Origin of the sequence: Thalassobacter sp. 16PALIMAR09 (assembly GCF_000765485.1) — a bacterium.
Lineage (GTDB): Bacteria > Pseudomonadota > Alphaproteobacteria > Rhodobacterales > Rhodobacteraceae > Thalassobacter > Thalassobacter stenotrophicus.
This window is the reverse complement of the sequence record NZ_JHAK01000011.1, coordinates 1-53,312: the sequence shown is the minus strand read 5'-3', so window position 1 is coordinate 53,312 and position 53,312 is coordinate 1. Positions and strand designations below refer to the sequence as shown.

The window sequence follows — 53,312 nt, the reverse complement described above, 5'->3', positions numbered from 1 at the left end:
CGTTGGCAGACAAGCGTTTTTCATGGCGCTTGTTTCTCTGGAAGCGATTTGCCCGTTTGTATCCGGTGCACTTTGTGACCCTGATTGCGGCGGTGGCGATTTTGTACGGCGGTGCGGCTGCCGGATTGGGGCAGGCACCGGAATACGATTTTGGCACGGTTTTGTTCGCCAACCTCTTTGCGCTGCACGGGTTTGGCGTATTGGAAGAATTGACCCTTAACTATCCGTCCTGGTCCATTAGCGCGGAGATTGCCGCCTATGCTTTGTTTCCGGTTTTGGCCTACCCATGCTTGGTCATGCCGCGCAAAGTTTTGGTTGGCGCGGGTGCAGCGGTCTTCCTTGCGATCATCATCGCTGTTGAACTTGCGCCCGAACACATTTTTCCCAGCAACCCGCGTGGCCAAAAGCTGACCAGCCTTACCTATAATTTCTCGGTTCTGCGTGTGCTGCCTGAGTTCCTTTTGGGCCTTATCGTCTGCCGCTGCCTCAGTGGGGTGGGGCGGTTGTCTTCGCGAACATCGATGCTCGCGCTCGGCGTGATCATCGGGGGGATGATGCTGTGCCTGGTGACTGGTCAGGATTGGGCGTTCGTCCTCGCTGGGGCCGCCTTGGTTGGGCTATTGTTTATCGGACAGTTCCAGCCCCCCAACTGGATGATCTTTCTCGGCACGATCAGCTATTCGGTGTATATGGTGCACGCGCTTGTTGCGATCACTCTCTTCAAGGGTATTGAGCGGGTTGGGGGCTATTCCGACAATGCGGTTCCGCTCTTTTGGTGGCCTTTCACCATAGCCATCACTCTAGGTGCGGGGTACCTTATGTGGCGTTTCGTGGAGGAGCCTATGCGTCAATATTTGACCACTCCTCGGCGCACGACAGCGTCCAAGCATGGCGGGGGCAGACCGGCACCAGAATACCCCCGCGCCGATGCCTTTCCGCGATAGGCCACGATGGCTGCGGTTTGGAGGGCTTTTCGGACCCCAACCGCTTGACCCCATCGCGCAATGCTCCTAACAGACACCATCGCAACACGCCCCGGATTCGTCCGGGGCTGTGCGTTTGGTCGGACGGGTGTGTAACTGTGCACCAATATGACCCGGAACAAAGCGCCTTCAACAGTGCAATGTTCCGCATTCGCCGGCCACCTCCGGGGGGCTTTACATAGCGGGAGCGCAGGCTCTCGCCCAGACAACGGAAGACAGTAAACATGGCACTAAAGTCGTATAAGCCGACGACGCCGGGCCAGCGCGGGCTGGTTCTGATCGACCGTTCGGAGCTGTGGAAAGGTCGCCCTGTAAAGGCGCTGACCCAAGGCCTCACCAAAAATGGTGGCCGCAACAACACCGGACGGATCACGATGCGCCGCAAAGGCGGGGGCGCCAAGCGTCTCTATCGTATCGTCGATTTCAAACGTACAAAAATGGATGTAACGGCCACGGTCGAACGCATCGAATATGACCCCAACCGGACTGCGTTCATCGCGCTCGTACGGTATGCCGACAATGAGCAAGCCTACATCCTGGCGCCTCAGCGTTTGAGCATTGGTGATCAGGTTGTTTCGTCCGCTAAGGCCGACATCAAGCCCGGTAACGCGATGCCTTTCTCCGGCATGCCCATCGGTACGATTGTGCACAACGTTGAGCTGAAGCCAGGTAAAGGCGGCCAGATCGCCCGTGCCGCTGGTACCTACGCCCAATTCGTTGGTCGTGATGGTTCCTACGCTCAGATCCGTCTGTCCTCCGGCGAGCTGCGTCTCGTCCGTCAGGAGTGCATGGCAACGGTTGGTGCGGTCTCGAACCCCGATAACTCCAACCAGAACTTCGGTAAGGCTGGTCGCAACCGTCACAAGGGCATCCGTCCCTCTGTGCGTGGTGTGGTCATGAACCCGATCGATCACCCTCACGGTGGTGGTGAAGGTCGGACATCCGGTGGTCGTCACCCAGTGACACCATGGGGTAAGCCCACCAAAGGTGCTCGTACCCGTAACAAAAACAAAGCGTCCAGCAAGCTGATCATCCGCTCGCGGCACGCCAAGAAGAAGGGGCGGTAATCCATGTCTCGCTCTGTTTGGAAGGGTCCTTTTGTCGACGCTTATGTCCTCAAAAAGGCCGAGAAAGCCCGCGACAGCGGTCGTCTGAACGACGTGATCAAAATTTGGTCGCGCCGCTCTACAATTCTGCCCCAGTTCGTGGGCCTCACCTTTGGTGTGTACAACGGCCACAAGCACGTGCCCGTGAACATCACCGAAGAGATGATCGGCCAGAAGTTCGGGGAATACTCGCCGACGCGTACCTACTACGGTCACGCCGCCGATAAAAAAGCAAAGAGGAAGTAAGCCATGGGTAAGGAAAAAAACGCCCGCCGCGTGGCCGACAATGAGGCTATGGCGAAAGTCCGCATGCTGCGTACTTCTCCCCAGAAGCTGAACCTCGTCGCTGGTCTGATCCGTGGCAAGAAAGTGGACAAGGCTCTGTCCGACCTCACTTTCTCCAAAAAGCGTATCGCGATTGACGTGAAGAAATGCCTTCAGTCCGCTATTGCGAACGGTGAAAACAACCACAACCTGGATGTCGATGAGCTGATCGTGGCGGAAGCCTATGTCGGCAAGAACCTGACCATGAAGCGCGGTCGCCCGCGGGCACGTGGTCGTTTCGGCAAGATCGTTAAGCCCTTCGCAGAGCTGACAATCGTCGTCCGTCAAGTCGAGGAGCAAGCATAATGGGTCAGAAGGTTAATCCGATTGGCATGCGCCTGCAGGTGAACCGCACCTGGGACAGCCGCTGGTACGCCGACACCAAAGACTACGGTGATCTGCTTCTTGAGGATCTCGCGATCCGCGCGTTCATTGAAAAAGAGTGCGTTCAGGCCGGCATCAGCCGTGTCATCATCGAACGTCCTCACAAAAAGTGCCGCGTTACCGTGCACACTGCGCGCCCTGGCGTCATCATCGGCAAGAAAGGCGCAGACATCGAAACCCTGCGTCGCAAACTTGCTGCGATGACCGACAGCGAGCTGCACCTCAACGTTGTTGAAGTGCGCAAGCCCGAGCTTGACGCTGCCCTCGTGGCCGAAAGCATCGCACAGCAGCTCGAGCGTCGTGTGTCCTTCCGTCGTGCCATGAAGCGCGCCGTACAGAACGCAATGCGTATGGGTGCCCTCGGCATTCGTGTGAACGTTGCGGGCCGTCTCGGTGGTGCCGAAATCGCACGGACCGAATGGTACCGTGAGGGCCGCGTGCCCTTGCACACACTGCGTGCGGACATCGACTACGCTCACGCCGAAGGTTCCACTGCTTACGGGATCATCGGGATCAAGGTCTGGATCTTCAAAGGTGAGATCATGGAGCACGATCCTGCGGCACGTGACCGTAAGGCCCAGGAACTCCAAGACGGCCCAGCACCTCGCGGTGCAGGTGGCGGTCGTCGCTAGGGAGAGAAACAGATGCTTCAACCAAAGCGTACTAAATTCCGCAAAATGCACAAAGGCCGCATCCGCGGTGAGGCAAAAGGCGGGTCCGATCTGAACTTCGGGACTTACGGTCTGAAGGCTCTTCAGCCTGAGCGTATCACTGCGCGTCAGATCGAAGCTGCTCGTCGTGCCATGACGCGTCACATGAAACGTCAAGGCCGTGTTTGGATCCGGATTTTCCCCGATCTGCCCGTGACCTCTAAGCCCGTCGAAGTACGGATGGGTAAAGGTAAAGGTTCCGTGGATTACTGGGCGTGCAAAGTTAAACCCGGCCGTGTGATGTTCGAGATCGACGGTGTATCCGAGGACGTTGCTCGTGAGGCTCTGCGCCTTGCTGCGATGAAACTGCCAATCAAAACACGGACTGTTGTTCGCGAAGATTGGTAAGCCTTGGTCGTGGCGTTTGATTGCGCCACACCGGTCCCAAATAAAGAGCCCCCGCCGAGAGATCGGTGGGGGTTTTTCTTTTAGGGCAGATCAAGAACGACGCGCTTAGGTTCTAGTCTGCCTGTAATGAGGTGGCCTTTGGTTTTGACCTCCGGGAAGTCCTTTGCCCAATCCTTGAACCGGTCGTTTGTGACCACCGGGGCGCCATAGTCGCGTGCGGCGCGCAAGATCATTGGGTCGGCGGGAGTGCCCTTGGGCACGACCATTACGCGATCTGTCGGCAAACCCAGCACGCGGGCAAGCGCCTTGTCGTGCTGATACTTCCCTATCAGTAAATAGCCAGCATTCGCATCAAACACGACGCTGGGCGTGTAACCGCGTTGCTCCAGATGGGTAATGACTGCGATCACCGATTGGATTTCGGGTTTGCCTTCGCGCCAATGCATCACGTTAGAGCCGTCCAGAATAACCCAACGTTTCTTGCGCCGAAAAATGCGGAACAGCAGAGCCGCAAAAACCACCAACATGACGACAATGGCGGTGAGGTCGGTAGAATCGAATAGGGCTTGCGTCATCGTGATCTGTGTCCTGCCGACTATCTGTTAAGAGCCTTCTTCTGAAACCGAAGTGTGTCCCCAATAAGGACGTCTTGCAGAAAACGAGATCGTTAGCGCGTCGGCACTCATTCCCACTTGTAGTTGAACGAAACGCTTATGCGCTCCTCTTCGGCCATGTTCATGGGGACCTCGTGTCGAAGCCAGCTTTCCCACAGCAACAGCTCACCAACCTCTGGCTTGGCGTATACAAATGTCCGCAATTCTTCGGGCGCGTCTTTTGCTCGGACCGGGGCAGCCATCATCATCTGAGACCGCGGGTCCTCTAGTTTGAGGGCGGATGTCCCTTGGGGCATTTGCACATAGGTCGTGCCAGAGATGACTGAATGGGGGTGGATGTGGCTTGTGTGGATGCCGCCTTCGGGCAGGATGTTGATCCAGATGTCTTCTAGTACCAGTTTTTTGTCGCCCAGATCGAACGCGAGGTCCTTGGCAAACTCCGCGACGTGCTTGTCCAAGGCTTTGACCACATCGGCAAAGATCGGGAACCGCCACGGCAAATCGCTCAGCGAGGCGTAGCTGGTGTATCCGGCGTATCCATTGGCCTCGCACCACTCTTGGCCTGCTTCATCGTCCTCGGCGATTGAGATGCAGCTGTCCAAAAATTCTTCTGGATCGATGGCGTCACCAAAGGTGGTGAGCGATGATTGGTAAAGGCGGGTCACGAAGAGGGATTTTATCTGGGTCATGGCCGCGTCTTAGCGTATTAAGCCCGAGCAGGCGAGAGGGTGCGCAATGGTCCGTGACTACGGTGAATTTCTTGGAAAGACGGAGGCGCCTGCGGCGTCGCCCCTAGCTGCGCTTGGATGGCGGCCGTTTTTCGCCAATCAGGTCGATGCGGATGAACTGTTGGCGCATCCGCCCGTGCGGGTGACAGAGGTCCATCGCAGTTCCATCCATGTTGTGGGCGACGGAATTGATCAAAGCCTTCCTTGGGTGGCGGCCACAACGGTTGGTGACTGGCTGATGTTGAACCGGGAGTTGCCCACCGCGAGCCGCGTGTTGACCCGCGCCACAGAGATCAAGCGCCGCGCGGCTGGGCCGGGACGCGATGTGCAGATGATCGCCGCAAATCTCGATACCGCGTTCATCGTGTCCTCTTGCAACGCTGATTTCAATGTCGCTCGGCTCGAGAGGTTCCTCGCGGTGGTGCTTGAGGCTGGCGTGACGCCCGTCGTGATCCTTTCCAAAAAGGACCAAGCGCCTGATTGGCAGGACTACGTGGCGCAGACCCAAGCAATGACGGAAGCCGCAGTGATTGCGGTGAATGCGAAGGGGGACGAAGTCCGCAGTGTCCTCGCGCCGTGGTGTAGACCGGGTCAGACGGTCGGGTTCTTGGGTATGTCTGGGGTGGGTAAGTCCACGCTTACTAATGGGATTGGTAATCTGAGTGTGGCGACTGGTGATATTCGGACAGATGATGCGCGCGGGCGGCATACGACCACGCGGCGACAGTTATTCTTTGTGCCCGACGGTCCCGCCATTTTGGACACCCCGGGTATGCGTGAGTTGCAGTTGACCGAAGCGGCCAGTGGCGTTGGTGAAGTCTTTTCGGACCTTGAAGAGATCGCCAGCCAGTGTAAATTTCGCGACTGCGCCCATGGCGGTGAGCCGGGCTGCAAGGTTCAAGCGGGTATCGCGGCGGGCACGATTGAGCCTGAGCGGCTCGCGCGCTGGCAAAAGCTGGTCGCTGAGGACCGCGTGAACTCCGAGAGCGTTGCGCAACGGCGCAAACGTGAGAAAGGCTTTAGTCGGATGGTAAACAAGTCCATCCGGGGCAAAGCGCGTTAGGCCGTCGGGTTCGTAACCTTGATCGAGACCTTCTCAAGTTCGATATCGTCGGCACCGCTCAGCCGTAGGATCGTGCTTGCGGCAGGGGCTGTGTCCGTTGCACCGAGCCGCAAAGTGATCGAGGCGCCGTAGGAGCCGTCATCGTCCAAGAACCATGCCAGATCAGTGCCCTCTACGGGGCGGTCATCGCCGGGTTCGCGTTGGATCTCGACCTCTAGTGCCTCCACGTCGGGATCAAAGCCTTCGATGACGCGGATAGGTGCAGGGCCGTCTGTGGTGAACAGGACCTCAAGGCCCGTGTCCAAAACCGGGGGCTCGGGAAAGGCGTGGTTCCACAGTTCGGCATCAAGGTCTATCTCGGGGTCGTCTTCGGCCATTTCCACGTCCAAGTCTTTTGCGGTGTTGATTGAGGGCCAATCCGCGGGAGAGGCGGAGTGTTTCGCGTATTCCACCTCGGCGGCTCTGGCGACGTGGCCTGCGGCCAGTGCCGCGCGCGCCATGATGGCGGCGTCGTCCAAAATCGGGGCAGGCGGGTCCTGGTCGAACGTCGCCTTAAAGCTCGGGGCGATGTCGTGTGCCAACTCGTCAAAGGTTTCGGGGGCTGGCGGTTTGGCCCCACCGCCAAATCCGTGGCGCAGTTGGGCAAGGGAAGTGAAGAAGTTCATATCGGCCTCGTTTCGAATTGATTAACACAACCTTAATGTTGGCCGAGGCAAGACAGAGACCGACCCAAGGCAATTGCTGGGAAAGACTGTGGCGCCTGAATGGCAGAGAAACTTGGCCTAAAGGGCTTGCGCGACGGGCCAATTGGTCGTATCCGGCACGCTCACTCCCGAACTCCACTGGAATCAGGGTCACCCGCTAATGGGGCCCCCCAGTGATGTTGAAAAAAGGAAAAGGCCTGTGAACGCCACCGAATTGCGTGATAAAACGCCCGATCAGCTGCGTGATATGCTGAAAGACCTCAAGAAAGAGGCCTTCAATCTCCGCTTCCAAGCTGCGACTTCCCAGATGGAAAACACCGCACGCGTGCGTACCGTTCGTCGTGACGTTGCCCGTGTGATGACCATTCTGAACGAAAAGGCCGCGTCTGCGGCCGCTGCTGAATAAGGGAGCCTGAGATATGCCTAAAAGAATCCTCTCCGGTGTTGTGACCTCTAACCAGAACGCACAAACCGTGACTGTGTCCGTTGAGCGTCGCTTCAAGCACCCTCTGCTGCAAAAGACCGTTCGTAAGTCCAAGAAGTACCGGGCTCACGACGAGAACAACCAATTCAACGTTGGCGATGCCGTTCGTATCCAAGAATGCCCGCCGAAGTCGAAGACCAAGCGTTGGGAAGTGATTGCCGAGTAAGGCGACTACCATCAACATTAATCGAAACCATGGGGACATGGGCGGGTCTCACGCTCCCCCAAAGGTCAGGAGAAACCAATGATCCAGATGCAGACCAATCTGGATGTCGCTGACAACTCCGGCGCACGCCGAGTTCAGTGCATCAAGGTCCTGGGTGGTTCCAAGCGTCGTTACGCATCCGTAGGTGACATCATCGTCGTCTCGGTTAAGGAAGCCATCCCGCGCGGTCGCGTGAAAAAAGGCGACGTCCGCAAGGCAGTCGTTGTACGCACCGCCAAAGAAGTCCGTCGTGAAGACGGCACCGCCATCCGCTTCGACCGCAACGCGGCCGTTATCCTCAACAACAACAACGAGCCAATGGGCACCCGTATTTTTGGGCCAGTGGTTCGTGAGTTGCGCGCGAAGAACTTCATGAAGATCATTTCGCTCGCACCGGAGGTGCTGTGAGATGGCTGCTAAGTTGAAAAAAGGCGACACCGTTGTCGTGCTGGCTGGCAAAGACAAAGGCAAGCAGGGCGATATCCTGTCTGTTGATCCTGCTGCGGGCAAAGCTGTTGTGGAGGGCGTAAACATGGCCATCCGCCACACACGTCAGTCGCAAGCAAGCCAAGGTGGCCGCATCCCGAAGGCGATGCCGGTTGACCTGTCGAACCTTGCGGTTCTGGACGCGAACGGCAAAGCTACGCGCGTTGGCTTCCGCGAAGAAGACGGCAAGAAAGTCCGCTTCGCCAAAACTACGGGAGATGTGATCTAATGCTTGACACAGCAAACTACACCCCCCGTCTGAAGGGCGTCTACAAAGACACCATTCGTGCGACGATGAAGGAAGAGTTTTCCTACAAGAACGAAATGCAGATCCCGCGTCTGGATAAAATCGTTCTGAACATCGGCGCCGGTGCTGAGTCCGTGCGTGACAGCAAAAAAGCCAAATCCGCTCAGGACGACCTGACCGCGATTGCCGGCCAAAAAGCTGTTATCACCACTGCCAAGAAATCCATCGCTGGCTTCCGGGTCCGTGAAGGCATGCCTCTTGGTACCAAGGTGACGCTGCGCGGCGACCGGATGTACGAATTTCTGGATCGTCTGATCACTATCGCATTGCCACGGGTCCGTGACTTCCGTGGCGTGAAGGGCACCTCTTTTGATGGTCGTGGCAACTACGCCATGGGTATGAAAGAGCATATCGTGTTCCCCGAGATCAACTTCGACAAAGTCGACGAAGTCTGGGGTATGGACATCATCATCTGCACCACCGCTCACACGGACGCAGAGGCAAAAGCATTGTTGAAAGCTTTCAACATGCCCTTCAACAGCTAAAGGACGATCAAGAATGGCTAAGAAATCCATGATCGAACGCGAAAAGAAGCGGGCCAAGCTGGTGAAGCAATATGCTACCAAGCGTGCCGCTCTTAAAGAGATCGCGAATGATGAGAGCAAATCGATGGAAGAGCGTTTCAAGGCGCGGCTGAAACTGGCCGAACTGCCCCGGAACTCCTCCGCCACTCGTTTGCATAACCGTTGCCAGCTGACCGGTCGCCCTAAGGCGTATTACCGCAAGCTGAAAGTCTCGCGGATCATGCTGCGCGAACTGGCCTCCAATGGTCAGATCCCCGGCATGGTCAAGTCGAGCTGGTAAGGGGAGAATAGAAAAATGAATGATCCTCTCGGCGATATGCTGACCCGTATCCGTAACTCGCAAATGCGCGGCAAATCCACTGTTTCGACACCTGCGTCGAAGCTGCGGGCTTGGGTGCTGGACGTGTTGGCGGACGAAGGCTACATCCGTGGCTACGAACACACCACGGACAAAGACGGCCACCCGGCCATCGAAATTAGCCTCAAGTACTACGAAGGCACCCCGGTTATCCGCGAGCTTAAGCGCGTGTCCAAGCCGGGCCGTCGCGTCTACCTCGGCGTCAAGGACATCCCGTCCGTGCGTCAGGGTCTGGGCGTTTCCATTGTCTCCACGCCTCGCGGCGTGATGTCGGATGCATCTGCACGCAGCGCCAATGTTGGCGGTGAAGTGTTGTGCACCGTATTCTAAGGAGCGGTATAAATGTCTCGTATTGGTAAAAAGCCTATTGAGATGCCTTCGGGCGTCGAGGCGAAACTCTCCGGCCAGACGGTCGAAGTTAAGGGTCCCAAGGGCACTCGTAGCTTCACCGCCACCGATGATGTGACCATCACTGTTGACGGCAACGTCATTTCTGTCGAGCCGCGTGGCAAGTCCAAGCGCGCACGTCAGCAATGGGGTATGTCGCGGACAATGATCGGCAACCTCGTCACTGGTGTGACCGCTGGTTTCAAGAAAGACCTTGAAATCTCTGGTGTTGGTTACCGGGCTCAGATGCAGGGCAACACCCTGAAGCTGTCGCTCGGCTACTCCCACGATGTGAACTTCGATGTGCCTGCTGGCGTCACTGTGACAGCTGCCAAGCCTACCGAAATCAGCGTCGAGGGCATTGATGAACAACTCGTCGGTCAGGTTGCGGCTAACATCCGCGAATGGCGCCGTCCCGAGCCCTACAAAGGCAAAGGGATCCGGTACAAAGACGAGTATATCTTCCGCAAGGAAGGTAAGAAGAAGTAAGGACCGGACAAATGGCAAACAGCAAAAGAGACCTGTTCTTGAAGCGCCGCCTGCGCGTTCGGAACAAACTGCGGAAACTGGCAGACGGGCGCGCGCGCCTCTCCGTCCACCGCTCGAACAAGAACATCAGCGTGCAGCTGATCGACGATGTAAACGGTGTGACACTCGCTTCGGCCTCCTCGCTTGAGAAGGATCTGGGCTGCGTCAACGTGAACAACGTAGAAGCTGCGACCAAAGTGGGTGCTGCAATCGCGGAACGTGCGAAAAAAGCTGGTGTCGAAGCCTGCTATTTCGACCGCGGCGGCTTCCTCTTTCACGGCAAAGTCAAGGCTCTGGCCGAGGCTGCACGTGAAGGTGGTTTGAAGTTCTAAAGACTTGTAGGGCGCTCCGGTGGGGCGCCCTCGATGATCCGGGGCCATTGGCCACTAGGATCGATCCAATTGGGCCGATTGCCCACTAGATAAAGGGACGCCACATGGCTGAACGTGAACAAAGAGGTCGTGGCCGCGGCCGCAACCGTGAAGAAGAAACTCCGGAATTCGCAGATCGCCTTGTCGCGATCAACCGCGTCTCCAAGACTGTTAAGGGTGGTAAGCGTTTTGGCTTCGCCGCACTCGTAGTCGTTGGTGACCAACGCGGTCGTGTGGGCTTCGGCAAAGGTAAGGCGAAGGAGGTCCCCGAGGCCATCCGTAAAGCCACCGAGCAAGCTAAGCGTCAAATGATCCGTGTGCCTCTGCGCGACGGTCGTACGCTGCATCACGACATGGAAGGCCGCCACGGCGCCGGTAAAGTGATCATGCGGACTGCCCCAGAGGGTACCGGGATCATTGCTGGTGGTCCAATGCGTGCTGTGTTCGAGATGCTGGGCATCAAGGACGTTGTGGCCAAGAGCCAAGGTTCGCAGAACCCCTACAACATGATCCGCGCCACCATCGACGGCCTGCGCAAAGAAGCGAGCCCCCGCTCGGTCGCTGCGCGTCGCGGTAAAAAAGTGGCTGACATCCTGCCCAAGCGTGACGAAGCGCCCGAGGCATCCGCTCAAGTCGCTGAGGAGGCCTAAGTCATGGGTACTATCGTCGTCAAACAGATCGGCTCGCCGATCCGTCGTCCCGCCAAACAGCGTGAAACGCTTATCGGTCTGGGCCTGAATAAGATGCACAAAACCCGTGAGTTGGAAGACACTCCTTCCGTTCGCGGCATGGTCAACAAGATCCCGCATCTTGTCGAGATCATCGAAGTCAAAGAATAAGGCCTGTCGGGGAAACCCGCTTAGCCAACGCTTTACGCCTCGCTTAACAGCGGGGCGTTTTGCGTTTGTAGTGGAGAGCTTGGGGGGCTAGGCCGCTGGGTGGCGCAAGTGACCCTCGGGGGCATGCACGAACTCACCGCCCCATGTTACCTCTGGAGGACTACGGTAAGGCGATAGAACCATCGCGCCGACGATGATCACGCGAAGGGTCCACAAGTAGGCGGGGTAGGCGAGCAAGACCCAGTTCATTTCACCTACCGCGACAAGCGATAGGGTGGAGGCGATCGCCGCGATAACCCATGGTCCAAAAGATTCGGTATGCGGCCGTTTATAGGCCTTGATCACTGTCATGACGCCGCCGCTCATCCCCACGAGGATCGACAGGCCAAGAGCGATTAGCGGATCGTGCGTCCAGTACCATAGGGCTAGTCCGATGCAGGCTACGCCGATAGCGCAGACATCGGGTGCCCTCAGAAAGCTGCCCATCCCCCACCGCAGCGAGGTCAGGAATACGATCACCGTGCAGACACATTGTACCGCAGCAAAAAACAACGAAGCGCCAGCGCCCTCGGTCACGTGGGTGTAGAAGAACACACAGCTCGGAACTGACCAGATCAGCCAGCTGGAGCGTTGGGGGCGGCAGCGCCCGCGCAGCGTATCGTAGATGTAGGGGATGTACCCATAAAGGCTCAAAAGTCCTGCGATCAAACCGCACAGAACCGGAGCGGGCAAAGCACCGACCGCCATACTGCATCCTTACTCGCCCGAGGGGCGATACTCGTTACCTGAAACTTTGGGGTGTCACCGGACGCCCGCACGCTCACCAGCGTATTCGTTTTCGTAGCACTGTATCCAAAGCGCAGGTAAGTAAGGGAAAACTGACCCAAGGAATTCCTTACCTTTTGCTTCGGTTCCGATGGTTTTTCTTGACAGGTTGGGTCCGGGTTAAATGGGTGTTGAGTTCAGCCAGTAGCCGTCCTATACGCAGCCGGTGGTGAGGGGCGACTCTCTGACCGCACAAGATCAACCATGAACGCCGTGTCCGCCCAATTCGCTTCGGGGGCGCGTCCGGCATAGGAGAAGCGATATGAAACTCAATGAACTGCGCGACAACCCAGGCGCCACAAAAGCACGCAAACGCGTTGGCCGTGGTCCCGGTTCCGGCACCGGTAAAATGGGTGGCCGCGGTATCAAAGGTCAGAAATCCCGTTCGGGTGTGGCGATCAAAGGGTACGAGGGCGGCCAGATGCCTCTCTACCAACGTCTGCCAAAGCGTGGCTTCAACAAGCCAAACCGCAAAGCATTCGCTGTTGTAAACCTGGGCTTGATCCAGAAATTCATCGACGACAAGAAACTGGAAGCTGGCGATATCACCGAAGATACGCTTATCGCTTCGGGTCTGGTCCGTCGTAAGCTGGACGGTATCCGCGTTCTTGCTAAGGGCGAATTGACCGCGAAAGCCACGATCACAGTGACTGGCGCGTCCAAGTCTGCGATCGAAGCTGTTGCAAAAGCCGGTGGCTCGCTCACCGTTGCGGCACCTGCGGCAGAATAAGCGCTTGTGAGCGGGGCCTCTGGCCCCTACATCAAAAGTGACGTTTTACTGACGCCGCGGGTAGGGACGACCTTCCTGCGGCGTAACTATTAAAAAAGAGGGGCCCGCATGGCATCTGCTGCAGAGCAAATGGCGGCGAACATGAGCTGGAGCGCATTTGGCAAAGCCAAAGAGCTTCGCCAACGCATCGTGTTCACGATCGGATTGTTGATCATCTACCGTGTCGGGACGTATATCCCTGTCCCCGGTATCGACGCACAAGAACTGCGCGCATTCTTTGACCAAGCCGCAGCTGGCTTGGGAGGCGTGCTTAACATGTTCACCGGCGGCGCAATCTCGCGTATGGGCGTCTTTGCCCTTGGGATCATGCCCTACATTTCGGCCTCGATCATCGTTCAGTTGATGACTGCGATGGTTCCCCAGCTTGAGCAACTCAAGAAAGAGGGTGAGCAGGGGCGTAAGAAAATCAACCAATACACGCGCTACGGGACCGTGGTCCTTGCGACGGTGCAGGCCTACGGTATCGCCGTGAGCCTTGAGGCCGGCGGTCTTGTGACCGATCCGGGCCTGTTTTTCCGTGCGGCCTGTGTGATCACCCTCGTGGGCGGGACCATGTTCCTGATGTGGCTGGGTGAGCAGATCACCGCACGCGGCATCGGCAACGGTATCTCCCTTATTATCTTTGTCGGCATTATCGCTGAACTGCCCTCCGCCCTTGCTCAGTTCTTTGAGAGCGGTCGGACCGGCGCGCTATCCACTGCTGCCATCTTTGGTGTGGTTGCCATGCTGTTGGTGACCCTGACGTTCGTGGTCTTTATGGAGCGATCGCTTCGTAAGATACACATCCAGTATCCGCGCCGTCAGGTGGGGATGAAGGTTTATGACGGTGGAAACAGCCACCTGCCCATCAAAGTAAACCCGGCTGGTGTGATCCCCGCGATCTTTGCATCGTCCCTGCTGTTGTTGCCCACAACAATCGGCACGTTCTCGGGGCAGCAGACCAGCCCGATCATGGCGACTATCTTGGCCTACTTCGGCCCCGGTCAGCCGCTATACCTGCTGTTCTTTGCTGTGATGATCGTCTTCTTCACGTACTTCTACACGCACAACGTGGCGTTCAAGACTGAAGACGTGGCAGATAACCTCAAAAACCAGAACGGGTTTATTCCCGGTATTCGCCCCGGCGCGAAGACGGCGCAGTACCTGACCTATGTCACGGACCGTGTCTTGGTTCTGGGTGCGGGTTATCTGGCGCTGGTGTGCTTGATCCCCGAAATGGTGCGCCACGAATTGGCGATCACGGCCTACTTCGGCGGGACATCTATCCTGATTATTGTGTCCGTGGGTATGGACACTGTGCAGCAAATCCAGTCTCATCTGCTCGCCCATCAATATGAGGGGCTGATTGAGAAGAGCCAACTGCGCGGAAAGAAACGTGGTGGCAAAAAGGGACCAGCACGTAGATGAATATTATCCTTCTAGGGCCTCCGGGCGCAGGTAAAGGCACGCAAGCGCGGCGCCTTGTCGAAGAGCGGGGCATGATCCAGCTTTCCACTGGGGACATGTTGCGCGACGCACGATCGTCCGGAACCGAGATGGGCCAAAAGGTCGCCGCGATCATGGATGCAGGGCAACTTGTGACCGATGAGATCGTGATCGGCCTGATCGAAGAAAAGCTCCGCGGTGATCACGGCGGTGGGTTTATCTTCGACGGGTTCCCACGGACGCTGGGGCAGGCTGATGCTTTGCGCGATCTGATGATGAAGCATGCCACCCATCTAGACGCTGTCATCGAGATGCGTGTTGACGATGAGGCCTTGGTTCAACGGATCACCGCGCGCTCGACCTGTGGTGGCTGCGGTGAGGTATATAACGACATCACCAAGCCAATCCCGGATGACGGCAAGTGCTCGAACTGCGGTAGCACCGAGTTCAAGCGCCGCGCGGATGACAACGAAGAAAGCCTCAAGACCCGGCTGATGGAATACTACAAAAAGACCTCCCCGCTAATCGGCTACTACTACGCCTTGGGGGATCATTTTGCCGTCGACGGTTTGGCAGAGATTGACGCAGTCGCTGCGCAAATCGGTGCGGTTCTCGACCGCTAAGCACCTCATTCTACGCCGAAGTGCCGGTTATGCGACGTTGTTGCGTTTCTGGCCTTGACGCACCCATGGATTGATCCTAGTTGGCAACGTCCCGTTCGGGAACCGCGCCGCGTTTCGATTCGGCGTATGAGTACCTCTCCGCAGGCCCGCTGCATTTATCGCTCGGGCCTGTTGTTGTGAAAAAAGGGTCTGGCACAACGGACCCGCAACCAAAAGGAAGACCATTTTGGCCCGTATTTCTGGCGTTAACATCCCTACAGGGAAGCGCGTTCCAATCGCCCTGACGTATGTCACTGGCATTGGCCACACCTCCGCAGCCGCCATTTGTGAAGCTGTTGGTATCGACCCAACACGCCGCGTAAATGAGCTGTCCGATGCTGAGGTCCTCGCGATCCGTGAGCACATCGACGCCACCTACACTGTCGAAGGCGATCTGCGCCGCGACACACAGATGAACATCAAACGTCTGATGGACCTTGGCTGCTACCGCGGTCTGCGCCATCGCCGTAACCTCCCCGTGCGCGGTCAGCGTACACACACCAACGCTCGTACCCGCAAAGGCCCCGCAAAGGCCATCGCAGGCAAGAAGAAGTAAGGGAGGCTCTGAAACATGGCACGTGATACAAAGCGCAGCGCTAAGCGCAAAGAGCGGAAGAACATTGCAGCGGGCGTCGCCCACATCAATTCTTCCTTCAACAACACAAAAATCCTTATTTCCGACGTACAAGGCAACGCCATTTCGTGGTCGTCCGCTGGTACAATGGGTTTCAAGGGTTCGCGTAAGTCGACACCCTATGCTGCTCAGATGGCCGCAGAAGACGCCGCCAAAAAGGCACAAGAGCACGGCCTCAAGACACTTGAGGTTGAAGTTCAGGGCCCAGGTTCGGGCCGTGAAAGTGCACTGCGTGCGTTGGCTGCTGTTGGCCTGCAGGTCACATCGATCCGCGACGTGACGCCCATGGCGCACAACGGCTGCCGCCCTCCTAAGCGCCGCCGCGTTTAAGATATTTCGAACTGCCCCCGGCCTGCGCGGACCCTCCGCTGGGCCGGGACTGTCATTATTAACCTCGAGTGTCATGGCCGACGGGTCCCCGATCGTGACGAGCATGGAGGCGACATCCAGATGATCCACAAAAATTGGCAAGAGCTAATTCGTCCACAACAATTGGACATCAAGCCGGGCAATGATCCCGCACGCCAAGCCACAGTTGTGGCTGAACCGCTTGAGCGCGGTTTTGGCCTGACAATGGGCAACGCGCTGCGTCGTGTTCTCATGTCCTCGCTGCAAGGTGCAGCAATCACGAGCGTTCAAATCGATAACGTCCTGCACGAGTTTTCTTCGGTGCCTGGCGTTCGCGAAGACGTCACAGACGTCATCCTGAACCTCAAGGGTGTGTCGATCCGCATGGACGTCGAAGGCCCCAAGCGCGTTTCGATTTCCGCCAAAGGTCCACAGATCGTGACCGCCGGCGACATTTCTGAGACGACTGGCATTGAAGTCCTGAACCGTGATCACGTGATCTGTCACCTTGATGACGGCGCCGACCTGTTCATGGAACTGACTGTAAACACCGGCAAAGGCTATGTCTCTGCTGACAAAAACAAGCCAGAAGATGCGCCTATTGGTCTGATTCCAATCGACGCCATCTACTCGCCCGTCAAAAAAGTTTCCTACGACGTGCAGCCAACCCGTGAGGGTCAAGTGCTGGACTATGACAAGCTGACGCTGAAGCTGGAGACAGATGGGTCCATCACGCCGGACGACGCCGTGGCCTACGCCGCGCGCATCCTGCAGGACCAACTGGGCATCTTTGTCAACTTTGATGAGCCAGAGGCCGCACGTGCGCAGGACGATGAAGACGATCTCGAGTTCAACCCGCTTCTGTTGAAGAAAGTGGATGAGCTGGAACTGTCCGTGCGTTCGGCAAACTGCCTGAAGAACGACAACATCGTTTACATCGGCGACCTGATCCAGAAAACCGAAGCCGAGATGCTCCGCACTCCAAACTTCGGTCGGAAGTCCCTCAACGAGATCAAAGAAGTGCTTTCGGGCATGGGCCTGCACCTCGGGATGGACATTGTGGATTGGCCACCCGATAACATCGAAGATCTCGCGAAGAAGTTCGAAGACAACTTCTAAGCGATTGGGGCGGGGTCAAACCCGCCCTCTACAATGCCCGGGTTTGCCGGGGATTATATGGGCACTCATGCCCCAATAGGTGAGGGTTCGGCACGCACCGGGCCCCTGACAAAGCAAAATGTAACTGAAGGAATGACATCATGCGTCACGCACGGGGCTATCGCCGCCTGAACCGCACCCATGAGCACCGCAAGGCGCTCTTCTCCAACATGGCCGGAAGCTTGATCGAGCACGAGCAGATCAAGACGACCCTGCCAAAAGCAAAAGAACTTCGCCCGATCATCGAAAAGATGATCACGCTTGCGAAACGTGGCGATCTGCACGCACGTCGCCAGCTGGGTTCGAAGCTCAAGCAGGATGCTTACGTCACCAAGCTGATGGACATCCTCGGGCCACGCTACAAAGACCGCCAAGGTGGTTACGTTCGTGTCATGAAAGCGGGCTTCCGCTACGGTGACATGGCGCCCATGGCGATTATCGAATTCGTTGAGCGCGACGTAGACGCCAAAGGCGCTGCTGACCGCGCACGGGTCGAAGCAGAGGCTGCGGACGAATAAGTTTCCGCCCACTGAGACCTAAGCAAACAAAAAACCGCCCATTTGGGCGGTTTTTTTTGGCGTGAAACGCTGCTGATTCTAATTAAAGAGCGGTTAATTCTGGCGCGGTGCGCTCAGAGAATGTTCACGCGACATCTGTGCGATTAACTGATTTATTTCTGATGGTTGAACGAGTGTGCTGCCGAAAAACTCCAACAGGTCGGCGCGTGCCGCTGTGGATAACATCATGACCTGCGCAAAGTCGGTCGGCTTAAGTGGGGTGCCCATGGGTATCACTCCTTCCGTTACCGCAAGGATACTCTTGACCCTGTTTCGGGCAACCTGTCTAAAAAGCTATGCATGAGCGAAGCCCTCTTTTGGATCTGGTCGATGAACTCGACACTCTGGCTCCAAAGGGCTGTGCGGTTGCTTTGCATATTCGGTTTGCCTCTCCGCTGTATAAGTTTTCGACCTATCCAGAGGCTTGGCAGACTGTTTACGACGAAAATGCCTATGGGTTACGTGACCCGTTGGTATTTTGGGGGGTAGGGGTTTTAGGCAGTGCGCGCTGGAGCGAGATCGCAATGCCTGATCCCTTCGACATTCTCGGAAAAGCGAAAGGACACGGCCTAATTTACGGGGCGGTCGGGTCCTTTGGTAAGATTACGTCACGGTCGCTGATGGGAATAGCGCGTGATGACCGGGAATGTTCGGACTCTGAGATAGCGGAGGCGATGAGGATTCTGCAGCGTATGCATGAACTCGCCGCGCCGCCACAAGAGCTGACCCCCGCGATGCTGTCGGCCTTGATCTTGATGGGGCAAGGTTACCGACACACAGCAGCTGCTGCTGAGCTGGGGATTTCAGAGAGTGCCTTGAAGGCACGCCTGTCTTCCGCGCGTACCCGTCTGGACGCTCGGACCACCGCCGAAGCCGTCCGAAAGGCAAGGGAGTATGGGTTCCTCTCCTGACAGAACGGGTGGTCGTAGGCTTTAATCGCCTGGGAGGGCATTATGGAAGTCACGACACTATCTTTTTCGAATATCCACGAACATGGCGCGCTGTTTTCTAACGTTTTACGCGCGCGGCATGAAAATTTTATTACCCGCAATCAGTGGGACCTGCCCCAAGCCGACGGCATGGAGTTTGACCAATACGACACGCCCGCTAGCCGTTGGGTCGCTGTCCATCATAACGGTCAGGTGATGGCCGGTGTGCGCTTGACGCCAACGACGCATCGCTGTGGCATTTACTCTTACATGATCAAAGATGCCCAAGACGGTCTGCTAGAGACAATCCCAACCAACCTGTTGTGGGAGACCGCCCCCATTGGGCCGCATATTTGGGAAAGCAGTCGAGTTTTCGTATCCCGCCATGTGCCGGCCCGCGAACGTATGATCGTCCAAATGAAGCTAGGCTGTGAAATGGTGAATGCTGCCCGCGAAGTGGGCGCGACCTCGCTGCTGGGGATCGTGCCGGATGCATCGCGGCGGTTGTCGCGTCGGTTTGGCATTGTGTGTGATCCAGCGGGTCCGATCATGGATTTTGATGGCGTTGACTGCGTTTGCGTAAATATTGCGTTGGCCACCAAGATGCACTGATGCAGGCTTTTCCCGCCGAAGGGGGCGGGATAGGCTAGCCCCATGGCCGATTTATTTGACACATCATCGCCGGGCGCGGACAGCGCCTCTGCCTCCGGTGCGCCCCGACCTCTTGCGGATCGGTTGCGCCCCCAATCCCTGTCGGAGGTGATTGGGCAGACGCATCTATTGAACCCCGAGGGCCCACTGTCGGTAATGCTGGCCTCGGGCACGTTGTCATCCATCGTGTTCTGGGGGCCGCCGGGCGTGGGCAAGACGACGATCGCTCGCCTTTTGGCGCAGGAAACGGACCTGCATTTCCACCAAATTTCCGCGATTTTCACGGGCGTGCCTGAGTTGCGCAAAGTGTTTGAGGCCGCGCGTCTGCGCCGGGAACAGGGCCGCGGCACGCTGCTGTTCGTGGATGAAATCCATCGCTTCAATAAGGCCCAGCAGGACGGGTTTTTGCCGCACATGGAGGACGGGACGATCACGCTGGTGGGTGCCACCACCGAGAACCCATCCTTTGAATTGAACGCCGCTGTCATGAGCCGATGTCAGGTCATGGTGCTCGAACGTCTTGCGCTGCCTGAGCTGGAGCTTTTGACCCAACGCGCCGAGGCGGAGTTGGGTGGGACCCTACCGCTAGAACACAATGCTCGCGTTCAATTGCAAGAAATGGCGGATGGCGATGGGCGTGCGCTCTTGAACCTTGTGGAGCAAGTCGCCGCTTGGCGGTTGAGGACGCCGTTGGATGCGCAGGCTTTGGGACAGCGGCTGTCGCGGCGCGCGGCCCAATACGACAAGTCCGGTGATGCGCATTATAACCTCATCTCGGCCTTGCATAAATCTGTGCGCGGCTCGGACCCGGATGCCGCGCTTTATTGGTTCGCGCGGATGTTGAAGGGCGGCGAAGACCCTCGGTATCTGGCGCGTCGGATCACCCGTATGGCAGTTGAGGATATCGGACTTGCGGACCCGCAGGCGCAGTCGGTGTGCCTGCAATGTTGGGAGACCTATGAACGGCTTGGCTCCCCGGAGGGAGAGTTGGCCTTGGCGCAGGCGGTGACCTATCTAGCGCTCGCGCCGAAATCGAACGCCGCCTACGTCGCCTACAAAGCCGCGATGCGCAGTGCAGAGCAGACAGGCTCGCACCCGCCGCCGAAACATATCCTGAACGCGCCGACGCAGTTGATGAAGAACGAGGGCTATGGCTCCGGCTACGACTATGATCATGACGCTGAGGATGGGTTTTCAGGGCAAAACTACTTTCCCGAAGGTATGGACCGCCCGACCTATTACTCCCCCGTCGAGCGGGGCTTTGAGCGTGAGATGACGCGGCGTTTGGGCTATTTTTCCCAATTGCGCGCCAAGCGGGGTGGTTGACTTCTAACCGTGTGAGGCGCAAAGCCCCCTCATGAATTCCTTACCTTATGTCGCTCTACCTTATGTTGCCTTGGGCGGCGCAATCGGCGCATCGCTGCGGTATCTTGCGGTCTTTTGGATCCATCGCATGTGGTCCGAGGGATTTCCTGTGGCGATCCTATCGGTCAATGTTGTGGGCTCGTTCTTGATGGGGCTGTGTGTCGTGGCTCTTACAAAACACGATCTTGGGCAGTGGGCGCCGTTCTTGATGGCGGGTGTGCTGGGGGGCTTTACGACGTTTTCGGCCTTTTCGCTCGAAGCCTATACTATGTTTGAAAAAGGCGAGATCGGCGCGGCGGGACTGTATGTTCTGTTGTCGGTGACGGTCTCGATCGCTGGGCTTGCGCTTGGCGTGGCAGTGGCTCGGGGAGCAATGGCATGAGCGGTGTACAACATATCACAGTCGGTGATGAGGATGGTGATCAGCGGCTGGACCGCTGGCTACGCCGCATTTTCCCACAGGTCAGCCAAGGCCAGATCGAAAAGATGTGCCGCAAGGGTGATCTGCGCGTGGACAAGGGCCGGGTGAAAGCCAACACGCGCCTAGACGTTGGGCAAGTCGTGCGGATACCGCCGCTGCCCGATGCGCCCGCGCCGCAGTATACCCGTCAGGTCAGTCGTGCCGATGCGGAGATGATCCAGTCGTGCGTGATCTACCGCGATGCGGACGTGATTGTTTTGAACAAACCCAGTGGGCTTGCGGTGCAGGGCGGTTCTGGTCAGGCACGGCATGTTGATGGCTTGGCCTCAGCGTTGATGTACGAACGCGATGAACCCCCACGGTTGGTCCACCGGTTGGACAAAGATACTTCTGGGGTTTTGGTGCTTGCACGCACGCGCCCCGCTGCGGCCGCACTGACGGCAAGCTTCCGCCACCGGGAAACGCGCAAAATATATTGGGCGGCGGTTGCCGGCTCGCCCTTGCCGCGTAAGGGCACCATTAAATTTGGTCTGGTAAAGGCCGGAGGCCGTGGTGCCGCTGGCGAAGGGGAAAAAATGCACTGCGTCCACCCCCGCGCCATCGCCGAAACCGAGGGCGCGAAACGCGCGCATACCGATTACGCCGTGCTGGAAACCGCGGGCGGGCGGATGTCTTGGGCGGCCCTTGTGCCGATCACAGGCCGCACCCACCAGCTGCGCGCGCACATGGCCGAGATCGGGCATCCGATCCTTGGGGATGGTAAATATGGCGGCTCGGGGCAGGAAAACCTTGGCGATGGTTGGGGCGCTGGTATCGGTGGTGATGTGTCGCGTGGGTTGCATTTGCATGCCCGCTCACTGGTGATTGAGCATCCGACATCCAAAGCGCAGCTTTCGCTGACCGCGCCGCTGTCTTCGCATATGCAAGACACGTGGGATCTAATGGGGTGGTCCCCGGCGGATGTGCCCAATGATCCGTTCTATGGCGATGACGATGGCTGACCGGACACGGTTGATCGTCTTTGATATCGACGGGACTTTGCTGGACAGCTACGCGCAGATCATGGCGGCGATGGAACATGCGTTTGATGCTGCTAATCTGCCCGGCCCCGCGCCGGATAAGGTCCGCAACGGCATCGGCCTAGCGGTCGAGGATATGATCCACGGGATCAAACCCGGCCTTTCAGCGTACACGGTTGATCAAATCGCCCAAAGCTACCGGGAAGAATTCCGTGCCAGCGCCCTGCGCACCCCGCGGGGTGAAGCCTCAGACTTGTTTGATGGTGCGCTCGATCTTCTGAGGGTGCTTGCGGCAGAGGACAGGACCCTTTTGGGGGTCGCCTCGGGCAAGTCCCGGCGCGGATATGATCGGATGGTCGAAGCCCTAGGGCTGGGCGACATGTTCCATACGCAACAGCTGTCGGATGACCATCCGTCCAAGCCGCATCCTTCGATGCTATTGGCGGCGATGGCCGAGGCGGGCGTGACACCCGCGCAGACGGTGATGATAGGCGACACCAGCTACGATATGCAGATGGCTCACTCGGCAAATGTGCGCGGTATTGGCGTGAACTGGGGCTATCATATGCCCGAGGCCCTGCTTGGTGCAGGGGCGCAGAGTATCGCATCAGATTTTGAAGACCTTCACGCCCTGTTGAACGTGTAACGCAGGTCGTCATTAAGAGACAGACAAGAGAGGGCAGGCCATGACGGAATGGGCAGCAAAACGATTCTGGAAAACAGCATCGGTTACTGAATTGGACACAGGCTTTGGCGTGACGCTGGATGGGCGTCCGGTGAAAAGCCCGCTCAAGACGCCGCTGGTCGTGCCAACCCGCGCGATGGCCGATGCGATGGCGGTTGAGTGGGATGCACAAGAAGAGCAGATTGATCCGCTCTCGATGCCGATCACGCGTGCGGTCAATGCGACCCTTGATAAGGTCATCCCTCAGCGCACTGAGGTGGCCGATATGTTGGCCGAATACGGCGGCTCGGACCTGCTGTGTTATCGCGCCACGCACCCAGATAGCCTGATTGCTCGGCAAAAGGCCGCGTGGGACCCGCTGTTGGATTGGGCGGCGGATACCTTTGGCGCCCGCTTGAACACAACACATGGCGTTATCCCTGTGGCGCAGCCCGCGTCGGCCACGGATGCGTTGCGGGCTCAGGTGCATGCACTTGATCCATTTCACCTGACCGCGTTCCATGAGTTTGTCACGATCTCGGGGTCTTTGGTCATTGGTTTGGCAGCACTAAAAGAGGCTTGGAGCATGGAAGACCTCTGGCAGGCGGCCCGAATCGATGAGCTTTGGCAAGAAGAGCAGTGGGGCGAGGATGAAGAAGCCACCGCTTCGGCCGCGGCCAAAAAAACTGCGTTTTTGCAAGGTGCTGCGTTTTTGGCGCTTACGCGAACGTAAACGCCTGTTTTGCATGCGCTTCCTGAATCTAAAGGTTTTTTGAATGCGGCTGGAATGGTTTAACTTCCGCTGCGTTAAGCGAAACTTGCAAGGTTTGTCGGCAAACCTATCTTGCCAATTGGCGAAGTTTTGCCCACCCTACACGCCAGTGAGGGGGGTAGAGTTTCCTCACAGCTATCATTGGCGCGCCTGAGGGCGTGCTAAAAAGAGGCCGCTCCGGCAACAGGGGCGGTGGATCAGGAAGAGGTAAATATGAAAAAGACTCTGTTTTTGGGTGCTTTAGCTGCGACAACGCTGGCAGCATCCGGCGCATTCGCGTCCACACTTGATGAAGTCAAAGCCCGCGGTACGCTGAACTGTGGTGTAACCACAGGCGTTCCCGGTTTCGCTGAGCCCGACGCAAATGGCGTGTGGCAAGGTTTCGACGTGGCTGTGTGCCGCGCCGTGGCAGCGGCTGTACTGGGTGACGGCAATGCCGTGACTTTCGTCCCGACCACCGGCAAAACACGCTTCACCGCGCTCGCTTCCGGCGAAATCGATCTGCTGGCACGTAACACAACGTGGACATTCTCCCGCGATACGGACCTCAAGTTCGAATTCGTTGGCGTGAACTACTACGATGGTCAGGGCTTCATGGTCCCCAAAGACCTCGGCGTTTCCTCCGCGACTGAGCTTGATGGCGCGACTGTTTGCATCCAGACCGGTACAACAACCGAGCTGAACCTTGCTGACTTCTTCCGCTCCAACAACATCAGCTACGAGCCCGTGCCAATCGAAACCGGTTCCGAAGCTGTTCAGCAGTACCTTGCTGGCGCATGCGACGTGTACACAACCGACCGTTCCGCACTGGCGGCTCAGCGCGCTAACTTCGAAACACCCGACGCACACGTTCTGCTGCCCGACGTCGTATCCAAAGAGCCACTCGGCCCGCTGGTACGTCACGGCGACAACGAGTGGGGCGATATCGCACGCTGGACGCTTAACGCGCTCATCACAGCTGAAGAGCTGGGTGTGACATCTGCAAACCTCGACGCCGAGTCCGGCAACCCCGAGGTTAACCGTCTGCTGGGTCGCGAAGGCGATCTGGGTGCAATGATCGGCCTCGACGCAGAGTGGGCGAAGCGCGCTCTGGCAGTTGGTGGTAACTACGGCGAAATCTTCGCGTCCAACATCGGTTCCGAAACACCGATCGGTCTGGCACGCGGGCTGAACGCTCAGTGGAAAGACGGCGGCCTGCTGTACAGCCCCCCCTTCCGCTAAGATCCGATACGGGAAGGGGCGCAACCAAGGTTGCGCCCTTTTCCTTTACAGACCACCACACACCCTAGGGCAGGGATAGTGCGACACACGCGCTGCCGCCAAACTGGCCAGACCCAGGGGAACCGGGGACAGACTTATGACCACGTTGAGTGATCCACCCAAAAGTGATTTCCGCATCGGAATGCTGCTGAGCGATACGCGGTACCGCTCCTACACATTCCAGTTTATTGCCCTAATGGCTATTATTCTTTCCGTCAGTTATTTGGTGAGCAACCTGCTCGCTAACCTTGACCGTCTTGGTCAAGACCTGAGCTACGAATTCCTTGGCGCGCCTGCGGGCTACGATATTAACCAGCAGCCAATTCCCTACAACAGTCAGGACACGCACCTTCGCGCCACTGTCGTAGGTGCGATGAACACGCTGATCGTGGCTTTCTTGGCCTGCGTCACGGCGACAATCTTCGGCGTTATCGCCGGTGTGCTGCGACTGTCGAATAACTGGATCATCTCTAAGTTGATGTCCGTTTACGTCGAGATTTTCCGCAACATTCCTGTGCTGATCTGGCTGATCATTATCTTTACGATCACCGCCAACGTGTTTGCGCCCATCGCAGAGTTCCGCATCCCGCGTGATGGCTCCGACCCTGCGCGAACGCTGATCTTCGGAGTGATGGCCTTTACGAACCAAGGTGTGTTCGTACCACGGCTGACCTTTGATGCGGGTGGCATGTTTGTCTTTTGGACGTTCATCGCCTCGATCATCGGGATCTTTGTCTACAAGAGCTACGTCAAAAAACACCTGTTCGCGACCGGTAAGGAACTGCCATTTTGGCTGCCCGCACTGGCGATTTTGGTTGTCCCGACGCTGGTGATGTACCTAGTCCTTGGCCGCCCAGTGGGGGTGCAATTGCCCGAAATGGGACGCTTCCGGTTTGAGGGTGGGCTGCAACTGCGCACCTCATTCATTGCACTGTGGTTCGCGCTGAGCATCTATACTGGTGCCTTCATCGCGGAAAACGTGCGCGCCGGTATTCTTGCGATCTCCAAGGGGCAGACTGAGGCTGCTGCCGCGCTGGGCATTCGTCCGGGCCGGATCATGTCGCTGGTGGTGCTGCCACAGGCGCTACGGGTGATTATCCCGCCGCTGATTTCGCAGTATCTGAACATCACCAAGAACTCATCGCTTGCGATTGCCGTGGGGTATATGGACCTGACCGGTACTCTGGGGGGCATCACGCTCAACCAGACGGGCCGTGCGATCGAATGCGTGCTGTTGTTGATGCTGTTTTACCTCACGATCAGCCTTCTGATTTCGCTGTTCATGAACTGGTACAACAATTCTGTTAAATTGAAGGAGCGGTAATATGGCCCAAGATCATTCCACCGCCTTCGTCCGGACCCAAGAAATCCCACCAGCCCCCCCACCTCCGGGGGAGACAGGTGCGGTGCATTGGATCAAGACGAACCTCATTTCGAGCGTGCCCAACGCCATTGCAACAGCCGTCGGCATCTATGTCGTCTATTGGCTGCTGTCGGGCCTGATCCCTTGGATCGTGAACGGCACATGGGTCACCAACAACATCCGCGAATGTCGTGAGGTCCTCGCCGGCAGCGGCGGCGGCTGTTTCTCGGTCCTGACGGAGCGGTATGCCCAGATGCTCTTTGGGTTCGAATACCCATCTGAGTTCTACTGGCGCCCGTCCTTGGCCTTTGCGCTGCTGTTCTTTGCGGTGCCGCCCGCTTTGTTTCCGATGTATCTGCCACGGTGGATGCTGATCGCGACGGGCTTGTACCCCTTTGTGGCCTTCTGGCTCATCTGGGGTGGTACGATCCTGACGCCAATCGGTGCTCTGGCTGGCGTGATGGTGGGCTACTACGCCTTTACCAAGCTCGACAAATACGGCTTTGCGGCTGCTCTTGGCGGCGGTGTTGTCGGAGCTTGGGTTGTTTGGCAGGCCTTCGGGATGATCGCGGGCGGCATGCCCGGCTTCATGGCGCTTGAGGCGGTGGAAAGCCGGAACATGGGTGGCTTTATGCTGAACATGATCCTCGGCGTTGTCTGTGTGTCGCTGTCGATCCCGCTGGGGATTGTGCTGGCACTGGGGCGGCAATCTTCCATGCCGTTGATCAAGATCGTCTGCGTTGTGTTCATTGAGTTCGTACGCGGCGTGCCGTTGATCACGCTGCTGTTCGTGGCCAACGTGGTGCTGGCGTACTTCTTTCCGCCCGATAGCAACATAGACCTGATCCTGCGTGTGATCATCATGATCACGATGTTCTCAGCGGCCTATATCGCTGAGGTGATCCGGGGTGGCCTCGCGGCCCTGCCGACTGGCCAGTATGAAGCGGCCGATAGCCTTGGCTTGAACTATGCTCAGGCCATGCGGCTGATCATCCTGCCCCAAGCGCTCAAGATCTCGATCCCGGGTATCGTGAACGTGGCCGTTGGGTTGTTCAAAGACACAACGCTGGTGTCGGTGATCTCGATGTTCGACCTTGTGGGTATGATCCGCGGGCCAATCCTCAGTTCAACCGACTGGGCGGGCGTTTATTGGGAAACATGGGCCTTTGCCTGCATCCTGTTCTTCGTCGTCTGCTTCGGCATTTCGAAATATTCGCAGTGGCTAGAAGGCCAGCTGCGCACAGACCGTCATTAAGGAGACGTCATTATGACTGATACCGCAGTAAACACTTCCCAGATGCAAATCTCGGATGAGGTCGCCATTTCCATTCAGAATATGAATAAATGGTATGGGACGTTCCACGTGCTCCGCGACATCGACCTGACGGTCCAGCGCGGCGAACGGATCGTGATTTGTGGGCCCTCGGGTTCAGGCAAATCCACACTGATCCGCTGCATCAACGCGTTGGAAGAGCATCAACAAGGCTCGATCAGCGTGGATGGCACGCTGCTGTCCTCGGACCTCAAGAACATCGATAAGATCCGCTCAGAGGTTGGCATGTGCTTTCAGCACTTCAACCTGTTTCCGCACCTGACGATCCTTGAGAATTGCACGCTGGCTCCGATTTGGGTGCGCAAAACACCCAAGAAAGAAGCCGAAGAAACAGCGATGTATTTCCTTGAGAAGGTCAAGATCCCGGACCAAGCGAACAAGTATCCCGGTCAGCTGTCGGGGGGGCAGCAGCAACGTGTGGCGATCGCCCGCTCTCTTTGCATGCGCCCACGCATCATGCTGTTCGATGAACCGACCTCGGCGCTTGATCCCGAAATGATCAAGGAGGTGTTGGATACGATGATCCAGCTTGCCGAAGAAGGCATGACCATGCTGTGCGTGACCCACGAGATGGGCTTTGCCCGTCAGGTCGCGAACCGTGTGATCTTTATGGATGCAGGCCAGATCGTTGAGCAAAACGCGCCGGAGCCGTTCTTTACCAACCCACAGAATGAGCGGACGCAGTTGTTCCTGAGCCAAATTCTCGGTCATTGAGCCGCCGCCCTTTGGGCGCTCGGCACGACATATTTTGAAAAGGGGCGCCTTCGGGGGCCCCTTTTGCTTTGGTTAGAGCTCAGAGGCGCCAAGAAGGCGGCGGGGGACCGTAAAGTCCGTGACGGCACCGTCCTCTAGTACAAGGCAGGCCCCTGTTGGAAACGCATAGAGTGCGTCGTCCTGAAACGTTGGACCCGCAAGTTGGAGGGCAAGCGCCCCAAGGCCGGGGTTATGGCCGATCACCATCAAGCATTCTGCGTCATCGGCTTGCTCGATGATGCGGCTGAGGACGCCCTCGCTTGCAAGATAAAGTGCATCGGAGAATTCAGTCGGCACACTTTCAAAACGGATCAGGTCGCATGTCTCACGCGTGCGAGCGGCGCTGGAACATAGGATTTGGGTGGGGAGATGACCTTTCGCCCGCAACCAATCTCCAACTGCCGCGGCGCTCTTGACGCCACGCGCGTTCAGCGGCCGCTCATGATCCGATTGGAGGGGGTCAGTCCAGCTTGATTTTGCATGGCGCAAGAGGATCAACTTCATTGGTGAAAATACCGCATATGGTGCGCCGATTGCGCATCAGGTCGCTGGGGAGAAACCGGGCAAGCACGCCGCGCGCGGCATCCCTTGGCCATGCAGTCGTTTCCGGGGGTGTCGAGGTGTGTATGGCATTTGTCGGTATCATACCCCGAGCGTAGTGCACCCACTGGGCAGGCCGCGATGCATGGCTTGTCCACGCATGACGAACAAGGCGAGGGGGGAGGCGGTGGCAGCTCAACATATTCTTGCAAGGCCAAAGCACCTCTGAACGATACCATGAGTCCATGGGTGTCGTGCACTAACAAAGTGGCCGGGCTAAGGTGGCACCGCCCGGACCTGAGCGCCCAAGAAATGAAAGGACGCAACGGTTCACCGAAAGGGAACAGAGCTTTGGCCCCTAATTCACAGGCCCAATTGCCAAGTACTCTTCGAGACCAACAATCTACCGGATTAGCCGCCTGAAATTCAGAGGCGGATTGTAGCACTGGCCAAAAGCCTTTGGGATCTGGGCCAAGCAGAAGAAGCGTTTTCGTGCCCGTTAGGCAAGCGTCTTCGGCGTTGGGGTGAAATCCGCCCAGCAGCATTAGCCCACGTTCCCGGGCTTCCGTTTGAAGAGTGTCATATGTCATGGGATGTACTGTGCCGTGGTCGCAATGGGATGGAAAGGTGGGAGCCTCCGGCGGGAGTATTTTGTCGAACAAAGGAAACGCGTCAGCCCCCATCTAGGCGCTATTATAGAGCGAGAGATGGGGGCCTCCTTCGTTCACGGCCATCGGGACTCCTCCCTGTACCGCGCTTTATTTTCGCATGAGCCGAGTTAACGAAGGATTAAGGTTAATCGCTCCTTTGTTCCCTAAATGCTCATATTGGCACGGTCACCGGTTGCGGAACGGGAGTAGTAGTGCCCAGTCCAACCGTGCGGTTCGGCTGTCTTGCCAACGCAGGCCGACGGTCATCCCATCGTGCCCTTTGTCAGGCTGCGGAATGTAGGTTCCAAAGGCTCGATCCCAGATCGAAAGGGCAAAGCCGTAGTTGCTGTCGTGCTCGGAACGCTGATCAGAGTGGTGAACACGGTGCATATCGGGCGTGACGATGAACATGCGTAGCCAACGGTCGACACGTTTCGGGATTGCGATATTGGCATGGTTGAACATTGCGGTCGCGTTCAGGAGGATTTCAAATGCGATAACGGCCAACGCAGTTGGTCCAAGCGCATAGACAAGACCAATCTTGATCAACATTGAGAACGCGATTTCCAGGGGGTGGAACCGGATCGCAGAGGTCACGTCTAGGTCGCGATCTGAGTGGTGTACTTGGTGTAGTCGCCACAATAACGGGACTTTGTGCGTTATGAGATGTTGCAACCAGATCGCGAAGTCGAAGATCAGGATGGTCAGGACAATATTTAGAGCAAGTGGCAATTCTAGAATGTTGAAAAGCCCATAGCCCTGCGTTTCTGCATCAATCGCCGCACCGACGGCTAAGAACGGCAGTGCTATGGCTAACGCCCTTAGCGCGAGGGTGTTGGCGATAGTCATGCCCCAATTCGTAAGCCATCGGCCCGACCGTGATTGCACGCGCGCACGGCGCGGAGCGTACCACTCCACGCTTGCCAAGATGACGAAAAGGCCCAGAAAAATACTGAGGCGAATGATAGCTTCGTTTTCCATGGCTTTGTTCTAACGCGTTGTGCGCAGATCACAAACCACGGTTGTGTGAGCTATTCTGCCCGGATCAATGAGCCTGCGCCGTGATCTGTGAACAGTTCAAGCAGGGCGGCATTAGGTACACGTCCGTCTAGGATAACCACGGCCCGAACGCCTTGATCCAGCGCATCCATTGCCGTCTCGGTTTTGGGGATCATGCCGCCCGCGATTGTCCCGTCGGCGGTCATCTCGCGCACTTGTGCAGAGGTCATTTGTGTCACGACCTCGCCGCTTGCGTCCTTTACGCCTGCCACGTCCGTGAGGAGCATCAGACGATCAGCCTTGAGCGCGCCTGCGATGGCACCAGCGGCGGTGTCGCCATTGATGTTAAAGGTTTCGCCGTTCTCGCCGGCGCCGATGGGGGCGATTACGGGGATCATCTCGGCTTGGAATAGCTGCTGCAGGAGGCCTGGATCGAGATGGGACGGCGTGCCGACAAAACCCAATTCGGGGTCGGTTTGCGTGCAGGTCATCAGGCCCGCGTCTTTGCCGGATAGGCCCACGGCCTTGCCGCCTTGTGCGTTGATCGCGGCGACGATGCGTTTGTTCACTTGGCCTGCCAAAACCATCTCAACGACTTCGACAGTCTCTGCATCGGTGACGCGCTTGCCGCGTACAAAGGTCGATTGCACGCCCAATCGGTCCAGCAGCGCGTTAATCATTGGTCCGCCGCCATGCACAATCACGGGGTTCACACCAACGGTGCGCATTAACACTACGTCGCGGGCAAAGCTGGCCATTCCTTCGTCCGATCCCATCGCGTGGCCGCCCAATTTGATGACGACAATCGCCTCATCATAGCGGCGCAAATAGGGGAGCGCTTCGTTTAGTGTGCGGGCGGTGGCGATGTAGTCGCGGGTCATGGCAGTCTGCTTTTTCATAGGGCGCGGCCTTGGGTAAAAAGGTGGAGCGGTTCTAGCGCGGCCCCTGCGGAAGGGGAAGGGGCTTGTGCGACTCTTGCGAAAGGCGCAAGGGTGGGGCAGGAGTTTATGATATGTCACAACGCACTATGGTGTTGACCGGAGCCAGCCGAGGGATCGGCCACGCCACGGTTCAACGGTTCAGCAACGAAGGCTGGCGGGTGCTGACGTGCTCCCGTCATGCGTTTCCCAATGAGTGCCCGTGGGGGTCTGGGGCGGAGAACCACGTTCAGATTGATTTGGCCGACCCCAAGGCCACGATGGCGGCGATCGACGATATCCGCAGTCGTTTGGACGGCCGCTTAGATGCGCTGGTAAACAACGCAGGCATCTCGCCCAAGGCACCCGACGGGGGGCGTTTGAACACCCTTGAGACGGACCTGCGCACATGGGGTCAGGTGTTCCACGTTAACTTTTTCGCGTCTGTCGTGCTAGCACGTGGTTTGAAGGATGAATTGGCTGCGGCCAAGGGATCGGTCGTGAACGTGACCTCAATCGCGGGTAGCCGCGTCCATCCCTTTGCTGGGGCGGCCTATTCGACGTCCAAGGCCGCATTGGCTGCTTTGACCCGCGAAATGGCCCATGACTTTGGCCCATTGGGGGTGCGCGTGAACGCAATCGCACCGGGCGAGGTGGAGACCGCGATCCTATCACCGGGCACAGACAAGATTGTGGAGCAATTGCCGATGCGCCGCCTTGGCCAACCCTCCGAGGTGGCCGCCGCGATCTTTTTCCTATGCTCTGACGAAAGCAGCTATATTTCCGGCACCGAGATTGAGATCAACGGCGCCCAGCACGTCTAGCTATTCCAGCCCTGCGATCAGGGCGCGCAGGTGGGCAATGCCCCAGCCTTTTTCGGACGACGTCACCAACAGCTCTGGGTAGGCGGCGGGGTGTTTCGTCAGTGCGCCGCGTACTTGCGTCAGGACCTTGGCGCGATCCACTTCTTTGACCTTGTCGGCCTTGGTCAAGATGACCTGAAATGTTACGGCGGCACTGTCGAGCAATGACATGATCTCATCATCGACAGGTTTCACGCCGTGGCGCGCGTCAATGAGGACAAAGGCGCGGCGGAGTGTCACGCGTCCTTGCAGGTAGTTCTTAAGCAGACGTTGCCATTTTTGCACAACCGCGACGGGTGCATTGGCGTAGCCGTAGCCGGGTACGTCGACAAGGAACAGCTCAGGAGAGACGGTGAAGTAGTTGATCTCTTGTGTGCGGCCGGGGGTGTTGGAGGTCCGCGCCAGTGCCTTACGGCCGGTCACAGCATTGATCAGGCTGGATTTCCCAACGTTGGATCGACCCGCAAAACACACCTCAAGCCGGTCAGCAGGGGGCAAGCCATCCATGGCCACGACACCCTTGAGAAACTCAGTCTCAGACGCGAAAAGCATGCGCCCTTTTTCAAGAAGGGCGGCATCAGGCTCGGGGGCCTCGGGGAACGGGAGCGTGGACATCAAAGTACCTCAACGGTGTCACCCGTAGCGATTTCACCGCCTTGGATGCATTTCAAATAGACGCCAAAATGTTGGTGCCCCCAGGTGTCATTCAGAGCACCCAGTGTGTTTGCGTCGATGCGCCCGGTTTCGGGGTTGGCCATTGTGGCTCTGCACCGAGTGATCGGCTCGTGCACGTGAAAGTGTGCACCGCCGATCCGAATATCGCGACCGACCCAGTCGAATTCTTCCCACGGAGCCAGCCCATCGACCCACAGGTTGCCACGCCACCGCTGCTGCGACAACGGCAGCCCGACGGCTTGGCCTACGGCGCGATTGCTGGCGGGATTGCACAGCGAAACGGACGCGTAGTCAGTGTCCGTCATCCTGTGGTTTTCAACCCGGATAATCCCGGTAGAGGCCGCGCGGTCGGTGGGCATCAACGGAGCCACCCATTCAAGAAACGCATCAGCGTCGGCATCGGGATCAAACGTGATGCTGGGACGTTCGGGGTGGTGCAGGGTAATGGTGCCTGCCTCGGCATCCCACGCGCTGCTGATCGCCATCAATGCAGGGGCTTTGCCGCCGCGTGAAAAGTTGGCGCAAGGGCTCCAACCGGTGATCGGTTTGCTGGCTTCATGTGTGACAGCCCACCGACGATCCCCGGGTAGGGTGCCGCCGGTGGGTACCACGATCCGTTCCAATGCTTCGCGTCCATGAGCCTTGATCGGGTGGCGCCAGATCTCAGCTAGATGCGGCATGGTCACTTACCCTTTGGTTTTTTGTTGGCGTTTGCCGTGGCATCTTTGGGGGTCTTCTTGAACCCGCCTTTGATGTTGCCCCAAAGGTCCGGCGTGTAGCCTTGGCTGCGCATGATCGCGTACTGCTGCATGAATGTGATCGTGTTGTTCGCGATCCAGTACACCACCAGACCCGATGCAAAGCCGCCGAGCATGAACATGAACACCCAAGGTAGCCACGCAAAAATCATTTGCTGCGTGGGGTCTGTTGGTGCTGGGTTCAGCTTTTGCTGGAACCACATCGAGATACCAAGCAGGAGCGGTAGGATGCCGATAAAGATCAGCGCCATAAAGCTTTCTGGGTTCGGTGCAGCGTTTGGCAACAGGCCGTAGAGGTTGATGATGGACGTTGGATCGGGTGCGGAAAGGTCGCGGAACGGTCCGAACCAAGCAGCGTGGCGCAATTCGATCGTGACGAAAATCACCTTATAGAGCGAGAAGAAGATTGGGATTTGCAGCAAGATCGGCAGGCAACCCGAGGCCGGGTTCACCTTTTCGGTCTTGTACAGTTCCATCATTTCTTTTTGGAGCTTTTCGCGGTTGTCACCAGCACGCTCTTTGATCTTTTCCATCTCAGGCTGAAGTTCTTTCATCTTCGCCATGGATACGTAGGATTTGAACGCCAGTGGCAGCAGGATCGCCTTGATCCCGAAGGTCAGTGCGATAATCGCCCAGCCCATGTTGCCGATCATCAGGTTTAGCCAATGCAGGGCCACAAAAATCGGCTTGGTCAGGAAATAGAACCAACCCCAGTCGATGCTATCCACAAAACCTTCAACGTTTTTGTCGTTTTGGTAGCTACGGATGGCTTCCCATTCCTTGGCGCCGGCAAAGAGCTTGGTGCTGACCTCGGCACTTGTGCCCGGCGCGATAGACATCGTCGGTAGGCGGGCTTCGGTCTGATAGATGTCAGCGCTTGCGACATACTTGGTCACCGAGGTGAAGGGCTGGCCATCACCGGGGATTAGTGTCGTCATCCAGTATTTATCTGTAAAGCCGATCCAGCCGTTGCCTGCGACTTCTTGCACATCGGCCTGAGCGCCTTCGCGGGGCAGTACGTCAAGGTCGGTCATGTCGTCGTAGTCGACTTCGGACAGGGTGCCGTCGGATTTGCGCACCACACCTTCGTGAAGGATAAAAAAGTTAACCGTGTCAGGCTGACCGTGCCGCGCAACGATGCCGTAGGGGGCCATTCGCGCCTCAACGGCACCAGTGTTTTCGACGCTTTGTGAGACGGTGAACATGTAGTCTTCGTCGATTTCAAACGTGCGACGGAAAATCAGGCCCGCGCCATTGTCCCAGCGGATCGTGACGGGTGAGGTTGGTGTGAGTGTCGTGCCGCGCTCGACCTGCCATGCGGTGGCCGCACCGGGGACTTGGTCAAAGCCAAGATCGCCGCCGGGGGCCCAGCCGTACAGCGCATAATACGCGTCCGCGCCGCCCACGGGTGAGAGCAGAGTGACAATCGGGCTGTCGTCTTCGAGTGTCTCGTTATAGTCTTTGAGCGCTAGATCATCGAGGCGACCGCCTGTCAGGGAAATCGAACCTTCGAGGCGGGGCGTTTCGATGTCGATGCGCTGGGTCGAGCCAAGCGCTTGGGCGCGTGATTGCTCAGGCGTGACGGCTAGGCTTGGGATTGCAACGCCAGCGTCTTGGGCTGCAGGTGGAAGGACAGCGGTGCCATCAGCGGTGGTTGTCACAGCGGGTGCCTGGGCCTGGGGCTCTTCTGGTGGGAAGAGGACAAACCAGACCAAGATCACCAAAAAGCTTAGTGCGGTGGCAAGGATGAGGTTCTTGTTTTGGTCGTCCATTCTGTGCGCATCCCCGGCAGTCATTTGGTCCCCGGTGTTCAATAGCGGCAGGGGCCAAAGGTCAAGCGCTTTCCCGTCGCAGGTAGGGCGCTACGCCTATGTCAGGCGATCAAAATGTGGGGAGGTCAGGTTGTGTTTCGCATCAGCCTAAGCGGCGATTGCCAATCCTTGTGTTTGCGATTTTGGCGTTGTGGGCGCTGACCCAACCGATGGTGTCCTCGAAGGGCATCGGTTTTGCGATGCCGTAGCCTTGCACATGGGCGCAACCAAGTTGGGCGAGTGTGCTGTGTTCACCCGGGGTTTCGACCCCTTCGGCGAGGGTTTCGATGCGCAATTGCTCGGCCATCGATAGGATCGCCGCCACAAGTCGCTTTTGGTTTGGGTCCGTGTCGACGTTTGCCACAAACGATTTGTCGATCTTGATGCGCCCTACGCCAAACCGCGCGATGTGCGAAATTGAGGCGTGGCCTGTGCCAAAGTCATCCAAGTCCATCCGAAATCCGGCCCCCCGCAAGGTGCGCAAGTTGCGGATAATGGCATCGTCACCATCCTGTAGTGTCACTGTTTCGAGGATCTCGATGCAGATACGTTCCGGCTTTTGGTCAAAGCGGTCCACTTGCCAGATGATCCGGTCCGCAAGACGCGGGTCGCGCAGTTCTTCTACCGAAAGGTTGATCGACACGCTTTGCACCCGCAGACCTGCGGTGTCCCATGACTTTAGGGCTTTTAGGCTGTGCAGCAAAATCACTTCCCCAAGCTGCGAAAATGCATGGCTTGCTGCAACGGCTGGTAAAAACTGCCTTGGTGACAAGATACCCAATTCCGGGTGATGCCATCGTGCCAACGCCTCAAACCCACTGAGAATGCCTGTGTCGGTTGACAACTGCGGCTGAAACCATGGCCGGATCGCGCCAGTGGCGAGGGCCGCCTGGACTTGTCCCGCCAGCTGATGCTCAACCTCGACGTCTTTTTGCATTTGCTTGGTGAATGAGCGGACGCCGCCATCGTTTGCGCGGTGTGCGGCGCGCAAGGCGCAGTCTGCGGCCGCTACGATAGCTGCGCCTGTGGGGGCGGGGCTTCGTTCTTCGAGGCACAGACCAATGGCGCTGTGAAAATGGAGGGTTTGCCCCTCAAGTGCGATTGGCTCGCTCACACAAGATTGGAGCCGCTCGACGATCGACAGAACAATATCAAGATCGGCGCGCGGGATGGGTTGAAGCAAGACCCCGAAAACGTTGTCGCCGCAACGGGCCACGATATCGGTGTCGCGGACACACAGAGCCAATCGTTTCTGCACGCGGGTAAATACGTCATCCGTGAACTTGCTGCGCCACTCACCGCCAACCATCAGGTGTGGATCCACTTCGATGAGCATTACAGCCGTAGACGTGTTGGTGCCCGCGCAAAACGACATCAGGGCATCTGCATCATCCACAAAGAGGTCGCGTTCCGTTTGAGGTGCTGCCTCGGGGGACGATGCCACTGACGCTATAGCCCACTTTCGCAGGTAGTATAGGGCGGGCAGGCCCAAAGCTGCCACCGATAGCCCTGCGATTTCACCTACCGTCAGGCCAACCGCCACCGCACCCAAAAGCACGAAGATGGGAAGCGTCGCGGCTATTTCCCAGCGTTGTAGGGCCGCCCGCAATCGGGCGGGTCGGGCAGATGTTCGGTGCATGGGTCACTCCTCGGGCTCGCAGTCTGGTGCCAAGTGTTAACCCGTGTTGCTGACCGTTTGCTTAACGCAGCTCTGGGACCTGCTTATCATTTCCCTCAAATTCGCCAGATCTCATGAGGCCGGCGAAATCAAACAGCTCGGGGTCCAGCAAATGCGAGGGACGGGCCTGCATGAGCGCCGAGAACATTTTTGCACGGCGACCGGGGATTTTTTCCTCCCACCCGTCGAGCATGGCTTTGATGACTTGGCGTTGCAGGCCATCCTGCGAACCACACAGATCGCAGGGAATAATCGGATAGTTCAAAGCCTTGGCAAAGGCGTCGCAATCCGCCTCGGCCACGTGGGCCAAGGGGCGCAGGACAAACAAATCCCCTTCATCATTCAACAGCTTGGGCGGCATTGTCGCCAGCTTGCCGCCATGAAAGAGGTTCAGAAAGAACGTCTCAAGAATGTCGTCGCGATGATGGCCAAGCACGACGGCCGAACAGCCTTCTTCGCGTGCAACGCGGTAAAGATTGCCGCGCCGTAGCCGCGAACACAACGCGCAAAACGTCCGGCCCGCCGGGACTTTGTCAACGACGATGGAATAGGTGTCTTGGTATTCGATCCGGTGCGGCACGCCACGTTCCTCTAGAAACGCAGGCAGGACCGTGGCCGGAAAGCCGGGCTGCCCCTGATCAAGGTTGCAGGCCAAGATATCCACGGGCAACAGGCCGCGCCATTGCAGCTCAGCCAATACGGCGAGCAGCGTGTAGCTATCCTTGCCACCCGACAAGCAGACCAGCCACCGGGTGCCCGGCTCAATCATGCCATACCGCTCAATCGCTTCGCGTGTGTCGCGGACCAGCCGTTTGCGCAGTTTCTTGAAGGCAGTGGTTTTCGGGGCCCCGGCAAAGAGCGGGTGAATGTCGCTGTCGTCGTCAAGCATGATCGTTGCTCCTGTGCGTGCCCGTCTGCGGGATATGACGCGCTGCTACACTAGATGCGGGGCTTGGAAAAGAAAGACATCGGTAGGAGCGCTATTTCGCATGTCTGCACATTAGTCGGGTACGTCATCCACGCCATGCCCGCCCCAAGGGTGACAGCGCAGAATGCGTCGGAACGCGAGCCACCCGCCTTTGAGCCCGCCGTGCTTGGACAGAGCCTCAAGCGCATAGGCCGAGCATGTCGGATCATAGCGGCAGTTGAACCCCACAATAGGTGAGAAAACCGCACGGTACGCGCGAACCGGTAAGGAAAAGACCCATGCAAGCGGCGTCATTTGCCATGTACCTTGCTGAGCGCGCGCCGCAGGTCCAAGAGCAGGTCTTGGAAATCACGTGCCGCTGTTTGGTTGGCGCGGCCGATCAGGACATAGTCCCAGCCGGGCTGTCCGTGGTGCAGGAGGATAAGGCGCGCGGCTTCTCGCAGGCGGCGCTTGGCGCGGTTGCGAGCGACGGCATTGCCAACCTTTTTGGAACACGTGTAGCCGACGCGCAAAGCGACATCTTCATCGCGGCGATTGTACGCCTGCAACAAAAAAGACCCGGAAGGCACACGCTGGCCCCGGGCGGCGCGCAGAAAATCGGCACGCTTTTTGAGTACGCATAAAGAAACCGCCGGTGTCCCTTTGGTCCGGGGCACCGGCGGCTCAACACTCATCGCTACGAGGCCCTTAGGCGCTCAGCGATTTCCGGCCGCGTGCGCGGCGTGCGTTCAGAATCTTACGACCAGCTTTGGTGGCCATGCGCGCACGGAAGCCGTGACGGTTTTTGCGAACGCGGTTGGACGGTTGAAACGTGCGTTTCATGTCGGTGCTCCTATCAAGTCGGTGCCCGGATGGGATTCGACAGGCGTTAATCTCGTGAAGCCGCTGCATAAGCGCGGGGAGGGGACCTGTCAACGGCGTGCGGGTGTAGAATGTTACATCTTTTGTGCTGATTTGCGTGTTTGGCCCAAGGTTTGGTGACACGCTTTGTCACAAAGCCCTGTTTTACCCCCGAATCCCATCACCTGACATCACCCCCGCGTGAGGTTGGCTATCTCCCGCACCGTGCATGAGGCATCAAGGCTGCAACGAAAGCCAATTCGGCTCACGATCTTAGATTTACCAAGGAAATTATTCCGATGACTGATACACACCAACAAATGCCGCAAGATACGCCCAAGAAAAGCACGCTGGTAAAGAACCTGCCGCTGATTGCTATTCTCACCGTCGCCGCCGTTGGAGCCTATGCTCTGCGCGATACGCTGTCGTTTCAAACGCTTGCGGACAATCGCGAATCGCTTATCGGATTTCGGGACGCCAATTACCTGCTGACCGCGTTGGCCTTTGTCGGGGCGTATATTGTGATCGTGGGCTTTTCACTGCCGGGTGCGGCGATTGCCACGCTGACGGGCGGTTTTTTGTTCGGGCTGTTTCCGGGTGTTTTGTTTAACGCAGGGGCCGCGACCATCGGGGCCACGGCGATTTTCCTCGCGGCGAAGTCAGGCTTAGGGGACAAGATGTCCGCCAAGTTGGACGCATCCGAAGGGGCCGTGCGCAAAATCAAAGACGGTATCAAAGAGGATGAGGTCTCCTACCTGTTTATTATGCGCCTTGTCCCTGCCGTGCCGTTTTTTGTGGCCAACCTGATCCCCGCGTTCATGGGGGTTTCGCTTAAACGCTACGTGTTCACAACGTTCTTTGGCATCCTACCGGGTGGCTTGGTCTACACATGGGTGGGTGCGGGCCTTGGTGAGGTGTTTGCTCGCGGTGAGACGCCTAATCTTGGCATTATTTTTGAACCGCATGTCATCGGCCCCATTCTCGGGTTGGCTGCTCTCTCGGTCCTGCCAATTATCCTCAAAAAGTTTCGCAAAGGCTCGGCACAATGAACGCGCTGAACAGCACTGACGCAATGCTCAAAGAAAGCACCGAACCCATGGAAAAGATTAAAACAGATATCCTGATTATTGGCGCAGGCTCGGGCGGGTTGTCCGTGGCCGCAGGTGCCAGCCAGATGGGGGCCGATGTGGTGCTGCTGGAAGGTCACAAGATGGGCGGCGATTGCCTCAACTTTGGCTGCGTTCCGTCCAAGGCGTTGATCGCGGCGGGCAAGCAGGCCCATGCGATGTCCCATGGCGCCAAATTTGGTGTGACCCCGGTAATGCCCGAGGTCAGCTATGCCGCGGCCAAGGATCATGTGCACAAGGTGATCGACACGATCGCACCCGTTGATAGCCAAGAGCGGTTTGAGGGGATGGGCGTTCGGGTGATCCGGGAGTTTGGCAAGTTTATTGACGCCAAAACTGTGCAGGCCGGCCCTTATCAGATTACGGCGCGCCGTGTTGTAATCTCGACCGGATCGCGCCCTTTTGTGCCGCCGATCCCGGGGCTTGATACCGTCCCCTATGAGACGAACGAGACCTTGTTCGATCTGCGTGAGCAGCCAGAGCATTTGATCATTATCGGTGGTGGTCCCATCGGGCTGGAAATGGCGCAGGCGCATGTGCGTTTGGGATCAAAGGTAACAGTGCTCGAGGGCGCAAAGGCGCTGGGCCGGGATGATCCGGAGATGGCAGAGGTTGTCCTAAATCGGCTGCGTGCCGAGGGGATTGAGATCGCGGAAGGGCAGATTGCCGAAAAGATCGCGGGCAGTGCAGGGGCGATTGAGGTCCATACAAAGGATGGCTCGGTCTTTGCGGGTTCACACCTGTTGATGGCGGTCGGGCGTCAGCCCAATGTCGATAAGCTTGATCTGGAAAAGGCGGGGATTGAGTATGATCGGCGCGGCGTGAAAACTGACATGGCGCTGAAAACCACGAATTCCAAGGTTTACGCCATTGGGGATGCTGCGGGACGTCATCAGTTCACCCATGTTGCGGGCTATCACGGGGCGACAATCATCCGCTCCATGCTGTTCGGGTTGCCAGCCAAAATCCGCGAGGATCATATTCCTTATGCCACCTACACCGACCCTGAGCTGGCTCAGGTTGGCCTGACGGAGGCGCAGGCGCGTGAGGCGCATGGCGACAAGTTGGAGGTTGTCCGCTTTCCCTACCATGAGAATGATCGCGCAATCGCCGAAGGCAAAACGGAGGGTCTGATCAAGGTCATGATCGTCAAGGGCCGTCCGGTGGGGGCCTCAATTGCAGGGGCCCATGCGGGGGAGCTGATCCAGACGTGGTCTCTTGTATTGGCCAACAAGCTCAAGATCGGAGCCGTGGCTGCCATGATCGCGCCCTACCCAACGCTCGCCGAGATCAACAAGCGTGCCGCAGGGCAATATTACGTGCCGCGCCTGTTCGATAATCCAACGGTCAAACGGGTCGTGCGTTTCGTGCAAAAGGTTCTACCATAAGCAAAATTTGCGCCGCCATATTGGACAGGACGGTGTCAATTATATATGACAGGGGAGGGCGTCCAATTGGGCGCCCCTCCGCACACCCAACACAGCAGAGCCGATGATCAACACACTTTCTGGCCGCTTCCTTGTTCTGACCGTGATTTTCGTCATGGTGGCGGAGATCCTGATTTTTCTGCCCTCGATTGCCCGCTTCCGCGAGGAATATTTGCTGGCCCGGTTAGAGCGGGCGCAAATCGCGTCTCTCAACCTTTTGGCCGCGGGTGAGATGATCGCGCCGGAGGTTGAGCAAGAGTTGTTGCGCAACGCGGGCGTTCTAAACGTCGTTCTGCGCCGGGATGTGGCGCGGGAATTGGTGCTGTCGGGCCCTCTGCCGTTTCCCGTCGGGCAGACGGTTGATCTGCGCGATGACCGTGCGTGGGTCCTAATTCGTGACGCAATGAGCCGTTTGATCAACCCCGAACCCGAGGTGATCCGTGTTCTGGGCCAGCCCGTGATGGGTGGCGGCATACAGATCGAATTCGCGCTCGACTCGCGACCGCTTCATGCGGCTTTGCTTGAGTATGGACGTAACATCTTTTGGCTGTCGTTGATGATTTCTGCGATCACGGCGGTGCTGCTGTTTATGGCGGTGCGTCGGGTGTTGGTGATGCCAATCCGTAAGCTTGTGGATCAGATGGACCGGTTCGCCGAAGCCCCGGAGGATGCGCGCCGGATCGTAACGCCCGCCTCCTCGGTGGTGGAACTGCGCGCCGCAGAAGAGGCGTTATCGGCGATGCAGAGCCAGCTGAGCCAATCGCTCAAGCAAAAGGAGCGTCTTGCGCAATTGGGCGGTGCCGTGGCCAAGATTAGCCATGATCTGCGCAACATTCTCACGACCGCGACATTACTGGGCGATCGTCTTGAAAGTGTGGATGATCCAACGGTAAAGCGTGTGGGCCCCAAGATCGTGAACTCGATCAGTCGCGCCGTATCGCTGTGCGAGGGGACGCTGGCCTTTGGCAAGGCGGAGGAAAGCCCACCGGCCCTTACGCGGTTCGACCTTGCGACGCTGGCTGAGGACATTGCCGAATCTGAGCAATTGGCTGTTGCTGCCGATGTGGCCAGCATCAGCGCGGACATTCCATCGGGTATGCAGGTTCGCGCCGACCCGGATCAATTGCACCGAGTGTTGGGGAACCTCGTCCGGAATGCGCGCCAAGTGATCGCGGCCACAGGCACACCGGGCACGATCACGATTTGCGCCCATGAGGATGCACGTGCGTGGTGGATTGAGGTTGTGGATACTGGGCCGGGCCTGCCGCCGCGCGCGCAAGAGTACTTGTTTCAGCCGTTTCAGGGCACTGCGCGCAAGGGGGGCACGGGGCTAGGGCTCGTCATTGCGGCTGAGTTGATCAAGGGGCACGGTGGGACTTTGACCCTAAAAGAGACCGGGCCCAACGGGACCACTTTTTGCATTTGCTTGCCCCGCGATGGCATTCTCGAAATTGTGTGATTTAGCCCTTGCGTGTGTCGGAGCTGGGGGCTAAACGACCCACACGCGGATTGGTAGCTCAGTTGGATAGAGTACTTGACTACGAATCAAGGGGTCGGGGGTTCGAATCCTCCCCAGTCCGCCACTTGCCACTTCTTACTGATTTGAGTAGGTCGTCCTGAGCGGTATTTTTCTTTTGTTTTGTGCGATTTGTCGTAGTCCGTAGGCGGCATTGAATTTATTTCGATGGCATCCATATCTGTACCTTGAGTGGTATAGAATGTGGTATTTTTATTGGCGTTATCAGGCAAGTTGACAAAAAGCTGGTCGAAAACCTTGGCGCTGGGCGTCATGGCGACGGCGGTGGCCTATATTTGGTTGTCGATCCCTCAGGTGCGCGCAGGTGGATTGTGCGCGTTGTAGTAAAAGGCCAGAAGAATAGGAAGGGAGCGCCGCTGCGCACGGATTTTGGTTTGGGCGGTGCAGATGTTGTGACGCTCAACCAAGCCCGAGAACGCGCGCTCGAATATCGGCGGATGGCAAAGCAAGGGTTGAACCCCCGCTTTAATGCCTCCCTCGAAATCCCAACATTCGAAGATGTGGCGAAACAGGTTCACATTGATAGGATGCCCACTTGGAAAAACGCCAAGCACGGCCAGCAATGGATCAACACACTGCGCGACTATGCGTTTCCCAAAATTGGCCGCATGCCGATTGATAGCGTTGATCAGGCTGAGGTGATGATGTGCCTTGGCCCGATCTGGACGGAAAAGCATGAGACTGCCAAGCGGCTGGCGCAACGCATCAAGACGGTACTGGATGTCGCGAAAGCTAAGGGGATGCGTTCCGGTGAAAACCCGGTGACCGCGATCAAAGACGCGCAGGCGCTGCCTAAGGTAAAGACTAAGGTGAAGCACCATAAGGCGATGCGATGGCAGGACGTGCCTGCATTCTACGCGGACCTAAAGGAGCGCAACGCCATGTCAGCGCAAGCACTGAGGTTCACGTGTCTTACGGGTTCTAGGACGGGTGAGGTTTTGGGGATGCGTTGGGAGGAGGTTGATCTGGAAAAGCGGCTTTGGCTTTGCCCCGAAGAACGGATGAAGGGTGGCGAGGAGCATCGTGTTCCTCTGACAGATGAAATGCTGGCGATCATAGAGCCGTTGCGAGCAATGCAGTCTGAGTATGTGTTCGAGGGACAGAAGCGCAATAAGCCACTGTCTAACATGTCTATGCTGATGTTGTTGCGTCGGATGAATGTTGAAGGGGTAACCGTTCACGGTTTTCGCTCGACGTTCCGCGATTGGGCAGGGGAGGTTGCAGGAGCTCCACGGGAAGTTGCTGAAATGAGCCTATCTCATAAAGTGGGGTCCGACGTTGAGCGGGCCTATGCAAGAAGCGGTCTTTTAGACCGTAGAAGGTCATTGATGGAGCGCTGGTCTGCCTATGCAAGCGGGAACAGTGCTGACGTTGTGCGAATTAGTTACTAAAGAAATGCCAAAAGGTCGATCGCATAAACACTTTTTCTAAGTGAGGCAATTGGAACAAACCAAATACAAATGGTTGAAATGCTAAAAGGTCGTAGTTAACATCACTTTATGGAATTCCATGAACTCGTTGAGCGCCTCAATGGTCTAACCGAGCGGTTTTATAAATTGCCAAAGTTGAAGTATTTGGCATTGTCAGAACCACCTTTTGATATTTCAAAGCCAGTTATTCACGACAACAAGCAAGACTTTCTTTGTGAGAAAAGGGCCGTTGAAAATATCTTGGAAGCCGCTGTGGTGATACGTGAATTAATATCTGCGCAAGTGTCCAAAGAGGATGCAGATCAGCGCAAGATGGCTCTTAGGTTGTGGTCGTCGATAGATGAGGGCGCTCGAAGAGACAAAAAGCGTGAGATCCCGGCACAAATCGATGCATTTTTGCTCGCTTCCTCAATCGACCAAGGTTTGTCTTTTTCGTTTTTTGCGCTTTCACGAGAAATGGAGAGGCAGTTCTTAAATCGAAAACAAGAGCTTGAGAGACAAGAAGCAGAATACTGGAGCGACGCTCACAGACCCCCCAACCATTTTGCGCGTATCATTGCGCTGAGATTTGCGATGGCGATCTATCGTGGCACAGGTAAGCTGCCTACCTTTGGAATAGCGCGCGAGGGTAATCACCCGTCGACGGAATATGGCCGTGCGCTAGAAGAAATTTTTGCGCTGTTGGGCATAAAGGCAAATGTTAAGAACGCGGCAGTCTGGGCGATAGAGCAGGCAAAAGTAGATGTAGAGAAAGAGCCTCAAATCACCTCTCCTCTCGCAGGATTGGGTGCGATCCGTCCTGAAGCGATGACGACCAAACAAAAGATCGCCAACATGCTCGAGACGGATAAAAAAGTCGCCAAAGAATAGGCCTTTTTCATTAAAGCATTTGGGGTTTACTTACGTCTTAACAAGTTGGCTCGCAACGGATTGGGTTGCTTCAGTTTAACTCAACTGGAGTCTGACCATGGCGAATCTATTTGAACAAGATCGCAGCTATGTCCTTGGCGATACGGAACTTGATGTTATCGGCAATCGTGAAAAGCTTGCGCAGTGGCGTCACAAGGGTACCGGGCCTGCCTACTATCGTCTTGGTCGTAAGATTATCTATCGCGGTGTTGATCTGAACACATGGGTGAATGCCCGGCGCGTTGAGCCTTACAAGGGCGGTCAAGACTAATGGCCAAGCGTATGGCGACGCATAGGGTCAAAAAGCACCGCCTCTATTCCTACGAGGAGGCGGGTGGCGCGCTGGGCGTGACACCTCGAACTGTCCGCTCATGGCGTGCAAGCGGTTTGCAGGCGATGACCTCGCATGTGCCCCACTACATCCTTGGCGCTGAGTTGATCCGCTACCTTGAAGAAAGGCGGACCAAGAAATCGGCCAAGATGAGTAATGAAGAGATGTTTTGCTTTACCTGCAAGGCGCCTCAAAAACCTTTGTGGGGGATGGTCGACTACATTCCGATCACGGATGTGCGGGGCCGTTTTAAAGGGCTGTGTGAGGCGTGTGAGGGCGACTTGCAACGGTTTGTGGGGAGGCGCGACTTAGGTAAATTTGGCCAGTTCTACGACATCGCCTTCAAGGATGGGTCCTAAGCCTAAACGAACCCCTCAGGCCCAGTTCAAAACCGCACTTTGAGAGGTCCGTCTGACCCGCTCGAAATTGACCCCAAACCCGCCTTTAAAAAGAAGAAATATAGATGCGTAGAGTTGTTGAAGAAAACGAGCGGATGAAGCGCAAATATGTGTTCTATCTGGAGGAAGCTGATGGCCTGGACGCCAAGACCACGGATAAGGTTCTGGCGGCGATGCTGAAGTTTGAGCAGTCAACAGGCTTTAAGCCGTTCAAACGGTTCCACATCGACCAGGCCGCAAAATTCAAAGTCTACCTCTCCCAAGCAAAAAACCGAAATGGAATGCCGTTAAGTCACTCGACTATCGACGCGACACTCGCACTTGTGCGCAAGTTCTTTCACTGGCTGGCTGGGCAAAGCGGCTACAAGAAGGTTCTGACCTACAGTGACGCGCGGTATTTCAACAACAACCGCAAGTCCGCGCGGATTGCGCACACCGCCAATGAGAAAGAATGCCCGTCACCGGAAGCGGCTTTGCACGCGTTCCAAGCTATGCCCAGCGCGACCGAGTTCGAGATGCGCGACAAGGCGCTCTTTGCCTTCCTCATGCTCACGGGCGCACGGGTAGGGGCTGTGGCGTCCCTGCGGCTCAGGCATATCGACTTGTTCAACGGCAAGGTGTTCCAAGACCCGCGCGAGGTGAACACCAAGGCAGCGAAGTATATCGACACGGTGTTTATGCCCGTTGATCCTGCCTATCTGCAGTGCTTCACGGCTTGGGTGCATTTTTTACGTACGGATAAGCTTTTTGGCCCGTCTGATGCGCTTTTCCCTAAGGCGCAGATGGGGCTGGCAGAAATGGGTGGTTTCCAAAAAATCGGACTTTCGCGTGAGCCGTTCAGTACCACGACACCTTTGAACAAGATCATTCGTAACGCCTTTGCAATGGTACAACTACCACAATACACCCCCCACGCATTCCGCACGACCCTGATCAAGATGGCGAACGACCGGTGCGCGACCGTGGAGGAGTTCAAGGCGTGGGGCATGAACATCGGACATGAGAACATGGCCGTCACGATGGGGTCTTACCTGCCCGTTCCCAAGCATCGGAAGGAGGAGTTGATCAAGGGCTTGAGGCCTACTTAAGATAGGTATTGGAAACTCATGGCGATTCTCACAGAATACCAATGCGCGAGACTTTGCGGCCATTCACTTTTCGGGCTTCGCTGACGCAGCATTCGTTCAAACGCGCGGCATGTCCATCACTGTGTTGACGCGTATGTCGCCTTACCGGTCGTTCAGAGGACCCGATCCGACTGAACCAAGAGCGAACTTTCGCCGCATGCGTCGCTAACAGGAAAAACGCGGGACGAAGCCGACCTTGGGTTTTCGCGCTTTGCTGACGCAGCATTCGTTTGCTGTTGCGGCATGCTTTCTTCCCCATCACGACGTCCATTGCCATAGTAGACATTCAGAGCACCCAAAATCATGCTGACATCAGCCTCTCGCCGCGAAAAAGCGCCGCAACTTGACGTGAGGTTTCGGGCAAGGTCCAAGCAATGGCTTGAGTCGCACGAGAAGACTCAAGCACTTGTGACCGTGGCGCTCGTGCTAACCTTCCTCTTTGAACACATCCGGCAAAATGCGATTTAGCACGCCGATCAAGAATGCCGTGCTTATGCCGAAGGTCAGCAAGCCGGTTATCGCACAAAAGGTTGCCACGATGCGCGCATCCGGACCCAGCACAATGTCCCCGTAGCCAAGCGTCGTGTAGGTTACTGTCGCAAAATAGAAGCTAGTTGAGAGGTTTGGCAATCCTGTCATCAAAAGGAACGAAGCTGCCCAAGACCAAACCTGAATAGTGTGTGCGACAACAAGAATTGCTACGGCGAACAAAAGAAATATGACGCTTCGCAGGCGGGGCATTTTGTCAGAAGGCATGTAACTGGACAGCCGAGCAAAAAAAGGGATGCTGATCGCAATTACGCTGACGTGGACAACGGCGCTGAATGCAAGCAGCCCAGTCCCAAGTAAGATTTGTTGGAGCGCTGTCATTAAGGTGGTCCTGCATCAAAAATACTGTTAACGATACAATATAGAAAAAAAGAATTTAAATAGGAGCCACAATTATGGATCCACGCAACATTTTTGTGTCAGCGGCAGCCCTGTATATTGCGCTGACGGTGTCCGCATTCTCGCAAGAGACAGTTCCTCGCCCAGCTAAAGTGGTGACGTTAGAATCCACAGAAGAAACGGTTTCACGCCGGTACCCGGCGACTGTATTGCCTTCGCGCGAGATTGAATTGTCGTTTAAGGTCTCCGGCCAAGTGACAGACCTGCCGATCCGTGCGTCCTCGCAAGTGACTTCAGGGGATGTGGTTGCCCAGATTGATCCTCGAGATTTCGAAAACCAGATCCAACAGCTGCAAAGCCAGCGCGCTCAAGCTGAGGCGCAGTTGGACGCGCTCCGGGCTGGGGCGCGACAAGAGGAAATCGCGGCATTGGAGGCAGCTGTGGCGTCTGCCCAAGCACAGGTGGATCAAACGCGCGAGGCACTGACGCGCGCCGAGCAGTTGCTTGAACGGGGTGTATCGACACGTGCACAAGTGGAAGCAGCGCAAGCGGAGTCTCGCGTAGCCGAGGCTAATCTACGCTCTCAGCAAGAGCAGTTGCGCATCGGTCAGGTTGGTGGACGCCCCGAAGACATCGCCGCGGCTGAAGCTGGGCTTGAGGCAATAGACGCTCAGGTCAAAATCGCGCAGGACGCTCTTGCAGATGCGACCTTAACAGCGCCCTTCGATGGAATTGTTGCCCGGCGCGATATTGAAAACTTCACGAATGTACAGGCGGGGCAGTCCATTGCCTTGCTTCAAGGTCTGGATGTTGTGCACCTCGCTTTTGACATCCCCGGCCCCGATGTGACCGATCTCACGCGCAATGGCCCCGGAGAGATTGCGAACACAGCGGTTTTCGATGCCTTGCCGGGCCAGGTGTTCGATGCTGAGACAGTGGAATTCTCCGTCCAGGCCAACAGCGCCACACAGACTTATCGCGGGCGCGTTGCAGTCGAAGTGCCTGAAGGAGCGGTGATACTGCCCGGAATGATCGCCAATGTGATCGCCTCAACTGCGGGGTCGGCTGCACAGGTGCGAGCACCGCTTTCCGCCATTGCTGCGGCTTCGGATGGGTCACCCTTCGTTTGGCTGGTCGATCAAAGCGGCGTGGTTTCGGCGCAATCGGTCATGTTGGGGGAAGCAAGCGGCACAGAAGTTGTGGTTATCGATGGGGTCACGGACGGCGATACGATCATTGCGGCGGGGGTCAGTCAGATCATCGCTGGTATGACGGTCCGCCCTATCACTTCGGTCGGGAACTAAGCTTATGGATCTTGCCCGATTTGCCTTAGAAAAGCGGCTGATTTCTGCTGTCGCGACCCTTCTTATATTGTTCGCAGGCTACTTCGCCTATACCGCTTTGCCGCGATTTGAAGACCCTGAATTTGTCATCCGGCAAGCCCAGATCATCACGCCCTATCCGGGCGCGTCCGCCGCAGAGGTGGCCGAAGAAGTCACCGAAGTGGTCGAGAATGCGTTACAGCAGCTGCAAGGCGTCGACGAGGTGCGCTCCGTCTCTTCGCCCGGTCTAAGCACTGTCACGATTGAATTCACAATCGCCTCAACACGGACCCGCACGGCACTGAACGAACGCTTTCAGCAGATGCGGGCCAAGATACTGGATGCGGAGTCGCAACTGCCTCCAAACGCGCTGGCGCCGCAGGTTTATGATGATTTCGGCGACGTGTTTGCCCAGTATTATGCGATTGTCGGCGAGGGATTTTCTCTAGCTGAACTTCATGAATACGCTAAGGATTTGCAGCGAGAGCTTGTAACTGTGGAAGGTGTGTCCAAGGTCGTCCTCAGCGGTGTCCAGAACGAGGTGATCTATGTCGAATACTCACCCGCCCGCCTAACAGAACTGGGCCTAGCCCCATCACAGATCGCGCAACTCCTGGAAGGGCAGAACCTCGTTACGCCAGCGGGGTCTATTGTTGCGGGTATGGCCCGCCTGTCCGTCCGGCCCGAAAGTGCAGTCGGGTCGCTGGATGCGATTGAGAACCTGCTGATCACAGATACACAGAGCGGAATATCGTTTCGTTTAGGCGACATTGCCGAGGTGTCTCGCGGGGTCGCGGAACCCGCGCAAACGCTGCTTTACCGCGACGGGCGGCCCGCAATTGGTCTTGGCGTGTCCAACCAGCTCGGCGGCAATGTCGTAAACATGGCGAATGCCGTGCGCTACCGCATCACCGATTTGGAAAGCGACCGGCCTATCGGGATCAGCATTCTGCCGATATCGGATCAAGGGGCGAGCGTGAAGGCTTCGGTGGATGATTTTGTTGTCAACGTTGTACTGGCGCTTGCCATTGTGGTGGGCACGCTTCTGATCTTTATGGGGCTCAGGTCCGGCATCCTGATGGGTGGTATCCTTCTGGTGACCGTCGGAGGCACGCTTTTTGGCATGTACCTCTATGGCCTCGACATGCAGCGGATTTCGCTGGGCGCTTTGATCATTGCATTGGGTATGCTGGTCGATAACGCCATTGTGGTGGTCGAGGGCACACTGGTGCGCGTCCAACGCGGCGAAGACGCAGCAAAGGCGTCACGTGCTGTTGTCAAACAGACAATATGGCCCCTGCTGGGCGGCACGATCGTCGGCATCCTCGCATTTTCGCCTATTGGGTTCTCACCAGACAACACCGGTGAATATGCTGGATCGCTCTTCTGGACCATCGGCATCGCGCTATTGTTTTCTTGGCTCGTAGCGATCTGGCTGACGCCGTACTTCTGTACTCTTATGCTGAAGAAGGGGGCTGCGGACACTCAACCAAAAGAGAACTTTATGCTTGTCGGCTATCGCAAGTTGTTGGCCCGCGCGATCAAGGTGCGCTTGTTGACTGTTGGTATCGTGGTTGCGCTTTTCGCATCCGCCATCGCGATGTTCAGCCAAGTTCCGCCGGGCTTCTTTCCGTCTTCGACCCGTGCGCAGTTCGTGATCGACTATTTCCTGCCGCAGGGAACTGATATCGCCCGAACCGAAGCGGATATTCTTGAAATTGCGGAATACACACGTGGTATCGAAGGCGTGTCCGGCACCAACACCGTTGTGGGTGCCGGACACCAGCGGTTCATGCTGATTTACGAATCCGAGGGATCGAATGCGGCCTATGGTCAAATTCTGGTGGACGTTGAAGACTACCGGCAGATTGAGAATATGCGGACGCAGTTGCAGGGTCATATTGACGAGACCTATCCGGAGTCGAACGCCAAGGTCTGGAAGTTTGTGCTGGGTCCCGGCGGTGGGTCCAAGGTCGAGGCACGGTTCTTTGGGACGGACCCAGCCGTACTGCGCGATCTGGCTAAACAAGCGAAGACGATCATGTCGGATGCGGGCGCTGTTGCGGTCAAGGACGACTGGCGCGAGCAGGTTCAGGTGGTGCGGCCTGTCATCGACATCGAGAACACGCGCCGGTTAGGGCTGACTCAGGGCGAGATTTCCAACGCGATCTACAGCCATCTGACCGGCACAAATCTGGGTGTCTACCGCGAACGCGATAAGCTTCTGAACGTCGTCATGCGCCCAGTGGACGCCGCCCGAAATGACATTGGAGAGTTGCGCAACATCCAGGTTTTTGCCGCAGCAACGGGCAGCTACGTGCCCATTTCCCAAGTGGTCGGCAGTTTCGACATCGTGTTCGAGGCAGGCAACCTACGCCGGATCGACCGCGAGCTTGCGATCACTGCCCAGTCCGACAATGCGCCGGGTGTGCTTTCGGGCGATCTGTTCGCTGAGGTGCGCGGCCAGATTGAGGAGATCAACTTGCCGCCGGGCTACAGCCTGGAGTGGAAGGGCGAATACGGCAACTCACAAGAGGCCAACGCCGGACTGGCGTCGACAATGCCGATTGGATTTGGCGCGATGTTCATCGTGACGCTGTTTCTATTCAATGCTTGGCGGCAGACGATCATCATATGGCTGGTCGTTCCGCTTGCGCTAATCGGCGTGATCTATGGCCTTGCAGGCACACAAACACCGTTGGAGTTCATGGCCATCCTTGGCATCCTGTCCCTGACCGGCATGCTGATCAAGAACGCCATCGTTCTGATAGACGAGACGGACACCCAGATCGCAGACGGAAAGGCACGCATGGCCGCTGTTGTGGATGCTGCGGTCAGTCGTGTCAGGCCTGTGTCGCTTGGCGTGCTGACGACAGTTTTGGGCGTCGTACCACTGTTGTGGGACCCGTTTTTTCAATCGCTGGCGGTCGTGATTATCTGCGGGTTGAGCTTTGCCACGGTCCTAACGCTGATCGTTGTACCCACGCTCTATGCGATCTTCTTCCGCGTCTCTGACAGCGAGGTGTAGCGAGCCCTCATGCCGTTTCAGGTCCTAATCGCCCCCCTTCTGATCTGGGGGGGCCTTTTTCAGCCGCCGGACCGGATTGCATTTGCCGACCCGCAGCTTGGGGCAAGCGTTCGACAAATTTATGTTACCACCAGCCGCCTGCCGGGCACTGAACCGATCGCCAACCGCGTGGATCGCACCGCGCAAGTGAATTTCGCGCGGTTCGATGTATCTATTCCGTCGACGCACCGGTTAGGTCAGATCGAATGGCCGGATGAGACCGCTGACCCCGCAACGGATTTTGCGGTTGAGGGACAAAACGATCTCGGTTCGCAAGATGGATTGAGTCGCACGCTGCGGCAGTTGCCCAGCAACGAAGTCACTGCCTTTGTGCACAAATACAGCACCACATCGTCGGAAGCTCTCTATCGCTATGCGCAGATCGGGCATGATTTCGAGATAGATACGCTCGGTGTGCTATTTACATGGCCATCGGCGGGGCGTCCCGAGGCTTATGTACCTGACCGTGACAGCGTTCTGTTTTCACATGACCCGCTTGCAGACCTGTTGACGGACATCAGCCGTCGAGCAAACAAGGACATTGTCCTGCTTGCGCACTTGCTCTGCACGCATCGCACGATGCAAGTGTTGCGGCAATTGGCAGTTTCCGGTCGGCGCGGTGTACTGAACGATCTAATACCGGTCGTTCTACTGGCCCCTGACATCGACCCCGATATTTTCCGCGCAGAGGCCGAATTTGGTGGCGAC

66 protein-coding genes and 1 tRNA gene (1 of these 67 running past the window's edge) are annotated in these 53,312 nt (G+C 57.1%); 49 read left to right on the top strand and 18 right to left on the bottom strand.

Features of this window, described 5'->3' with window-relative positions; translation table 11 throughout:
- The 6 genes from PM04_RS17495 to rplP all read left to right on the top strand — a co-directional run.
- Positions 1–944, top strand: the 3' portion of a protein-coding gene (locus PM04_RS17495; RefSeq protein WP_052068489.1) for an acyltransferase. It extends 256 nt beyond the left edge of the window; 944 of the gene's 1,200 nt are visible here — the last part of the coding sequence; its start codon lies off the left edge, out of view; it ends in the stop codon at positions 942–944.
- Positions 945–1,207: 263 nt separating this feature from the next.
- Entirely contained in the window at positions 1,208–2,050 is an 843-nt protein-coding gene (gene rplB, locus PM04_RS15785; RefSeq protein ID WP_038008637.1) for a 50S ribosomal protein L2, read from the top strand.
- A 3-nt stretch (positions 2,051–2,053) separates the two neighbouring features.
- Positions 2,054–2,335, top strand: a complete 282-nt coding sequence (gene rpsS, locus PM04_RS15780; protein ID WP_038008635.1) for a 30S ribosomal protein S19 — start codon at positions 2,054–2,056, stop codon at positions 2,333–2,335.
- Positions 2,336–2,338: 3 nt separating this feature from the next.
- A complete protein-coding gene (rplV, locus tag PM04_RS15775; RefSeq protein ID WP_038008633.1) occupies positions 2,339–2,719 on the top strand; it encodes a 50S ribosomal protein L22 in 381 nt (126 codons plus the stop codon).
- Positions 2,719–3,429 (top strand): 30S ribosomal protein S3, encoded by a 711-nt coding sequence (gene rpsC, locus PM04_RS15770; protein ID WP_038008632.1) that lies wholly within the window; start codon positions 2,719–2,721, stop codon positions 3,427–3,429. The genes rplV and rpsC overlap by 1 nt, the downstream gene beginning before the upstream one ends.
- Positions 3,430–3,441: 12 nt before the next feature.
- On the top strand, positions 3,442–3,855 hold the full coding sequence (gene rplP / locus PM04_RS15765) for a 50S ribosomal protein L16 (RefSeq protein ID WP_038008631.1): 414 nt from the start codon (positions 3,442–3,444) through the stop codon (positions 3,853–3,855).
- An 80-nt stretch (positions 3,856–3,935) separates the two neighbouring features.
- On the opposite strand, the gene PM04_RS15760 is transcribed toward rplP, so the two are convergent.
- Both PM04_RS15760 and PM04_RS15755 read right to left on the bottom strand, forming a co-directional pair.
- Entirely contained in the window at positions 3,936–4,430 is a 495-nt protein-coding gene (locus PM04_RS15760; protein WP_038008629.1) for a hypothetical protein, read from the bottom strand.
- A gap of 107 nt (positions 4,431–4,537) precedes the next feature.
- On the bottom strand, positions 4,538–5,158 hold the full coding sequence (locus PM04_RS15755; protein WP_038008627.1) for a 2OG-Fe(II) oxygenase family protein: 621 nt from the start codon (positions 5,156–5,158) through the stop codon (positions 4,538–4,540).
- A gap of 46 nt (positions 5,159–5,204) precedes the next feature.
- Between PM04_RS15755 and rsgA the strand changes: the two genes are divergently transcribed.
- Complete coding sequence (gene rsgA / locus PM04_RS15750; protein ID WP_038008625.1) at positions 5,205–6,260, top strand: ribosome small subunit-dependent GTPase A; 1,056 nt, start codon at positions 5,205–5,207, stop codon at positions 6,258–6,260.
- Here rsgA and PM04_RS15745 read toward each other — a convergent pair.
- On the bottom strand, positions 6,257–6,925 hold the full coding sequence (locus PM04_RS15745; protein ID WP_038008623.1) for a hypothetical protein: 669 nt from the start codon (positions 6,923–6,925) through the stop codon (positions 6,257–6,259). The genes rsgA and PM04_RS15745 overlap by 4 nt on opposite strands.
- A gap of 238 nt (positions 6,926–7,163) precedes the next feature.
- On the opposite strand from PM04_RS15745, the gene rpmC reads away from it, so the two are divergent.
- From rpmC to rpmD, 11 genes are all read left to right on the top strand, one after another.
- Positions 7,164–7,370 carry a 50S ribosomal protein L29 gene (gene rpmC, locus PM04_RS15740; protein WP_038008622.1) on the top strand — a complete coding sequence of 69 codons (207 nt, stop codon included), beginning with the start codon at positions 7,164–7,166 and terminating at the stop codon, positions 7,368–7,370.
- A 13-nt stretch (positions 7,371–7,383) separates the two neighbouring features.
- Positions 7,384–7,614: a 30S ribosomal protein S17 gene (rpsQ, locus tag PM04_RS15735; protein WP_038008620.1), complete on the top strand. Its 231-nt coding sequence runs from the start codon at positions 7,384–7,386 to the stop codon at positions 7,612–7,614.
- A 78-nt stretch (positions 7,615–7,692) separates the two neighbouring features.
- Positions 7,693–8,061 carry a 50S ribosomal protein L14 gene (gene rplN, locus PM04_RS15730; RefSeq protein ID WP_038008619.1) on the top strand — a complete coding sequence of 123 codons (369 nt, stop codon included), beginning with the start codon at positions 7,693–7,695 and terminating at the stop codon, positions 8,059–8,061.
- 1 nt (position 8,062) lies between these two features.
- Positions 8,063–8,368, top strand: coding sequence for a 50S ribosomal protein L24 (gene rplX, locus PM04_RS15725; protein ID WP_038008618.1), 306 nt, complete (start codon positions 8,063–8,065; stop codon positions 8,366–8,368).
- Complete coding sequence (gene rplE, locus PM04_RS15720) at positions 8,368–8,931, top strand: 50S ribosomal protein L5 (RefSeq protein ID WP_038008617.1); 564 nt, start codon at positions 8,368–8,370, stop codon at positions 8,929–8,931. Before rplX ends, rplE begins: the two co-directional genes overlap by 1 nt.
- Before the next feature lie 13 nt (positions 8,932–8,944).
- A complete protein-coding gene (gene rpsN / locus PM04_RS15715; protein ID WP_038008616.1) occupies positions 8,945–9,250 on the top strand; it encodes a 30S ribosomal protein S14 in 306 nt (101 codons plus the stop codon).
- Positions 9,251–9,265: 15 nt separating this feature from the next.
- Positions 9,266–9,658: a 30S ribosomal protein S8 gene (gene rpsH, locus PM04_RS15710; protein ID WP_038008615.1), complete on the top strand. Its 393-nt coding sequence runs from the start codon at positions 9,266–9,268 to the stop codon at positions 9,656–9,658.
- Positions 9,659–9,670: 12 nt separating this feature from the next.
- Positions 9,671–10,204 carry a 50S ribosomal protein L6 gene (gene rplF / locus PM04_RS15705; protein WP_038008614.1) on the top strand — a complete coding sequence of 178 codons (534 nt, stop codon included), beginning with the start codon at positions 9,671–9,673 and terminating at the stop codon, positions 10,202–10,204.
- Between the two features lie 11 nt (positions 10,205–10,215).
- Positions 10,216–10,575 carry a 50S ribosomal protein L18 gene (gene rplR, locus PM04_RS15700; protein WP_038008612.1) on the top strand — a complete coding sequence of 120 codons (360 nt, stop codon included), beginning with the start codon at positions 10,216–10,218 and terminating at the stop codon, positions 10,573–10,575.
- A gap of 104 nt (positions 10,576–10,679) precedes the next feature.
- Positions 10,680–11,264: a 30S ribosomal protein S5 gene (gene rpsE / locus PM04_RS15695; protein ID WP_038008611.1), complete on the top strand. Its 585-nt coding sequence runs from the start codon at positions 10,680–10,682 to the stop codon at positions 11,262–11,264.
- 3 nt (positions 11,265–11,267) lie between these two features.
- Positions 11,268–11,453, top strand: a complete 186-nt coding sequence (gene rpmD, locus PM04_RS15690) for a 50S ribosomal protein L30 (RefSeq protein ID WP_038008610.1) — start codon at positions 11,268–11,270, stop codon at positions 11,451–11,453.
- An 87-nt stretch (positions 11,454–11,540) separates the two neighbouring features.
- On the opposite strand, the gene PM04_RS15685 is transcribed toward rpmD, so the two are convergent.
- A complete protein-coding gene (locus PM04_RS15685) occupies positions 11,541–12,200 on the bottom strand; it encodes a hypothetical protein (protein WP_038008609.1) in 660 nt (219 codons plus the stop codon).
- Between the two features lie 340 nt (positions 12,201–12,540).
- Here PM04_RS15685 and rplO point away from each other — a divergent pair, with 340 nt between their 5' ends.
- The 7 genes from rplO to rplQ all read left to right on the top strand — a co-directional run bounded on the left by rplO (position 12,541) and on the right by rplQ (position 17,813).
- Entirely contained in the window at positions 12,541–13,008 is a 468-nt protein-coding gene (gene rplO / locus PM04_RS15680) for a 50S ribosomal protein L15 (protein WP_038008608.1), read from the top strand.
- A gap of 108 nt (positions 13,009–13,116) precedes the next feature.
- Complete coding sequence (gene secY / locus PM04_RS15675) at positions 13,117–14,475, top strand: preprotein translocase subunit SecY (RefSeq protein ID WP_038008606.1); 1,359 nt, start codon at positions 13,117–13,119, stop codon at positions 14,473–14,475.
- Positions 14,472–15,116: an adenylate kinase gene (locus tag PM04_RS15670; RefSeq protein WP_038008605.1), complete on the top strand. Its 645-nt coding sequence runs from the start codon at positions 14,472–14,474 to the stop codon at positions 15,114–15,116. The genes secY and PM04_RS15670 overlap by 4 nt, the downstream gene beginning before the upstream one ends.
- 226 nt (positions 15,117–15,342) lie before the next feature.
- Positions 15,343–15,711 (top strand): 30S ribosomal protein S13, encoded by a 369-nt coding sequence (gene rpsM, locus PM04_RS15665; RefSeq protein ID WP_038008604.1) that lies wholly within the window; start codon positions 15,343–15,345, stop codon positions 15,709–15,711.
- Positions 15,712–15,726: 15 nt separating this feature from the next.
- A complete protein-coding gene (gene rpsK, locus PM04_RS15660; RefSeq protein WP_038008602.1) occupies positions 15,727–16,119 on the top strand; it encodes a 30S ribosomal protein S11 in 393 nt (130 codons plus the stop codon).
- A gap of 120 nt (positions 16,120–16,239) precedes the next feature.
- The gene (locus PM04_RS15655; protein ID WP_038008601.1) at positions 16,240–17,256 is read left to right on the top strand and encodes a DNA-directed RNA polymerase subunit alpha; all 1,017 of its coding nucleotides are present in this window, start codon (positions 16,240–16,242) and stop codon (positions 17,254–17,256) included.
- Between the two features lie 140 nt (positions 17,257–17,396).
- Positions 17,397–17,813 (top strand): 50S ribosomal protein L17, encoded by a 417-nt coding sequence (rplQ, locus tag PM04_RS15650; protein WP_038008600.1) that lies wholly within the window; start codon positions 17,397–17,399, stop codon positions 17,811–17,813.
- Between the two features lie 93 nt (positions 17,814–17,906).
- On the opposite strand, the gene PM04_RS18020 is transcribed toward rplQ, so the two are convergent.
- Positions 17,907–18,080 carry a hypothetical protein gene (locus tag PM04_RS18020; RefSeq protein ID WP_161785709.1) on the bottom strand — a complete coding sequence of 58 codons (174 nt, stop codon included), beginning with the start codon at positions 18,078–18,080 and terminating at the stop codon, positions 17,907–17,909.
- 89 nt (positions 18,081–18,169) lie between these two features.
- Here PM04_RS18020 and PM04_RS15645 point away from each other — a divergent pair, with 89 nt between their 5' ends.
- The 11 genes from PM04_RS15645 to PM04_RS15595 all read left to right on the top strand — a co-directional run bounded on the left by PM04_RS15645 (position 18,170) and on the right by PM04_RS15595 (position 28,343).
- Entirely contained in the window at positions 18,170–18,763 is a 594-nt protein-coding gene (locus PM04_RS15645) for an autoinducer binding domain-containing protein (RefSeq protein ID WP_234702881.1), read from the top strand.
- 42 nt (positions 18,764–18,805) lie between these two features.
- Positions 18,806–19,393, top strand: coding sequence for an acyl-homoserine-lactone synthase (locus PM04_RS15640; protein WP_038008597.1), 588 nt, complete (start codon positions 18,806–18,808; stop codon positions 19,391–19,393).
- 42 nt (positions 19,394–19,435) lie between these two features.
- Positions 19,436–20,758: a replication-associated recombination protein A gene (locus PM04_RS15635; RefSeq protein ID WP_038008596.1), complete on the top strand. Its 1,323-nt coding sequence runs from the start codon at positions 19,436–19,438 to the stop codon at positions 20,756–20,758.
- 31 nt (positions 20,759–20,789) lie between these two features.
- Positions 20,790–21,179, top strand: coding sequence for a fluoride efflux transporter CrcB (gene crcB, locus PM04_RS15630; protein WP_052068490.1), 390 nt, complete (start codon positions 20,790–20,792; stop codon positions 21,177–21,179).
- Positions 21,176–22,219, top strand: coding sequence for an RluA family pseudouridine synthase (locus tag PM04_RS15625; RefSeq protein WP_038008593.1), 1,044 nt, complete (start codon positions 21,176–21,178; stop codon positions 22,217–22,219). The genes crcB and PM04_RS15625 overlap by 4 nt, the downstream gene beginning before the upstream one ends.
- On the top strand, positions 22,188–22,883 hold the full coding sequence (locus PM04_RS15620) for an HAD-IA family hydrolase (RefSeq protein WP_234702882.1): 696 nt from the start codon (positions 22,188–22,190) through the stop codon (positions 22,881–22,883). Before PM04_RS15625 ends, PM04_RS15620 begins: the two co-directional genes overlap by 32 nt.
- Positions 22,884–22,923: 40 nt before the next feature.
- On the top strand, positions 22,924–23,634 hold the full coding sequence (locus tag PM04_RS15615) for an ATP12 family chaperone protein (protein ID WP_038008591.1): 711 nt from the start codon (positions 22,924–22,926) through the stop codon (positions 23,632–23,634).
- 252 nt (positions 23,635–23,886) lie between these two features.
- The gene (locus PM04_RS15610; RefSeq protein ID WP_038008589.1) at positions 23,887–24,894 is read left to right on the top strand and encodes an amino acid ABC transporter substrate-binding protein; all 1,008 of its coding nucleotides are present in this window, start codon (positions 23,887–23,889) and stop codon (positions 24,892–24,894) included.
- Between the two features lie 136 nt (positions 24,895–25,030).
- Entirely contained in the window at positions 25,031–26,257 is a 1,227-nt protein-coding gene (locus tag PM04_RS15605; RefSeq protein ID WP_038008586.1) for an amino acid ABC transporter permease, read from the top strand.
- 1 nt (position 26,258) lies between these two features.
- Entirely contained in the window at positions 26,259–27,551 is a 1,293-nt protein-coding gene (locus PM04_RS15600) for an amino acid ABC transporter permease (RefSeq protein ID WP_038008584.1), read from the top strand.
- Between the two features lie 12 nt (positions 27,552–27,563).
- Complete coding sequence (locus PM04_RS15595; protein WP_038008582.1) at positions 27,564–28,343, top strand: amino acid ABC transporter ATP-binding protein; 780 nt, start codon at positions 27,564–27,566, stop codon at positions 28,341–28,343.
- Positions 28,344–28,415: 72 nt separating this feature from the next.
- Here PM04_RS15595 and PM04_RS15590 read toward each other — a convergent pair whose 3' ends face one another.
- From PM04_RS15590 to argB, 3 genes are all read right to left on the bottom strand, one after another.
- Positions 28,416–28,886, bottom strand: coding sequence for a histidine phosphatase family protein (locus PM04_RS15590; protein WP_052068491.1), 471 nt, complete (start codon positions 28,884–28,886; stop codon positions 28,416–28,418).
- A gap of 872 nt (positions 28,887–29,758) precedes the next feature.
- Positions 29,759–30,553 (bottom strand): sterol desaturase family protein, encoded by a 795-nt coding sequence (locus PM04_RS15585; protein WP_038008579.1) that lies wholly within the window; start codon positions 30,551–30,553, stop codon positions 29,759–29,761.
- Between the two features lie 50 nt (positions 30,554–30,603).
- Positions 30,604–31,470, bottom strand: a complete 867-nt coding sequence (gene argB, locus PM04_RS15580; RefSeq protein WP_038008577.1) for an acetylglutamate kinase — start codon at positions 31,468–31,470, stop codon at positions 30,604–30,606.
- A gap of 113 nt (positions 31,471–31,583) precedes the next feature.
- On the opposite strand from argB, the gene PM04_RS15575 reads away from it, so the two are divergent.
- Complete coding sequence (locus tag PM04_RS15575) at positions 31,584–32,312, top strand: SDR family NAD(P)-dependent oxidoreductase (protein WP_038008575.1); 729 nt, start codon at positions 31,584–31,586, stop codon at positions 32,310–32,312.
- Here the strand turns inward: PM04_RS15575 and yihA are convergent, their stop codons facing one another.
- The 8 genes from yihA to rpmH form a co-directional block, all read right to left on the bottom strand.
- Positions 32,313–32,966: a ribosome biogenesis GTP-binding protein YihA/YsxC gene (gene yihA, locus PM04_RS15570; RefSeq protein ID WP_038008572.1), complete on the bottom strand. Its 654-nt coding sequence runs from the start codon at positions 32,964–32,966 to the stop codon at positions 32,313–32,315. It abuts the gene before it with no gap.
- Entirely contained in the window at positions 32,966–33,706 is a 741-nt protein-coding gene (locus PM04_RS15565) for an MOSC domain-containing protein (RefSeq protein ID WP_038008571.1), read from the bottom strand. Before PM04_RS15565 ends, yihA begins: the two co-directional genes overlap by 1 nt.
- 2 nt (positions 33,707–33,708) lie before the next feature.
- Positions 33,709–35,556: a membrane protein insertase YidC gene (gene yidC / locus PM04_RS15560; RefSeq protein WP_038008569.1), complete on the bottom strand. Its 1,848-nt coding sequence runs from the start codon at positions 35,554–35,556 to the stop codon at positions 33,709–33,711.
- A 142-nt stretch (positions 35,557–35,698) separates the two neighbouring features.
- Positions 35,699–37,234: a GGDEF domain-containing phosphodiesterase gene (locus tag PM04_RS15555; protein WP_038008567.1), complete on the bottom strand. Its 1,536-nt coding sequence runs from the start codon at positions 37,232–37,234 to the stop codon at positions 35,699–35,701.
- Between the two features lie 61 nt (positions 37,235–37,295).
- Positions 37,296–38,162, bottom strand: coding sequence for a tRNA 2-thiocytidine(32) synthetase TtcA (gene ttcA, locus PM04_RS15550; RefSeq protein ID WP_038008565.1), 867 nt, complete (start codon positions 38,160–38,162; stop codon positions 37,296–37,298).
- 111 nt (positions 38,163–38,273) lie between these two features.
- Positions 38,274–38,495: a membrane protein insertion efficiency factor YidD gene (gene yidD / locus PM04_RS17795; RefSeq protein ID WP_072936706.1), complete on the bottom strand. Its 222-nt coding sequence runs from the start codon at positions 38,493–38,495 to the stop codon at positions 38,274–38,276.
- Positions 38,492–38,875, bottom strand: coding sequence for a ribonuclease P protein component (gene rnpA, locus PM04_RS17790; protein ID WP_081946122.1), 384 nt, complete (start codon positions 38,873–38,875; stop codon positions 38,492–38,494). Before rnpA ends, yidD begins: the two co-directional genes overlap by 4 nt.
- Positions 38,876–38,888: 13 nt before the next feature.
- The gene (gene rpmH / locus PM04_RS15540; protein WP_026757035.1) at positions 38,889–39,023 is read right to left on the bottom strand and encodes a 50S ribosomal protein L34; all 135 of its coding nucleotides are present in this window, start codon (positions 39,021–39,023) and stop codon (positions 38,889–38,891) included.
- A 317-nt stretch (positions 39,024–39,340) separates the two neighbouring features.
- Here rpmH and PM04_RS15535 point away from each other — a divergent pair, with 317 nt between their 5' ends.
- The 4 genes from PM04_RS15535 to PM04_RS15520 all read left to right on the top strand — a co-directional run bounded on the left by PM04_RS15535 (position 39,341) and on the right by PM04_RS15520 (position 43,178).
- Positions 39,341–40,090, top strand: a complete 750-nt coding sequence (locus PM04_RS15535; protein WP_052068492.1) for a TVP38/TMEM64 family protein — start codon at positions 39,341–39,343, stop codon at positions 40,088–40,090.
- A gap of 47 nt (positions 40,091–40,137) precedes the next feature.
- Positions 40,138–41,556, top strand: a complete 1,419-nt coding sequence (locus PM04_RS15530; protein ID WP_038008650.1) for an NAD(P)/FAD-dependent oxidoreductase — start codon at positions 40,138–40,140, stop codon at positions 41,554–41,556.
- 103 nt (positions 41,557–41,659) lie between these two features.
- Positions 41,660–43,054: a HAMP domain-containing sensor histidine kinase gene (locus PM04_RS15525; RefSeq protein WP_200880363.1), complete on the top strand. Its 1,395-nt coding sequence runs from the start codon at positions 41,660–41,662 to the stop codon at positions 43,052–43,054.
- Between the two features lie 47 nt (positions 43,055–43,101).
- Positions 43,102–43,178, top strand: a tRNA-Arg gene (locus tag PM04_RS15520).
- Here the strand turns inward: PM04_RS15520 and PM04_RS18110 are convergent.
- Positions 43,141–43,386: a hypothetical protein gene (locus PM04_RS18110; RefSeq protein WP_200880365.1), complete on the bottom strand. Its 246-nt coding sequence runs from the start codon at positions 43,384–43,386 to the stop codon at positions 43,141–43,143. The genes PM04_RS15520 and PM04_RS18110 overlap by 38 nt on opposite strands.
- On the opposite strand from PM04_RS18110, the gene PM04_RS15515 reads away from it, so the two are divergent.
- From PM04_RS15515 to PM04_RS15495, 5 genes are all read left to right on the top strand, one after another.
- A complete protein-coding gene (locus PM04_RS15515) occupies positions 43,300–44,523 on the top strand; it encodes a site-specific integrase (RefSeq protein WP_235281457.1) in 1,224 nt (407 codons plus the stop codon). The two genes, PM04_RS18110 and PM04_RS15515, sit on opposite strands and share 87 nt — an antisense overlap.
- 108 nt (positions 44,524–44,631) lie before the next feature.
- The gene (locus PM04_RS15510) at positions 44,632–45,432 is read left to right on the top strand and encodes a hypothetical protein (RefSeq protein WP_038008560.1); all 801 of its coding nucleotides are present in this window, start codon (positions 44,632–44,634) and stop codon (positions 45,430–45,432) included.
- Between the two features lie 97 nt (positions 45,433–45,529).
- Complete coding sequence (locus PM04_RS15505; protein ID WP_038008558.1) at positions 45,530–45,742, top strand: MerR family transcriptional regulator; 213 nt, start codon at positions 45,530–45,532, stop codon at positions 45,740–45,742.
- A complete protein-coding gene (locus PM04_RS15500; RefSeq protein ID WP_038008556.1) occupies positions 45,742–46,161 on the top strand; it encodes a helix-turn-helix domain-containing protein in 420 nt (139 codons plus the stop codon). Before PM04_RS15505 ends, PM04_RS15500 begins: the two co-directional genes overlap by 1 nt.
- A gap of 104 nt (positions 46,162–46,265) precedes the next feature.
- Positions 46,266–47,288: a site-specific integrase gene (locus PM04_RS15495; protein WP_038008553.1), complete on the top strand. Its 1,023-nt coding sequence runs from the start codon at positions 46,266–46,268 to the stop codon at positions 47,286–47,288.
- A gap of 465 nt (positions 47,289–47,753) precedes the next feature.
- Here PM04_RS15495 and PM04_RS15490 read toward each other — a convergent pair whose 3' ends face one another.
- Positions 47,754–48,197, bottom strand: a complete 444-nt coding sequence (locus PM04_RS15490) for a potassium channel family protein (protein WP_038008551.1) — start codon at positions 48,195–48,197, stop codon at positions 47,754–47,756.
- A 74-nt stretch (positions 48,198–48,271) separates the two neighbouring features.
- On the opposite strand from PM04_RS15490, the gene PM04_RS15485 reads away from it, so the two are divergent.
- The 3 genes from PM04_RS15485 to PM04_RS15475 form a co-directional block, all read left to right on the top strand.
- Positions 48,272–49,519, top strand: coding sequence for an efflux RND transporter periplasmic adaptor subunit (locus tag PM04_RS15485; protein WP_038008550.1), 1,248 nt, complete (start codon positions 48,272–48,274; stop codon positions 49,517–49,519).
- Positions 49,520–49,523: 4 nt separating this feature from the next.
- A complete protein-coding gene (locus tag PM04_RS15480) occupies positions 49,524–52,565 on the top strand; it encodes an efflux RND transporter permease subunit (protein WP_038008549.1) in 3,042 nt (1,013 codons plus the stop codon).
- A 9-nt stretch (positions 52,566–52,574) separates the two neighbouring features.
- Positions 52,575–53,312 (top strand): alpha/beta hydrolase (locus PM04_RS15475; protein WP_152600860.1); only part of this gene is annotated, 738 nt, incomplete at its 3' end.

Excerpts from the sequence above, each read along its gene's own strand:
- rplB (WP_038008637.1), top strand. The coding sequence starts at position 1,208 with ATGGCACTAAAGTCGTATAAGCCGACGACGCCGGGCCAGCGCGGGCTG.
- rpsS (WP_038008635.1), top strand. The coding sequence starts at position 2,054 with ATGTCTCGCTCTGTTTGGAAGGGTCCTTTTGTCGACGCTTATGTCCTC.
- rplV (WP_038008633.1), top strand. The coding sequence starts at position 2,339 with ATGGGTAAGGAAAAAAACGCCCGCCGCGTGGCCGACAATGAGGCTATG.
- rpsC (WP_038008632.1), top strand. The coding sequence starts at position 2,719 with ATGGGTCAGAAGGTTAATCCGATTGGCATGCGCCTGCAGGTGAACCGC.
- rplP (WP_038008631.1), top strand. The coding sequence starts at position 3,442 with ATGCTTCAACCAAAGCGTACTAAATTCCGCAAAATGCACAAAGGCCGC.
- PM04_RS15760 (WP_038008629.1), bottom strand. The coding sequence starts at position 4,430 with ATGACGCAAGCCCTATTCGATTCTACCGACCTCACCGCCATTGTCGTC.
- PM04_RS15755 (WP_038008627.1), bottom strand. The coding sequence starts at position 5,158 with ATGACCCAGATAAAATCCCTCTTCGTGACCCGCCTTTACCAATCATCG.
- rsgA (WP_038008625.1), top strand. The coding sequence starts at position 5,205 with ATGGTCCGTGACTACGGTGAATTTCTTGGAAAGACGGAGGCGCCTGCG.
- PM04_RS15745 (WP_038008623.1), bottom strand. The coding sequence starts at position 6,925 with ATGAACTTCTTCACTTCCCTTGCCCAACTGCGCCACGGATTTGGCGGT.
- rpsQ (WP_038008620.1), top strand. The coding sequence starts at position 7,384 with ATGCCTAAAAGAATCCTCTCCGGTGTTGTGACCTCTAACCAGAACGCA.
- rplN (WP_038008619.1), top strand. The coding sequence starts at position 7,693 with ATGATCCAGATGCAGACCAATCTGGATGTCGCTGACAACTCCGGCGCA.
- rplX (WP_038008618.1), top strand. The coding sequence starts at position 8,063 with ATGGCTGCTAAGTTGAAAAAAGGCGACACCGTTGTCGTGCTGGCTGGC.
- rplE (WP_038008617.1), top strand. The coding sequence starts at position 8,368 with ATGCTTGACACAGCAAACTACACCCCCCGTCTGAAGGGCGTCTACAAA.
- rpsN (WP_038008616.1), top strand. The coding sequence starts at position 8,945 with ATGGCTAAGAAATCCATGATCGAACGCGAAAAGAAGCGGGCCAAGCTG.
- rpsH (WP_038008615.1), top strand. The coding sequence starts at position 9,266 with ATGAATGATCCTCTCGGCGATATGCTGACCCGTATCCGTAACTCGCAA.
- rplF (WP_038008614.1), top strand. The coding sequence starts at position 9,671 with ATGTCTCGTATTGGTAAAAAGCCTATTGAGATGCCTTCGGGCGTCGAG.
- rplR (WP_038008612.1), top strand. The coding sequence starts at position 10,216 with ATGGCAAACAGCAAAAGAGACCTGTTCTTGAAGCGCCGCCTGCGCGTT.
- rpsE (WP_038008611.1), top strand. The coding sequence starts at position 10,680 with ATGGCTGAACGTGAACAAAGAGGTCGTGGCCGCGGCCGCAACCGTGAA.
- rpmD (WP_038008610.1), top strand. The coding sequence starts at position 11,268 with ATGGGTACTATCGTCGTCAAACAGATCGGCTCGCCGATCCGTCGTCCC.
- PM04_RS15685 (WP_038008609.1), bottom strand. The coding sequence starts at position 12,200 with ATGGCGGTCGGTGCTTTGCCCGCTCCGGTTCTGTGCGGTTTGATCGCA.
- rplO (WP_038008608.1), top strand. The coding sequence starts at position 12,541 with ATGAAACTCAATGAACTGCGCGACAACCCAGGCGCCACAAAAGCACGC.
- secY (WP_038008606.1), top strand. The coding sequence starts at position 13,117 with ATGGCATCTGCTGCAGAGCAAATGGCGGCGAACATGAGCTGGAGCGCA.
- PM04_RS15670 (WP_038008605.1), top strand. The coding sequence starts at position 14,472 with ATGAATATTATCCTTCTAGGGCCTCCGGGCGCAGGTAAAGGCACGCAA.
- rpsK (WP_038008602.1), top strand. The coding sequence starts at position 15,727 with ATGGCACGTGATACAAAGCGCAGCGCTAAGCGCAAAGAGCGGAAGAAC.
- PM04_RS15655 (WP_038008601.1), top strand. The coding sequence starts at position 16,240 with ATGATCCACAAAAATTGGCAAGAGCTAATTCGTCCACAACAATTGGAC.
- rplQ (WP_038008600.1), top strand. The coding sequence starts at position 17,397 with ATGCGTCACGCACGGGGCTATCGCCGCCTGAACCGCACCCATGAGCAC.
- PM04_RS18020 (WP_161785709.1), bottom strand. The coding sequence starts at position 18,080 with ATGGGCACCCCACTTAAGCCGACCGACTTTGCGCAGGTCATGATGTTA.
- PM04_RS15640 (WP_038008597.1), top strand. The coding sequence starts at position 18,806 with ATGGAAGTCACGACACTATCTTTTTCGAATATCCACGAACATGGCGCG.
- PM04_RS15635 (WP_038008596.1), top strand. The coding sequence starts at position 19,436 with ATGGCCGATTTATTTGACACATCATCGCCGGGCGCGGACAGCGCCTCT.
- crcB (WP_052068490.1), top strand. The coding sequence starts at position 20,790 with ATGAATTCCTTACCTTATGTCGCTCTACCTTATGTTGCCTTGGGCGGC.
- PM04_RS15625 (WP_038008593.1), top strand. The coding sequence starts at position 21,176 with ATGAGCGGTGTACAACATATCACAGTCGGTGATGAGGATGGTGATCAG.
- PM04_RS15620 (WP_234702882.1), top strand. The coding sequence starts at position 22,188 with ATGATCCGTTCTATGGCGATGACGATGGCTGACCGGACACGGTTGATC.
- PM04_RS15615 (WP_038008591.1), top strand. The coding sequence starts at position 22,924 with ATGACGGAATGGGCAGCAAAACGATTCTGGAAAACAGCATCGGTTACT.
- PM04_RS15610 (WP_038008589.1), top strand. The coding sequence starts at position 23,887 with ATGAAAAAGACTCTGTTTTTGGGTGCTTTAGCTGCGACAACGCTGGCA.
- PM04_RS15605 (WP_038008586.1), top strand. The coding sequence starts at position 25,031 with ATGACCACGTTGAGTGATCCACCCAAAAGTGATTTCCGCATCGGAATG.
- PM04_RS15600 (WP_038008584.1), top strand. The coding sequence starts at position 26,259 with ATGGCCCAAGATCATTCCACCGCCTTCGTCCGGACCCAAGAAATCCCA.
- PM04_RS15595 (WP_038008582.1), top strand. The coding sequence starts at position 27,564 with ATGACTGATACCGCAGTAAACACTTCCCAGATGCAAATCTCGGATGAG.
- PM04_RS15590 (WP_052068491.1), bottom strand. The coding sequence starts at position 28,886 with ATGAAGTTGATCCTCTTGCGCCATGCAAAATCAAGCTGGACTGACCCC.
- PM04_RS15585 (WP_038008579.1), bottom strand. The coding sequence starts at position 30,553 with ATGGAAAACGAAGCTATCATTCGCCTCAGTATTTTTCTGGGCCTTTTC.
- argB (WP_038008577.1), bottom strand. The coding sequence starts at position 31,470 with ATGAAAAAGCAGACTGCCATGACCCGCGACTACATCGCCACCGCCCGC.
- PM04_RS15575 (WP_038008575.1), top strand. The coding sequence starts at position 31,584 with ATGTCACAACGCACTATGGTGTTGACCGGAGCCAGCCGAGGGATCGGC.
- yihA (WP_038008572.1), bottom strand. The coding sequence starts at position 32,966 with ATGTCCACGCTCCCGTTCCCCGAGGCCCCCGAGCCTGATGCCGCCCTT.
- PM04_RS15565 (WP_038008571.1), bottom strand. The coding sequence starts at position 33,706 with ATGCCGCATCTAGCTGAGATCTGGCGCCACCCGATCAAGGCTCATGGA.
- yidC (WP_038008569.1), bottom strand. The coding sequence starts at position 35,556 with ATGGACGACCAAAACAAGAACCTCATCCTTGCCACCGCACTAAGCTTT.
- PM04_RS15555 (WP_038008567.1), bottom strand. The coding sequence starts at position 37,234 with ATGCACCGAACATCTGCCCGACCCGCCCGATTGCGGGCGGCCCTACAA.
- ttcA (WP_038008565.1), bottom strand. The coding sequence starts at position 38,162 with ATGCTTGACGACGACAGCGACATTCACCCGCTCTTTGCCGGGGCCCCG.
- yidD (WP_072936706.1), bottom strand. The coding sequence starts at position 38,495 with ATGACGCCGCTTGCATGGGTCTTTTCCTTACCGGTTCGCGCGTACCGT.
- rnpA (WP_081946122.1), bottom strand. The coding sequence starts at position 38,875 with ATGAGTGTTGAGCCGCCGGTGCCCCGGACCAAAGGGACACCGGCGGTT.
- rpmH (WP_026757035.1), bottom strand. The coding sequence starts at position 39,023 with ATGAAACGCACGTTTCAACCGTCCAACCGCGTTCGCAAAAACCGTCAC.
- PM04_RS15535 (WP_052068492.1), top strand. The coding sequence starts at position 39,341 with ATGACTGATACACACCAACAAATGCCGCAAGATACGCCCAAGAAAAGC.
- PM04_RS15530 (WP_038008650.1), top strand. The coding sequence starts at position 40,138 with ATGGAAAAGATTAAAACAGATATCCTGATTATTGGCGCAGGCTCGGGC.
- PM04_RS15525 (WP_200880363.1), top strand. The coding sequence starts at position 41,660 with ATGATCAACACACTTTCTGGCCGCTTCCTTGTTCTGACCGTGATTTTC.
- PM04_RS18110 (WP_200880365.1), bottom strand. The coding sequence starts at position 43,386 with ATGACGCCCAGCGCCAAGGTTTTCGACCAGCTTTTTGTCAACTTGCCT.
- PM04_RS15510 (WP_038008560.1), top strand. The coding sequence starts at position 44,632 with ATGGAATTCCATGAACTCGTTGAGCGCCTCAATGGTCTAACCGAGCGG.
- PM04_RS15505 (WP_038008558.1), top strand. The coding sequence starts at position 45,530 with ATGGCGAATCTATTTGAACAAGATCGCAGCTATGTCCTTGGCGATACG.
- PM04_RS15500 (WP_038008556.1), top strand. The coding sequence starts at position 45,742 with ATGGCCAAGCGTATGGCGACGCATAGGGTCAAAAAGCACCGCCTCTAT.
- PM04_RS15495 (WP_038008553.1), top strand. The coding sequence starts at position 46,266 with ATGCGTAGAGTTGTTGAAGAAAACGAGCGGATGAAGCGCAAATATGTG.
- PM04_RS15490 (WP_038008551.1), bottom strand. The coding sequence starts at position 48,197 with ATGACAGCGCTCCAACAAATCTTACTTGGGACTGGGCTGCTTGCATTC.
- PM04_RS15485 (WP_038008550.1), top strand. The coding sequence starts at position 48,272 with ATGGATCCACGCAACATTTTTGTGTCAGCGGCAGCCCTGTATATTGCG.
- PM04_RS15480 (WP_038008549.1), top strand. The coding sequence starts at position 49,524 with ATGGATCTTGCCCGATTTGCCTTAGAAAAGCGGCTGATTTCTGCTGTC.